The sequence below is a fragment of the Paenibacillus sp. WC2504 genome (assembly GCF_052682475.1).
In genome coordinates, this window is the sequence record NZ_JBQZFH010000001.1 from 2,922,300 (window position 1) to 2,979,970 (window position 57,671).

Consider the following 57,671-nt stretch of genomic DNA (forward strand, 5'->3'; position numbering starts at 1 on the left):
ACGATTGTGTTTATTTTTCCCTTTTATTGGATCATGACCGGTGCATTCAAAATTCAGACGGTTGCCACAGCGATACCTCCTGAATGGTTTCCGCTTAAACCCACGCTCAGCAATTGGCTTGAATTGTTTAAGAACCCGATTTGGCGTTGGACGCTGAACAGCTTCACCATCTCTATCGTAGAAATGATTGCGGTTTGCCTCGTTTCTTCGACGGCCGGCTATGTGCTTGCGAAAAAGCTTTTCCCGGGACGCAGAATTATTTTTACGATGTTCATCGCGGCAATGGCGCTGCCGAAACAAGTTATTCTTGTTCCGCTTTTTACGATGTTGGCGGATTTTGGTTGGGTTAATACGTATTATGGGCTTATTTTGCCGGCAATCGGCTGGCCATTCGGTGTATTCCTGATGAAGCAGTTCGCTCAGACCATTCCAGGAGAATTGATGGAAGCGGCCAAAATGGACGGTTGTTCGGAGATCCGCTTGTTCTCCACGATCATTTTACCATTGCTCAAACCGGCACTCGGTGCGCTTGCAATTTTCACCTTTATCGCTTCCTGGAACGATTATTTCAGTCAGCTCATTATGATCCGCTCGACGACAATGATGACCTTACCGTTAGGTGTGTCTATGATGACGATGCAAAGTGAGTTTATGACGAATTATGGTGTACTCATGGCTGGAGCTGCATTGGCATCTGTTCCTATGATTGCAATTTTCCTAGTGTTCCAAAAAGCGTTCACACAAGGCATTACAATGGGTGCCGTAAAAGGATAAATAAAGACAAAACCGGAGGTAAATGCAACATGAAATCCTATAATTTAGATCGATTTAGAGGGATTATAATTGCGATGTATTCTTGTTACAACGTTTCGGGTGAAATTGATTTGGCAGCAGCACGTCGTTTAGCCAGATATTATGCCGATTCAGGCGTCAAAGGCTTGTATATAGGCGGCAGTTCCGGCGAAGGTATGCTTCAATCTGTGATTGAACGCAAGCTGATGCTGGAAGCCGTTATCGGCGAGGTCGGCGACGAGTTGACGGTCATTGCGCACGTCGGAGCACCTGCTACGCGCGACAGCGTGGAGCTTGCCGTTCATGCGGAGAAAATTGGAGCGCATGCGGTTTCCGCTGTTCCGGCGATCTATTATCGTTTGTCGGCGCCAAGTGTAGAGGCGCATTGGCAGGCGATCATCGACAGCACGGATTTGCCTTTCATCATCTATCATATCCCGCAAACGACGGGCTTTCAGTTATCCGTGGGCCTGTTGTCCAAAATGGCAGCCCAAGAAAAAGTCATCGGCGTCAAAATTTCCGCAGAGAGCACATTCGAGCTGCAGCAGTTTAAAGCGGCCGGGGGCGAAGATTTTCTCGTTCTCAATGGACCGGATGAACAATATTTGGCCGGCAGAAGCATTGGCGCAGATGGTGGGATTGGCGGTACATACGGCGTTATGCCGGAGCTTTTCCTCCACATTGAAAATTGTTATGTGCAGGGACGGATGGCAGAGGCACTGAAATGGCAGTTTATTGTAAACGCACTGATTGTGGACCTATTGTCATTTCCTTCTTTGTATGGCGCCTGCAAAGCCATCTTGAAGCTGCGTGGCTACGACACAGGTGAACCGAGATTGCCGCTGCTGCCGGTTGCTGAAACGGATCTGTTCCGTATTCATGCGTTGAACGAGCGAATTTTAGGGTTCGCTGCGCAAGCGAAAGGAGAAGGGCTGTGACACAGAGATCAGGTGAACTGTTCCCCGCAAAAGGCTTGATCGTATCTTGCCAGGCGCTGCCTCATGAACCGCTCCGGGGCGGAGATACGATGGCCAAAATGGCCAGAGCCGCTGTGGAAGCAGGTGCAGTCGGAATTCGGACGAATGGCGTGTTCGACATTTTGGCTATTAAGCAGGAAGTGTCTGTGCCGGTAATCGGCTTAATCAAACGCGATATCGCAGGCTCGGACATTTTCATTACGCCTACGATAAATGAAGTGCAAGCAATCGTTTTGGCTGGCGCAGACGTCGTGGCACTCGATGTGACGGATCGCGAGGGCCGTCTGGAAGCCGTGGAACCATTGATTGCTCTAGCCCACAAGATGGGTGCAGCGGTCATGGCGGATATCTCCACGCTGGAAGAGGGGATTGCTGCAGAGCGCCTTGGTGTGGACTTGATCGGCACCACGCTTTCGGGGTATACCTCTTACAGCCGGCAGTCGGATGAACCGGATTTTGAGCTGCTGCAGCAGCTAAGCGAGGCGGTCAAGATCCCGGTTGTCGCAGAGGGGCGGATTTGGACGCCGGAAGAGGCTGCGAAAGCGCTGGAATGCGGTGCGGCTAATGTCGTTGTCGGCAGCGCAATTACCCGGCCGCAATTAATTACGGCTCGATATATTAAGGCGATGAGCCGAAGGTAGGGCAGGGGGGGAAGTGATGGAAACAATCCTATTTGATCCCCATTCGGATTATGCAATCGGCGTTGACATCGGCGGCACGAAAATGAATGCCGGAGTGGTCAGCTCGAGTGGCGAGGTCTTGTTCACAGTTAGTTTGCCGACGTTGGCAGGGGAAGTAAACACTAAGGACCGTGTTACGCAGACGATTCAGAGCTTGCTCTCCGAGGTTGAGGCCATCAAACCCGGCTGCCGATATAAAGGAATCGGTGTCGGCAGCGCAGGACAAATCGACTGGTCGACCGGACAAGTTCGGTCCGCCTCTGAGCTGCTCCCGGGCTACGCCGGGACACCGCTGAAGGTGCTGCTGCAAGCGCAGTTTCAGCTGCCCGTCACGGTGGATAATGACGTCAATGTCCTGGCTTTGACAGAGAAACACCTTGGCGCAGGGAAAGGCGTTCGTCATTTCCTGTGCGTGGCACTTGGGACAGGAGTCGGCGGCGCCGTTGTCGTTGATGGACATCTTGTGCATGGCTGCTGGGGCGCAGGCGGGGAATTAGGCCATCTCTCGGTGGATTGGAACGGAGCGCCCTGCTTATGCGGGGGCAGAGGCTGCTTGGAGCAATATGCGTCAGGTACGAATATTGCTAGCAGAATGACGGAGAAGCTGGCTTCACTGGGTGAGGCTCCGGTTGCTATGGATTCGCGAGAGGTTTTCTCGCGCTGGCAGTCTGGCGACCGTGTGGCTGCGGAAGTCATGGCGGAAACGATTGCAGCCTTGGGCTCGGCGTTGGCGTCACTTGTTCATATCTTTAATCCGGAGTTGATCATTATAGGCGGCGGCATTGCTGAAGCAGGTGATGATTTCTTGGATGCTATAAGGAAAGAGATGGCTGCTAGAACCATGCCGTCGATGCATGATGGCGTCAGGATCGAGAAGGCTTATCGTGGGAACTGGAGCGGGATGATTGGGGCTGCTTTGCAGGTGTGGGAGTATGCGGATCCTGCGATTTCATTGGATTGAGTGCCGTTAATTATGTAGTGCTCCAGATAAAATAGATGGAATTGCTACCGCTAATCTGTGCTGTTTTGTGGCTGGAAAAGGAACAGCGGTAGATACTCCATCTAAATCGCCGATAGCTGGGCCAAAGCTGCTACTTTCAGCTCAAACAACGGGAGTAACTCCCGTTGTTTGAGCATAATTGGCTTTCTCGCGCTGAATAGCTGTAGGAATCGGTGTTAAAGACATCCGAGCCGAGCCGGTCTCTCTTCGTTATTTAATTACCGTAAAAATCAACTTCCGTTATGGAGTTCCACCCATTGCCGGATGAATTGCCGTGACCGACGATGCGGACGTAGCGACCCGCCGTATCCGGGAAATCGTAGGTCACTTGCGACAAGGTCGTGCTGCTGATTTTATTCGTTAGCAGCGAGGTCCAATTCGTGTTGTCCGATGAAATCTGGACATCAAAGGTTGTCGTGCGAATGTCGCCTTGATGGAAGGCGATTGAAGCATAGGCGATGGTTTTGCTGGCGCCCAAATCGTATTTAATCCATTGACCGTCACCCTGAGAGGACCAGCGTGTGCTTAGGTTGTTGTCCAGCGTATTCGTGGCAACATTCCCGTCGTTGCCGCTATCGCTAACGGTTGAAACAGTCAGGAGGGAGGGCGTCGGCGTCCCGCCCGTGCAGGATGTATAAGTTGTAACGCCGGCGGTATACATGTTCCCCGCAGGCGTGCGGGTATTATTGCAGGCTTTCGCAGAACCCCCGTTCACCAGCACGACGTTAGGAGTAGCATTATCTAAATTGGCCGTATTGTTGTAAAAGTCATTGTTATAACCCCAACCTGGTGAACGTTCATGCACCTGGAAGGCGTCAACGATAATGGTGTTGCCATTGCGGTTCACGATGTTATTGCGAATGATGGAATTATTGCCTTTGACATCCATGAAGCTATCGGCTGCATTAGCACCACTGATGCCTGTGCCGTTAAAAGTGCTGTTCTCTACGATGGTGCCAGTCGTGCCTTCTTTGATATCAACGGATTCCGCTGTCACGTTCGGCCCAATCGTTACATTCGTAATGCGATTGTTATCCGCTTCCTTGACGTACGTTTCCCATTTACCGACATCAGAACCCACGTATAGGCCTTCGCCATAATCGGCGGTGACTTGTCCGGTATCATGCACGCTAGAGTTTTGAATGACGTTGTTGGAGCTTCCATCACGGTAATGAACGCCTTCTTCGCCAATATTATACACTTCGACGCCATCAATCAGGCCATAGTTGGCATTGTCGATCATAATGCCTTTCTTGGCATTGGTAATCTTCACGTTTTTCACTTGGGTGTAATCACCGGTCAAGTAAAGCGTGTAACCACTGGAAGTTCCTCCGCCATTCAAAATAGCTTTGTTCGTGGCGCTGGCGCTTTCAATGGTGATCGGATTCGCCGCCGTTCCGTTTACACCGGACACAAAGTTGCCTGTGTAGTTGCCTGCGGCAAGTATGATCCTGTCGCCGGGGGCGGCATTCGCCAGTGCGGTTGTCAGACACGAGGCTGTACTGCAGTTAACGGTAGCTGCTCCAGCTTGCGCCGGCAGTGCAAATGCAGCTGCTAGCGTCGAGACGAGCAGCAGTCGGGAGGATCTCTTCCTGAAAACGTTGGATAGGTTGGCTGTCCTCATTGAGAAATAAGTCATTACCTCATACCACCTTTCACCTATATGTAATCGCTTACAACAATGACGATAGCATATCATCCTCAACTTTTCAAACATTTTCGTACATAAACAATAAAAAAAGAACATTTTACTAGTGGTATAAGGGGAGGTTGGCAGGAATTAGCTATCAAAAAAGAGGCCCAAGGGCCTCTTTTTCCGTGTTAAGCATGTGCGGCTTGTTTAATCTCAAGCCTGGTCGTAGTCAAATATGTAAGCTCCGGCGTGGCAAACCTTTCCGCTAACTGCCGAAGGCGCATATAAATTGTTCTTAAAAGTACGCAATCCATCTGCGTAATCAGACAACGGTTTGCGATGAAATCGTCCATGCTGACTTTGATCAGGTCGTCGCTGTTGCGCAGATCGGTGATCTTTTGTTTGGTTGGATGGCCGAGATAGGCGACATATTGCGTTTGGAGGACGGCCTTTTGAAACAAGTCGACACACCGTTTTGAGACGTGTACCGCTCTTTTGGCCCCGAATGCGTCAGTGACAGTAAGCAATTGCTTCTTGGCGTCTAAGGAGCTCTTTTTCAAATAAACGATTTCGTGAGCCTCAATGCCCTCGACCAGCAGGCGGATAATAACGGCGTCCTGCGGATTTGTACAGCCAACCTCAATGTGTTCGATTTTCTCAAGTGTAAGAATACGAAATCAACTTCCCTTCCCAAGTAAAAATGATTTTCTGTAAAAGTTTCATGCTGCTTTCAGTAATTAGCAACTATATAAACTATGCAGGTGCAGGGAAGATTTATGCCGGATTACAAAAAATATAAATATTCAGAAAATAAGCAGGGAATGTCGGCTGCATGAAGAATTTGGTTGTTAACTTTGTGAATAAAGTTGTGAGGGGGTTGTCATTGTGACGAATGAAGTGGCGGATTTGAAAAAGGTATTAGGGTTAAAAGACGCGATTGGCATTGCCATTGGTCAAATCATTGGAGCGGGCATTATGTCCATTACAGGGATCGCTATTGGCTTAACAGGGACGGGGGTGCCGCTTGCTTTCCTGCTTTCCTCGATTTTTATGCTCATTATTACGATTCCTCTTGCGGTACTTGGATCTGTCATGCCTGCAACGGGAGGAATGTACACGTACACAAGCCGGCTGCTGTCTCCGAATGCAGGGTTTGTTTATCTGCTTTTATTTACTTTCGGCCATTTGACGATAGCGGTGTATGCCATCTCTTTTGCTCAGTATTTACAAGGACTTATGCCAGATGCGCCAATTATGCTGGTTGCCTTCAGTATTCTCACATTTTTCTATCTGATTAATTTGTTCGGCGTGAAATTCATGTCATCTTTGGGCAAATTGTTGGTCGTAATCAAGCTGCTTTCGCTGCTCGTTTTCATTGTGTGGGGAGTGACGGAAGTCGATTACTCGGTGTTTCATCCAAAGGAGATGATGCCAGGTGGCTGGACGGGGCTGCTAACGGCTGTAGGGATGACCTCCTTCGCTTCCGGCGGCGCGTATGCGGTTGTTGAAATGGGAGGGGAGATGAAGCGTCCTCATCGGGACATTCCGCTTGCGATATTAATTAGCAGTGGCATCGTTGCGCTGTTGTACATTGGTATTGGCATTGTGGCGACCGGTGTTTTGCCGGTTAGCGAGGTTGCGGGAGAGTCGCTTGCTGATGTGGCCAGAACGATATTGCCCAATCCGTTGTTTTTGTTTTTTATCGTTGGGGGAGCTATGTTCGCGCTAGCTTCAACCTTGAATGTAACCTTCTCTTGGGTGACGAGAGGAATGCTGGTCGCCTGCCGGGACGGTTGGCTTCCTGCCGCCTTTGGCGCCGTTAATCGCCGATTCGGCACGCCGCACTGGCTGCTGTCGTTTTACTATGTTCTCGGCGTCATACCGATCGTGACAGGCGTATCTTTAACGACGATTTCTCAGCTTGGCGTCGGCATCCTGCTTTTTTCAAGCATTTTCCCAGTCCTCTCGGCACTTCAACTACCACGCAAACATCCGGATCTTTACCGGAAAGCTCCCTTCACCATGAAACCGACACTACTATATATCATTGTCTCCGTAGCTGTTATTTTACTAGTGTACCAGGGTTATTTACTGCTAAGCCGGTTGTCAACGCCATTAATTATAGGGAATGTCCTGCTATTCATCGCTTCGATCCTCTATGTGAAAATGGTTGGCAGACGAAGAACTGATCGCTTAGAAATTAATTTAACGCAATAATCGCTTTTAATTCTTTGGCAAATTCTCTGGATGCGATGGATTGATGCCGATTTCTTAATCTGATGGAGCAGAAAGTGACATCCATGTCTTCTCCGGTGATTTCCAGGGCAATCGTGTTGCCTGTAAGAATATAGGGGTCATATTTCAAGCCGAGTTCGGTATAAAAGCCAATCGCAATACCCTCGGCAATCACGCGTTTCGCAGCTTCCGAGTTTCCGAGTTTGAATAAAATGTTCGGCTCCCCGTATTTTTTGAGCTTTTCAATTAAGTATTCGGAATTGAGCAGAATCGGTTGATTCGCTAGTTCCTCAATGGAAATGCTTGTCCGATGAGCGAATGGTGAATTTTTGCCTACACACGCCATGACTCGGTTATCCATCAGCTTTTCTACCGTTAATTGTTTATTGTTCTCTTCGTGCTGTTTTGACAAAGCAATTAACCCTATGTCCACGTTGCCGGAAAGAACCTCTTGTTTGATCTGCTGGTAATCAAGCTCAAGCATCTCTAACTCAACCTCAGGGTGTTTTTCTTTAAAAACCGCTAACGCTCCTGGGAGAACGCTTAAGCACAAGCTGGGTATGGACGCAATGGAGAGGAGTCCAGAGAGTTCTTTGTCATGATGACTGACGGACTCCCGAAGCTCCTCTACTTTGTTTATGATTTCTTCTGCTTTACTAATGATTAGCTTGCCTTCTACGGTAGGTGCGGCACCAAAACGGGATCGATTAAAAAGTTTCACGCCAAGTTCCTCCTCTAAAGAGACGATGGCTTGTGAAATATTCGGTTGGGAAACATGCAGTTTCTCAGCTGCAAGCGAAATAGATCCTGTTTGATTGATTTCAATCATATACAGCAGTTGTTCGATACGCATAATTCACCCTGCCCCTGTAGGATATCTTGGTGTAAATATATCCCATACAACAAGGGAAGGCAATGATAATGAAGGCCTATTTTAATAAGAAGGGAGTTCTGCGCTTACTTTACTGTTTTCGCGCATTTGCGCGTTAAACACGAAGCGGGAAAGCACGACGCTGATTTCATATAAAGCAAATAAGGGCACGGCAACCATCAGGTGTGAAATAAGATCAGGCGGTGAAATGAGGCTGGCCGTGATGACGAGAACCAGGTAAGCGTACCGGCGAAATTTGTGCAGCAGCTTCGGATTGAGCAGCTTGATTCGCGTCAGGAACATCACGACGATCGGCAATTCGAACGCAATGGATAAAGGGAGCACGATGTTCAACATAAAGCCGAAATATTGAGCGACGCCATAGGTTTGGGTTAAGCCAAGGTTTTCCGTGATGCGTACGGTGAATGTCATACACATCGGGAAAACGACGAAGTAGGCAAAGGAAAGGCCGATGATAAAGCAGAGAAACGTATAAGGGATATAACGCAGCGTTGCGCTTTGTTCTTCCTTGGTAAGACCTTCTTTCACGAAGCCCCATAGTTGAAAAAGGATGAAGGGCAGCGTAATCGTAAGTGAAATGACGAAAGCGATCATCATATAAATGCGAATACCGTCCATGGGAGAGAACACATGCCAACTCATAGTAGAAGCCGGTGGTGTTTCTTTGAAGTAAAGGAGAATTTTCTGTGCTGCGAAAAAGCCGCCGATCATAGTAAGAACTAACACGACCAAAATTCGAATAATGCGGGTTCGAAGTTCGGATAAATGGTCAACTAATGACATCATTTCTTTTAGTTGCATAGAAGGCGCCTCCAACTCTCAGTTTGCCTTACGAACCTGCCAGCATGCGCTTGAGCTCAAGGGTATGGAAGCCGTCCGACATTTTGGTATGAATGTCCATAATCATCTGAATATCCTCGAACGAATATTTGCGAACGCCACCTTTGCTCCTCTCCGGAAAAATAAGCTTCCGATCCTCGTAGTAGCGAATTTGTCTCTCCGATAATCCGGTTAATTCACTGACCACGCCGATTTGTATCACTTTCTTTTGCGTCATCTTCGTTATCATCGTTATCCAACCTCCAATTATGTAAGTTAAACTAACATGTAAGTGACGTAAACATAAGTAAACTCTATCATTTCGGCAAAAACAGATCAAATAATCCATTTTTATCCTAGTATAAGTTTAATTTATGTAATGTTATCTTACATAAACTAATGACGAAACCATTTTCCGTTGGTATGTTTAAGGTGCGATTTATCCAAACACGAACGAGGAGATGGGAGCATGGAGAAGACACCGATCAAAGAAGATCAAATTACACGTAGACAATTTTTGACGACAGTCGGAAAAGTAGGAGGGTCAGCCGCACTTTTCAGTGTAATGGGTACATTAGGTTTGTTATCCCCAGAGACAATGAAAGCAGCCGACTATACGCCTCCTTCAGGCTGGGATCTCACATCTACCAATCGCAATGGTAAGAAAGTCATCATTTTGGGCGGAGGAATTGCAGGTTTAACAGCCGCCTATGAACTAGGGAATGCGGGGTATCAATGCACTATACTAGAAGCTAGAGCTCGTGCAGGCGGTAGAGCGTGGTCGGTTCGCAGAGGAACAGCGGTCACAGAAATTGGTGGTACCAAGCAAGTTGCCCGCTTTGATAATGGGATGTATTTTAACGCAGGACCGATGCGGATTCCACAGTTTCATGTGACTTTGGATTATGCCCGTAAATTCGGTGTAGCGATCGAGCCTTTTAACAATGTGAACGAAAGTGGCTACTATTACAATGAAAATGTTGGCGAGCTATCGGGTGTGAAAATTCCGAAGCGCCAGGCGAAAGCGGATGTAAGAGGTTATGTCGCCGAAATGTTGGCGAAAGCAGTGAATCAGAAGGCTCTGGATCTCCCGCTGACAACGGAAGAAAAAGCGAAGCTTGTCGCCTACTTGAAATCCGAAGGGGATCTGAATGCGGATCTGTTCTACAAAGGCTCGGAGCGGGCCGGGTACACCGAGGAACCAGGCGGTAAATTCGACTCCGGCGTCCGGAAAGATCCTTTTAGCTTAAAGGCCATCATCAATTCCGGTTTTGGGCAATTTTTTAGCAGCGAATACTCCTATGATCAACAAATGATGATGTTCCACCCGGTTGGCGGGATGGATATGATTGCCAAAGCTTTCGAGAAGCGTGTCAGCGACAAAATTGTCTTCCATTCCGAAGTCCAAGAAATTAAACAATCATCCGACGGCGTAACCATTCTGTACAAGGATTTGAACACGGGTGCCGGTAAAGAGATTTCAGGAGACTTCTGTATCTGTACCATTCCACTGCCTGTTCTCAATGATATTAAGGCTGATTTCTCCGCTGAAATGAGGACAGCGATTTCCAAGATTGCTTACGCATCTGCAGGTAAAATCGGTCTTCAATTCAAACGCCGCTTCTGGGAGGAAGATGAGTTCATCTATGGCGGAAGCACACTGACGAATATGGATATTTCCAGCATTTATTACCCGCCTACCGACTATTTTGCGAAAAAAGGGCTTCTGCTCGGGTACTACGCCTTCGGCGGAAATGCGGATAAACTCGGCAAAATGACGCCGGCCCAGCGCGAAGATTATGCATTAAGCCAAGGCGCTAAAATCCATCCGCAATACTATAAAGAGTTTGAAGCTTCGTTCTCCATTGACTGGAAGAAGATCAAGTATAATCTGGGCGGATGGGCGTCCTATACGGCAGATGACCGTAAAAACTACTATCCGACGTTATGTAAGCCGGACGGGCGTATTTATTTGGCGGGAGAGCACATCAGCTATATTACCGCTTGGCAAGCAGGGGCTATCGAATCTGCAAGAAAAGTGGTCACCGAGATTCATGAGCGCGTCATGAAAGAGTAGACAAAGAGGAGCGATGAACGATGATCTTAACTAAAAAAGTGAAAACCATAGCAGCTGCCACCATAGGTTCATGCCTCATTTGTGTTAGCGCTTATGCAGCAGGAGCTGAGAAGACAAATAAATACGCAGCGGAGCCTATTAATGAAGTCGAGTTCTACGGCAATCCGAGCTCTTCGATTTCTGCGGGCGTATCCGTCCCGGCCGGCTCTTCCTATTTGTTTACAAGCGGTACCGTGCCGCCGGTTATTAATAAGGATGGCAAAACCGTTTATGAGCGTTACGGGGATACCAAAACGCAAGGTATCGGTATTTTGAAGGAAATTGAAAAGCAATTGAAGGAGAAAGGCTTGACGCTTGCCGATGTCGCTTATCTGCGTGTCTATGTAACAGCTGATGCCGCCAAAGACAATAAGTTTGACTATCAAGGCTGGTTTGATTCTTATGCCCAATTCTTTGGGACGGAAGCCAATCCTGTGAAACCGGCGCGTTCCACAGTAGGCGTGGCAGGCCTTGTCAGCTCTGACTGGTTGATCGAAATCGAAGCGGTAGCGGTATATCCGAAACATCATAACCAAGACTAATGAAACGGAGTTGATGATCTATGCTGCAAAATATCGGGTTTCCAGGTCTTATGTTAATCTTAGTTGTTGTGCTGGTGTTATTCGGGCCATCCAAGCTCCCGGAGCTTGGGCGCGCTGTTGGACGTACGCTGCATGAGTTTAAGAGCTCGGCAAGGGAGCTTGTTTCCGAAAGTAAAGAAACAGCGGACCATATCGAGAACGATGATAAGCTGCTTGATAAAGCAAAAGCTTAACTTGACGGTGTGAAGACAAGAAACCTGTACCTGCGATCCTCCTTAATTGCGAGGTAGCAAGTGCAGGTTTTTTTGCCTATAAAAAACACTGGCAAACCTAGGTTTTACACAATTGCAGGAAGGCTGGATGTGATATAGTGTGCTCACGCAAAAGGCTGCCATTTCATTCCATTAGTTGGAGGGATCGCGATTGAAGCTAAGCACGAATGTCGATGTGAGAAAAGAACCGTTTCACCTGAACCATTACAAGATCAGCCGAAAGCCCGCGTGGGAAATTTACCATGCTCATCCTTGTATGGAATTTCTGTATGTCTACGAGGGCCATGGCCGTGTCGAGGTGAATAAGCAGGTTTTGCCTGTTGAACCTGGCACGCTGCTGGTGTTTCAGCCATTTCAATTGCATCGGCTTCAAATCAAGGGGCCGTTCGTCCGCTCCATTCTCATGTTCGATCCCTATAAGCTCGATGCAGCGCTGCTCGCTTTCAGCGGAATACGTCAGTGGTTCAATATCCTCTGGAAGCAGCCGTTACAATGTCAGGCTATAGGGGAGCAGCAGCATGTGGCTGTTTTATTTGAGCGACTCCACGAGAAGCTGGCGCGTACGCTCCTTCATAAACAGGAGGAAGAGTTCATTTTATCGCTTTTAGCTATTCTTCAGGGGATTGAACCTGTGAGGAAAAAGCTGTACAGCGGTCTTGAAGACAAGCTCAGACCACGTTATTCGCATACCGCCATACAGATGATCGAATGGATTGAACTTCACTATAAAGAGAAATTCGATTTAAATCGGATGTCCGAGGATTTGCACTTATCCACCTATTACTTGTCTCATACTTTTCGGCAGTCTACGGGCAGTTCCATCACGGAATTTATCGTGGCACGCAGGCTAAAGGAAGCCTGTTTGCTGCTCGAAACGACGAATAAAACGGCCGGCTTCATCGCGCAGGAGGTCGGCTTTCTGAATGGATCCTATTTTTGCAGGGTGTTTAAAACGGTGCTTGGCATCACCCCGAAGACATACCGTATGCAGCTTTAGAAATACCGCAATACAGTGCAACTTCTAGACAATAAATGGACACATGCTGGGCTGGCAATCTTTTATACTTTCATATGTAAGCGTTGCCAAGTTGGTGAGAATGTGTGGAAAAGAGGAGCGTGTGAACCTGTCTGCTTCTGATTACCTCTGATTTACCGGGCAACGAGAAGAAGATTTGAACTTTTGGGAGGAATGGTGTAATGGTTACAATCGTTCGCAAACATGCAGGGAAGACTTGGGCTGCGGTGCTGCTCTCATCTTGGATGCTGATGACGCTGCCATCGTTCGCAAGTGCCGCAACGTCGACGCTCACTCCGTCTGATGACGCTTACGTTCATCAAAGTAACGGGGATTCCAATTATGGGACGGCAACTTCCTTGTATGTCAAAAATGATGCAAGCGCATCTCGCTACTCGTATCTTAAATTTAATCTAAGCGGTCTAACCGATGTGACAAGCGCCAAATTGCGCGTGTACGGGAGTGCGTCGGCAGCTACGGTTCTATCTGCTTATCAAACGGCTGACAGTTGGACGCAGTCGGCGCTTACCTGGAACAATAAGCCTGCGGTGGGTAGTTCGGCTGGCAGTGTTTCGATCAATACGACGAATACGTATAACGAAATTGATGTGACGTCCTATGTAACTGCGCAAGCTGCAGGGGATGGCGTTGTTTCTTTTGCACTCCAGGAAAGTGTCGGCAAGTATACAACCCTGAACAGCAGTGAAAATGCGGCGAATAAACCTCAGCTTGTTATCGTTAGCGGCAGTGCGGGCGGAGGCGGGGATACGCAGGCGCCTTCTGCGCCTTCCGGTTTGACGGGATCAGCGGCCTCCAGCTCGCAAATCAATTTAAGCTGGAACGCCTCCACCGACAATGTGGGGGTTACGGGCTATGATGTGTACCGTAACGGCACATTCCTGAAGAACGTGAGCGGCACTTCAACTAGCGATACCGGCCTGACGGCTTCGACGACTTACAGCTATTATGTCAAAGCGAAAGATGCCGCAGGCAATGCCTCCGCGCAGAGCAGCACGATCAATGCGACAACGAGTGCAGGGACACCGCCGACGGGCTGCACGAATGCGCTGAATACAACAGCTGCCATCCAGGATGCCATGCTGAATGCGTCAGCAGGCAGTGTCATCTCTATTGCTCCGGGCACTTACGTAGGCAACCGATCGACAAGTGGCGATCCAGGTGGTCAAGGGTTGTTCTACTCGGGTAAAAGCGGGACATCTGCGAATCCGATTATCTTGAAAAGCTGCGATGCTGCAAACCCTGGGATCCTCAAAGGTGTGAATGTGAACGATGGTTCCTATGGCATTCATCTGACAGGTGATTACTGGCAAATTCGCGATATCGAGATCACCAATGCCCAAAAAGGAATCATCATTGATAACGGGAATCGCAATCTGTTAAACAATGTCGAAGTTCATTACGTGGGAGACGAAGGTGTGCATTTCCGTGACGGCAGCTCGAACAACACATTGGAGTATTCTTTGATCTATGATACCGGCAAATATCAAGCGGGTTACGGTGAAGGGGCCTATGTAGGTTCGGATTCGAGCTCGAATTATGAGCATGTTGTGACAGGAAATGTGATCTCACACACGAATTTTGACGGCGGGATTACCGCTGAACATATTGACGTTAAAGAAGGAGCCAGCGGTACAATTATTGAGTACTGTACGTTCAACGGAACCGGTATAAGTGGAGCGAACAGTGCGGACAGCTTTATCGATATCAAAGGTGTAAATACAATCGTGCGCTATAATCAAGGGTTCCGAAACGGCAACTCCAACGTGCTGGATGCGTTCCAAGTTCGTACCCATGGCACGGAGTATGCGACAGGTACGAATAATGCTTTTAACAATAACACCGTAAATTTGGATAACTCAACAGGCTATGTAGTTTATGCGACAAGCGCTGCTACGGGGACGACGGCACAGAATGACACCCGTACGGGCGGAGGTAATTTGTACAACTCCAATGTGAATAAATGATAGCGAAGAAGGAGAAGCCCCTGATGTGGGGCTTCTTTTAGTTTGAGGGAATTAGAGAATTAGTGGGCGTTATTGGAATGGAATGAAATTCCCAGTGAGAGGGGATTAAAAGTTGGCGTTATGGGCATGCATGAGAATGATTGCTCTCGCTTCATCACTTTTACATATCGACATTGTGAAGTTTGTGTGGGATTATGTAGGGGAGTGATGGCGAGATGAGAGGCGGTGGCGGTGATGGGGAGTACACGTGGAATCGCACTGGTGACAGGCGCGTCCAGCGGATTCGGCTTATTAACGTCCATAACGCTGGCTCAAAAAGGGTATCATGTGATCGCGTCGATGCGGGACTTGAGCAGGGGCGATTCTTTGCTGCTGCAAGCGGAAAAGGCAGGCGTAAGCTCAGCTATCGACACTTTGCGCTTAGATGTAACGATTCAGACATCGATTGAAGAGGCTGTTTCTGCTATCATGAAGAAGTATGGACGAATCGATGTGCTGATTAACAATGCCGGCTTCGCTGTTGGCGGCTATGTGGAAGAAGTTCCGATGGAAGCCTGGCGATCCCAACTGGAAACGAATGTGTTTGGTGTCATTGCCACGACCAAGGCCGTTTTGCCGATTATGCGCGCTAACCAATCAGGCTGTATCGTCAATGTGAGCAGTGTGAGCGGGCTGTCAGCCTTTCCCGGTTACGCGCCGTATAGCACATCCAAGTTCGCGATCGAGGGTTTTAGCGAATCCCTTCGTTTGGAAATGCTGCCGTTTGGCATTCGCGTACATCTGGTTGAACCGGGAGCTTACCGCACGGAGATTTGGCGAAAAGGTTTCGAGGCTATTCATACGACGGAAGCATCGCCGTACTGGCAGCAGCTCAGCAAGGTGCTGGCGTATTCGCGGAAAGCGGCAATGACAGCCCCCGATCCGCAGGAAGTGGCAGATACAATCGCGCGCCTGGTGGACAAGCCGGGAACGAAACTTCGCTATCCGCTTGGTCGCGGCGTGCAGATGGGGCTTTGGGCTAGAAGTTTTTTGCCATGGAAATGGTATGAAGGCCTATTACATCGATTGTTGAAATAACAATGACAATGACAGTGGTAGTGACAGTGGCTGTAACGGGGAGTCCAGAATGCAGAAAATCAAGGAGTGAAATGAATGTCTCGCAAGTGGGAACGAATGGTCAGTAAAAATGCTAAGAAAATCAATAAGGATAGGTCCAAAAGAGGGATTGCCCCAATTTCTACAGATCCTGATCGGGCTGAAGTATTTAAGGGCAGAAGCATTATGTTAGCTTTGTTTTTCGTTCTGATTTCCGTCTTTCTATTGTTGACTTTGACTAAAACGAGTGGGGACACCATGTATTGGTATACAACTTGCGCCTATATGGTTGTTGGTTTGTTCGTTTATTTCATTCGCAGACCTTATCTCAAGGTGAGTAAGACGAGTTTATCGAAGCGTGGATTTGCAAGAGAGCTGGTACTTGGCGCGGATAACATTAACGAGATCGTGTATGCGCCAGGACAAGTGGTTATTCATCTGAAAGGCAAGTCCCCGCGCTGGGTGTACAACAGAACGTTGAATCGTTTTGACGTGGCGGCCATGGCGGGCAGATTGAAGAAATTTGCTGAGCAGAATCAAGTTGCTTTTGTGGATAAAACGGTATAGGCATGAATGAAGCTGTCTTCATGGGTCTGAGGGACCTTTTGGAGACAGCTTTTTTTTGTTTGCCGTGGTGCAGATGAGGGAGATAGGCGAGATAAGGGAACACCAGGGCGCTATTTTGATGTAATTGGCCATTTGAGCCATTGTAAGGGAACTGTGGGTCACTATTTTAAGGTTTTTGGATAAAATGGGGCGATTTCGCTGGAATAGAACCCTGTAGTTCCGTTTCCGCTGCCAAATCGCCTGTTTTCCAGAGAATAGCGTCTTGTAGTTCCGCTAAATGTAAGTAACGTTGGCCGCCATATTCAAACGAATGCCGCGCTTAATCATATTTATCCTCGTCAACTCGGAGGACATTATCCATGATCAACTCGGCTTCTGTCTCGAAGTTGAGGTGAAGCGGTGCGGGGAGGATGTCCAGGATGTCCTGCACCATCTCCAAATTCATCAGATCGTCGATGGAATGCGGCCGCGGCTCCAATGCCTGGACCCATTCACGGAAAACATCGATGAATAGGTAAAAAGAGGACTGGAATTGGTCCGCGACTGCTTCCTGCTCATCGTTTCGCGAGGCTGACATGGCGTTCCAGTTGTCGATGGTCGTTTGCAGGGCTTGTTTAACGGTTGGATTCATGTGATCTCCTTTGATAACTTGTTGATTTTGCTGCGCGTGCGGCGTAAGAGAATAGGGCGATTTTACTCACCCCAAAGCTTGCGCAGATGAACGAATGAGCAGCTCCGAAGGCAGGATCATCTTCCGATGCTCCGGCGTTGCTTCGCCCTCAATGCGCTCAATGAGCAACTGCATGCCCAGTGCACCGAATTGATAGGCCGGCTGTGAAGCTACGGTCAAAAAAGGATTTAAGGCATCCGTGGGGCCAAAACCATCGAAGCAAACGAGCGAGAGATCGCTGGGAACCTGTAGGCCGCGTTTTCTCAAGGCTTGAATGGCGCCAATGGCCAGCATGTTGTTAGCTGCAAAAATGGCGGTAGGCGGGTTCTCGTGATGGATCAGCGCATCAAGCGCGGATTCATCTTGAAAATCCCGAAAGTTCCGATGAATCACGAGCGAATCTTCGACAGAGAGCCCGTTGAGCAGATGTGCTTCGCGATATCCTGAATATCTTAGTCGAGCGGTAGAGACATCAGGGGAACCGTTAATCATGGCGATCCGGCGATGCCCGAGCTCTATCAAGTGCTCTACAAGCTTTCTTGCGCCTTCCTTGCTGTCCCCAAGCACGAGATCCGCTCCAATGCCCGGAATTTCACGGTCAAGCATAACGAAAGGAATGTTGTGTTTTTGCAGCTGCAGCAAATTCTCGAGCGAGTGATCCCCGGTAGGGGCGAACAGGACGCCATCCACACGGGTAGACAACATCATATCGACATAACCTTTTTCCTTCGCGTAGTCCTCATCGCTATTTGCGAACAACAGCCGGTAACCGGCCCGAAGAGCGGCATCCTCAGCCCCGCGGGCGAGTGTTGTATAAAACGGGTTCGTAATATCTGTTATGAGCAGTGACAGAATTTTCGTCTTTTGAAGGACGAGGCTGCGGGCCATCGAGTTCGGAATATAGTGAAGTTCTTCCATAACCTTCTTCACACGCTTGCGCGTGGCTTCGCTGATACGGCCCGTGTTATTGATAACTCGGGAAACGGTCATGGCGGAAACACCGGCTTTTTCAGCGATGTCATAAATTGTAATCAAGTAGCGTCACCTTTTCATTCATATATTTGTCTATTGTATAGAAATTAAAGATTGACAGCAAGGCTTAAAGTTGATAATTTTGAGTTACCGATAACACATACTTTTGAGGAGGTCTTGAATATGCTAAAAGGGATACCCCCTATCTTGTCACCTGAATTATTGAAGGTGTTGATGGAGATGGGCCATGGTGATGAAATTGTTTTAGCGGATGGGAACTTTCCGGCAGCAAGTCATACGAATCGTCTGCTTCGATGCGACGGCCATGGCGTTCCGGAATTATTGGAAGCGGTTTTATCGTTGTTCCCACTGGATACATACAGTGAACAGCCGGTAGCTTTAATGGCCGTTGTCCCTGGAGATCAAGTAGAAACGCCGATCTGGGGCGTATACGAACAAATCATTCAAAAGCACATGAAACCTGAGATTGAGTACGTAGAACGCTTTGCATTTTATGAAAGAGCTAAGAAAGCCTATGCCATTGTAGCAACAAGCGAGAAAGCTCTGTACGCCAATGTAATTTTGAAAAAAGGTGTTATTAGCTCATAATTTGAATTATCGATAACTCTAAAAAGTCGGCGTGTGATAGAACCTTTTAAATCGCAATAACCCACTACTGAGGAGGATAAAAAATGCCAAACAGCAATCACAGATGGAACCAGGATTTCCCGAAGATCGGGATCAGACCAGCGATTGATGGCAGAAGAAAAGGGATTCGCGAATCCCTTGAAGAACAAACGATGAACATGGCTAAAGCCGTAGCGGCACTATTGAGCGAAACTTTGAAATATCCCAATGGCGAGCCTGTTGAGTGTGTCATCGCGGACACTTGCATTGGCGGGGTAGCGGAAGCAGCAGCTGCAGCAAACAAGTTCTCGAAATCCGGTGTAGGCGTGTCTATTACGGTTACTCCTTGTTGGTGCTACGGAACAGAAACGATGGATATGGATCCTTCCACACCGAAAGCGATTTGGGGCTTTAACGGTACAGAGCGTCCTGGCGCTGTTTATTTGGCGGCAGTTTTGTCCGGTCACGCCCAAAAAGGGATTCCTGCCTTCGGTATTTACGGGGAAGATGTGCAGGAATCCGGTACGACGGACATTCCTCAAGACGTTCAAGAGAAATTGATCCGTTTCTCTAAGGCTGGTCTTGCAGCCGCTTACATGAAAGGCAAATCGTACTTGGCGATTGGCTCCGTTTCCATGGGGATTGCGGGTTCAATCGTGAACGAGGAGTTATTCCAGAACTATCTGGGCATGCGCAACGAATATGTCGATATGTCGGAGCTGGTTCGCCGCATAGAGGAGGAAATTTTTGATCCGGAAGAGTACCAATTGGCGCTAAACTGGGTCAAAGAGAACTGCTCAGAAGGGCCGGATAATAATCCAGCTGCCATCCAAACAACACGTGAAAGAAAAGATCAAGACTGGGAAACCGTAGTGAAAATGTCCTTGATTGTCAGGGACTTAATGATAGGCAATCCACGTCTGGCTGATCTTGAATTTGGAGAAGAAGCGCTTGGTCACAACGCGATCCTTTCCGGCTTCCAAGGCCAACGTCACTGGACAGATCACTTCCCGAACGGCGACTTTATGGAAGCGATTTTGAACACATCCTTTGACTGGAATGGCAAACGTGCGCCTTATTTGGTTGCTACGGAAAACGACAGCCTTAACGGGGTAGCGATGCTATTCGGCAATCTTTTGACGAACACGGCGCAAATTTTTGCAGATGTAAGAACATACTGGAGTCCTGATGCCGTTAAACGGGTAACAGGGCACATTTTAAGCGGTGCGGCAAAAGACGGCATTCTCCACTTAATCAACTCGGGTCCAGCAGCACTCGACGGTACAGGTGAGCAGTCGCGTGACGGTCAGCCTGCCATGAAACCTTATTGGGAAATTACCGATGAAGAAATGAACAAATGTCTGAAAGCGACATCTTGGCGCCCGGCTTCCCTCGAATATTTCCGTGGGGGCGGATACTCGTCAGACTTCCTTACCAAAGGTGGAATGCCTGTAACGATGTCCCGAATCAACCTTGTGAAGGGCTTAGGACCTGTCCTGCAATTAGCCGAAGGTTACACTGTGGATCTACCTGAAGATGTTCATAAGACATTGGACGATCGTACGGATCCAACGTGGCCGACAACTTGGTTTGCTCCGATTTTGACAGGTGAAGGGTCATTCACGGATGTATACTCGGTTATGGATAACTGGGGTTCGAACCATGGTTCCATCAGCTACGGCCACATTGGTGCAGACTTGATCACACTAGCAGCGATTTTGAGAATTCCGGTTTCCATGCATAACGTGGCCAAAGAGCAAGTTTTCCGTCCGCGTGTTTGGAGCAATTTCGGAACGTCCGATCCGGAAGGTGCGGATTTCAGAGCTTGCAGCTCTTTTGGTCCTTTATACAAGTAAGAGGAAACGTGTATTAAGGTAAGAAATTCAAGGCTTGGAAAGCGAAGCTTACCGCGTGAATTTATTGCAGCAGAAAACCCGTTCTCATCGTTATTTGATGGGGGCGGGTTTTTTGGTGTTTGGGGGAGAGCATGGAATGCTGATTGCATCAGCGTTCTAATGGTGCATCTTGAGGTGTGCAGCCTCAAGAAAAGCTAAGGTGGCTTCGAAGCCACCTTAGAGGAACAATGAGCCGCTATTTCGCAGAAAAGCGGCGATAGAGCCGTTGCAGGGGAACTACAGGGCTCTATTTCAAGGTATTAGGCGGATTTTCCGCCAAATACCTCGAAATAGCGTACCGTAGTTCCCCTTCCTTAGAAAAAAGGCGCATTCCGAAGAAATAGCGCCCTGTAGTTCCCATCTGCGGCTGGGCCGAGCCGGCAGAGATATTAGAGGGGAGCAATCGCCCTCTCAATTGTTTATGCTAGTTTAAGAGCGAGCTATGCGCGACTTTCGGAGGGGTTGAGTGTGAGCGCTGGTGAAATCAGCGTTCTAGTGATGTGTCGTGGATAAATAGTGTTTAATTGTAGATTGCTAGTGCTAGTGCTGCATTGGTGATTCGATGTGAAGTGAAGCGAAGCAATGTAATGTAATGGTTATACTAGCGCGACGGCTGCATGCCCAATTCATTGGAGCTCATCTTATGGAAACTAAAGCAGTGTATAAGCATGAAGACTTAGAAGCAGCAGTCAACTCCAAGTAGAACAAAAAGGGAATGGATATGGGGTGGAAAAACGAAGCGCCAGTATTTGAAATCCTGTTCAAACCATAAGCATCCATTCAAAAGAACACGATTTCAAGAAACGGTTGGAATCCCATATCCAATTCCCTCCCCGTGCTCAAACGTATGGGTTTATGGCAAGTTGTTCATAGTTACATCCGACACAATAAACGTAATAAAAACCATAGGAAAGCCAATTGTTGTACTATAAAATGAAGAGGATGCATGAAAAGAATACCGAGGTGACCTATGGTAAATATTTTAGTTGTCGATGATGAACCTATGATCTGTAAAGGTGTTGCAACCATTTTGAAGCAATCCAAGCTGGATATTGGCGAGGTTTTTATTGCATATAACGGGTTTGAGGCGCTCGATTTCATCCATTTGGAGAAAATTGATCTCGTGTTTACCGACATTCAGATGGAAAAGATGAACGGTATTGAATTAATTGAAAATATATTCATGGAAGACCCATCGATTCCGATTGTCATTTTATCCGCTCATGGCGAGTTTGAATATGCGCAGAAGGCGATTCGTTTCGGAGCCAAGGAATATTTGGTTAAGCCGATTACGCCGCCGCATCTGATTGCGGTTACAGCGAAGCTGCTTAAGGAGAAGGAAGAACGACAGCAGCATTTTTCCAATTGGGAAGGCAACCGCACGTTGGCGGACATTACGACGCTGGAAATGAACTATTATTTGAGCGAGATTGTCACGGGAACCGTCCATGAATCCGAAGTGCCCGACATTAGGGAGAAGCTCGGGAGTCGTGCGTCCGGCACCCATTACAGCATGCTGGTGATCAAGTTATTTTTAAACCGGGGCGGCATTAGAGATGAGGAGATAGCAACGCTGAAGGACCGTAGTCTTCTGAAGTACGCCGCTTTGAATATTATTGAAGAGACGGCAAGCCAGTGGAGCCACCTTGTGTTCAATACGCACAATTCCACGTTTTCTTTGTTGATGCAAATCCCTGAGGAAGAGAAACAAGGAACGCTCAGTATTAATCAGATGCTGATGGTAGCTCAAATGATACATGCGAATTTGCAAAAATATGTGAATGTCAAATGTCAAATCGGCATCAGCCGCATTCAGGAAGGCATCATCAAGTGGCCCGTTATCTACAAAGAAGCGATGGAGAGCTTGACGTGGGGAGAGACGCAGAAAGACCATTATATGTTTTACATAGAGGATATCGGGAAAACGACGAATGAGCAGAATTTAACGAACACGCAAGTGGACGAGGCGAATAATCGCATTGTTTTTGAGACGAAAACGTATATTGAACATCATTTCTGCGATAAAGGGCTGAAGCTGCAGGACATCGCAGACAGTGTGCATTTGAGCCCCAATTACTTGAGTTATTTGTTTAAAAGAGTGATGGGCCAGGGGATTTGGGACTATGTGACCCAGCTGCGTATGGAAAAAGGGAAGCAGCTGATTCTCACGACAGATAAACGCCGATACGAGATATCGGAGGAGATCGGGTACGAATCGCCGGAGCATTTTAGTAAAATATTTAAAAAACATTTTGGGGTGAATATTTCGGAGATCAAAGTGGCGGGACCGTAATATGCGACATGATTAGCGTAACAAGGCACATCGCTAGGCGGCCGGGGTACCCCTTATAATCGGAATTGTAGCAGCAAACGTAATTAACATGATTTTGAAAGGGGAACCAACGATGAGAGGTAAGAAGACATCCGCAATTACGGCGATTGCCCTGACGGTCTTTTTGGCAGGATGTGGTGCACCATCCGCAACAACTAACGCGCCAAGCGCGAGCCCTGCCGCAACAGGGGCAACCAACGCTTCCACAGCAACTCCTGCTGCCAAAAAGGTGACTATCACCGCCCAAGGCTTCAAGCCGGACCAAAAAGAGAAAAACGATCAACTGGATCAGCGGATCGCCCGTTTTAAAGCGAAAAATCCGAACGTTGAATTTAAGAAAGACGACTGGCAGTACAATCCGCTTGAAATCGGGATCAAAATGGCTTCGAACAGTGCTCCGACCGAATACACCACCTATGCAACGGAAGGCAAGGTGCTCGTTGATAAGAAATGGGTAGCGGACATTACCGATTCCATGAACGCCTGGGAGCACTCGAAAGACATGAATGATCTCCTCTCCAAACCGTTCGTTGTGAATGGCAAAACGTATGGGGTGCCGATCGATGGCTACGTTATGACGATTACATTGAACAAGAAATTGTTCAAAGAGAAAGGCGTCGATCTTCCGCCTATGGATTGGACGTGGGATGACCTTCTTGCAGCTGCGAGAAAAATCAACGACCCGGCCAAAGGGATCGCAGGATTTATCCCTATGGGGAAAGGTCCGGAAGAGGGGTGGAACTGGACGAATTTCCTCTATGCAGCGGGTGGAGATGTGCAGAAGCTCGACGGCGGCAAAGTCGTAGGCATATTCAATTCCGACGCGGGTTTGAAAGCGCTTGAATTTTATAAAAAGCTGAAAGATGAAAACTTGATTCCGCAAAACTGGGCACTCGGTTACGGGGATGCATTAAGCGCATTCTCTCAAGGACGCGGCGCGATGGTCATGTGTGGAAGCGGAAATGCAGCAGATGCAGCGATTAATGAAGGCGGTATTTCAAAAGAGGATATGGTTGTATATCCGATGCCAGCCTTGACCAAGGGCGGCAAGCATACGGGCGTTCTCGGCGGCAACTACCGAGTGATCAATCCAAAGAGCGACAAAGATCAGCAGACTGTGGCTTTTAAATGGATTACGGATGAGTACTTCACGGACGATTTCTTGAACTCCACGAAAAAAGAGATCGAGGACCGTAAAACGAAAAACCGTGTCTACATTCCGCAGCCGATCAACTACTGGAAAGATTCCTCCGATTTCGGCAAGAAATACACGGACTTATTAGCTAAATATGACAACGTCTTCAAATACGATCCGCAGCTGCTCAGCCTCTGGGACGGCAAGCCGGAAGCACAATATGAAGCGCAAAAGTATTACACAGAGATGGCCAATGTGATCCAAAAAGTGTTCACAACCAAAGATGTAGATTTGAAAAAGGCTCTAACAGATGCGTCGAATAAAGTGCAAACGGAAGTCTTTGATAAAGTGAAAGTCGAATAGCGACCGGAACAATCGGATCTAAGCTGCCTTTGCGGTTTAGGTCCGATTTCATAAGGAGTGTTGGAGATGGATGCAGAAATAAGTGTACAGCCTGTCGCAGCGGCTAGCACCGTTAAGAAGAAGATCAATTGGTATTTGTGGGGAACGTTATTCATTATCCCGGAGATTGTGTTGTTTATTATTTTCTTGTGGGTGCCGATTATTAAAGGGATTTTCTACAGCTTTTACAATATTGATTTTGTGGATGGCAATCATTTTATTGGCCTTGCAAACTATCTTCGTATTTTTCAGGATGAGCTTCTGCTGATATCTGTCAAAAATACCTTGTATTATATGGCGCTGGGTATCGTGATCGGCTTCTGGGTCCCTCCGCTCGTTGCTATCGCTGTCTCGGAATTAAAGTGGTTTCAGGGGGGAGCGCGCATTATCGGATACTTGCCCAGTGCGATTCCCGCTATTGTTCTATACGGCATGTGGCAGTGGTTTTATGATGCAGTAGGTCCGATCAACTCCTTTTTGCAAACCTTGGGGCTTCCTCAGCTGCAATTCTTCAGCCCTAAGCTCGCTATGGGTTCCATCGTTCTGCTGGAAACGTGGCAAAGCTTTGGGGCGGCTACACTCATCTATATCGCGGCTATCGTAGGAATTCCGAGGGACATCTACGAAGCAGCGGAGATTGACGGGGCGAGCGTGTGGCAGCGAATCCGCTACATCACCTTGCCGAGTATCCGAACCTTGATGCTGCTTCTGCTGCTTCTTCAGGTGATTACAACGTCACAAGGTTTCCAAGCGCAGTTATCCATGACCGATGGCGGGCCGAACAATGCTACGTTAACGTACCTGCTGTGGCTCAATCATACGGCATTCCGGGACCTTGATTTTGGGAAAGCAAGCGCGATGGGCAGCTTAATGTTTTTTGTTTTAATCCTGTTGTCTGTGTTATACAATTTGCTGCAGCGTAGAGGTGAGAAGGCATGAAGCAAGAAGAACGCGGCATTATTTCCAGATTTGATATGAAAAAAGGCACGGTACGCACGGGCTACACCATCATGGTGGTGTTGATGCTTGTGATGGGTGTAACGATGCTGTACCCGTTTTTCAATACGTTTTTTGGGTCATTAAAAACGCGGGAGGAATTTTTCGCTTTCCCTCCGACCTTTTTCCCGGAGAGCTGGGTTTGGACCAACTATAAGGATGCTTTTACCGGATTCGATCTGCCTTTGTTAACATTTCTCAAAAATACCGTGTTCATCTATGTCGGCAATGTGATCGTTTCCCTGCTGCTGATCGGCTTAGCGGCATATGCGCTGTCGCACTTAAAAGTTCCTTTTAAACGATGGGTGACGCTGTTTTTCTTTTCCACGCTCCTGATCCCGCCAGCCACGTATGTTGTGCCTAACTTACTCAATTTGAAAAGCTTCGGTATGCTGAATACCTACTGGGCGTTCTGGCTGCCAGCTGCAGCGAATGCGTATTTCATGCTGCTGCTCAAAAACTTTTTTGACGGCATTCACAAAGAGATTCTGGAAGCGGCGAGGATAGATGGCGCAACCGAATTCAGCTCCTTCATCCGGATTGCCGTTCCGTTATCTACACCCATTATCGGTACACTTCTGATGTTATCCTTTTCGGCGACGTGGAACGATTTCTACTGGCCTAGTCTGGTGATGACGGAGAGAGGGATGTATCCCCTGGCTACCGGGATTTATCTGTATGTCGTTTACTCGACATCGGTGATACCGTGGAGTGTCCGCTTTGCGGTACTGACGATGGCGATGCTGCCGCCGGTGGTGTTCTTCCTCGTTTTTCAAAAGTTTATTATTCGCGGCATTTCAGTTTCCGGTGTTAAAGGTTAAGCGAATAACGTCCATCAGAAACTATTTCTGGTGGCGTTTTCTTTTGCTTAAAGGAGAATGTCTCCAGGATCGCGAAACTAGGTGAAAGCAAAGGATATCGGGAGTATGACCTGATGAAATGGCTGGAAAGGAAAGGTAATCCTTATGCGGAAAATGCTGCGTAATATGAATCTGATGAAAAAGCTGATCGTCCTGCTCATCTTATTCGTTGTCATCCCGATATTGGTCTTGGATCTGGTTGTCGCCAAAAAGCTGGAGTCGATTACAGAAGAGCAGGTGGGCAATGCCTTGCTGCAATTAGTACGGGGCAGCCACTTAACGTTGGATCGGGAAAGCAGCGATTTCGAGGAAAAGACGGAGAAAATCATGATCTCTCAGGAGATTCAACAGCTCGCGAGCATCCCCTCCTCATCGGAATATGAGCGATTTGAAATCTTCAAGACGCTGGATAAATATTTGAGCAATTATTCAACGAATGCGATTCGTTATTCCATGTTCTTTTCAGATACGGATAAGCAGTATTCGTTCGTGCCGAATTCGGATATTTTAAACAACGGGATCTTTTATGCCACGGATTTGAATGCGCTCTCTTGGTATAAATCGGTGAGTCAAGCAAAGGGGAAAGGGGTTCTTCGCGTCATAGATAAGTTCGGCTATAATCCGAATAACGTGAAAACCGTTGCTTATTTGCGGCAGCTCAACAGCATTTATAACGGAGAAACGGTCATCGGTTACTTGCTCGTGTCGGGCATTGAGACGCCTTTACAGCAGGATTTTTCGCCTTTTGAAAAATATGCGGATGGGCAAGTGATGCTGCTGGATCAAGAAAATACGGTGCTTGCCACCAACACGGAGAAATTCCAGATCGGCTCTACAGTGCCTGCGGCTGCGGATAAAGTGGAGGGTGTTTATAAGCTGAAGGAAGCGGGTGTGGAGTACATGCATGTGCTTCATACAAGTGAAGCTACGAACACGAAATTGCTCATGAGGGTGCCGGTTCAATCCATCATTATCGATCATATTAGTGTGCAGCGTCTCGTGGATTGGATTATGTTTATTTACTTCCTCATTTTATTTTTGGCCAGCATCTACTTTATTCAATCCATCTTGAAGCCAATTTCGAGGCTGGCGCGTATTACCAATTCCTATCATCCAGGCAGGCCGCTGGCAATCTCTATGCATTCGGAGAGTAAAAATGAGATCGTGCTGCTCAGCAACCATTTTATCCGGATGACGGACCGTTTGAATCAGACGATTTATGATCAATATGAGCTTGAGTTAAAGCATAAGGAAATCGAATTATCGATTCTTCATACGCAAATTAATCCGCATCTCCTGTACAACACGCTGGAGTCTGTGTACTGGCATACTTTTATGGAAGGCGCGACGGAATCTGCTGAAATGATCAAGGACTTATCACTTATTATGCGAATTGGGCTAAGTAAAGGAAAGCTGCTGATTCCGGTCATGGAGGAAATGAATCATGCGGAGGCATATGTCCGCTTGCAATTGTTCCGCTATGAATACGCTTTTCAGGTGCATTGGGACATTGAGGAGGAGGCCAAAAAGTATCTCGTGCCGAAGGTCATCCTGCAGCCAATCATTGAGAATGCCATCCTGCACGGCATTAAGCATATGAGCCAAGACGGGGAGCTGTGGATCACGGTGCGCGTGCGGGGTGGTCTCGTGAGGATCAGCGTGGAAGATAACGGTTACCGGCAGGCGGATATCGAGATGTTGAATGCGATTATAAAAGGCAAAGAAAACAATCGCGGGTTTGGCATTATTAACGTTCAGAAACGGATTCAGCTGCATTTTGGCAGCAGCTACGGTCTGCGTTACAGCCACAGAGAGGATCAAGGCGTACGTGCCTTGATTGAGATTCCGGCGATCCTTGACGAGAATGAATGGAAGCAGCCTCCGGCCTGAGGCTTGGGAAGTAGGTGATGCAGTCGTCCAACCATCTCGCGTGAGGGAACTACAGGCCTCTATTTCCCGGAAAAGGCAGGCTTCCGACTGTGATGGGAACTAGCGTCCGCTATTTGGCCATTTTCACCCGGAAAACGTGGCATGGATGCGAAATAAGGACCTGTAGTTCCGCTCGGGAGGAAATAGCTCGATTTTCACGAGAATAGCGGACTCCAGTTCCCTCTGACTGAAAACTAAGCGGAAATTAACGCGAGGTTTTCTGGAATTTAATAATCAAAAGAACCTAGCGGTATAAAAGTATCACTAGGTTCTTTCGCATGACATGAGGCTATGTTTAAGTTTAGTTTTGCGGTAAACCAAACTCGCTATTCGTTGAAGTAGTGGGATCAGTAATATCCACATATTGATCGACCGTGTCCAGGACCTGACTCAGCTGCCAGCGGCTAAAAATAACATGGTCCGAAGAGATAGCATTATAGGTGCTTTCTTCTTTACTAATCTTAAAGCCTCGGTAATTCTCATAAATGGTTCTCATTCTGATCTCTCCCTCACTTTGATGTATATCTTAAACTATCATCAAACGCAGATTTTTGGTAGAGGTGTAAATTGATAGATATTGTCAATTCTTGGCTTATTTCATGTAAAAATGATTAATTGCTTTTATTTTGCTGCCTATAAAGGGTTGGGGGCATCCCGATATGCTTCTTAAACGCTTTTGAAAAGCTGAATAAATCAGGATAGCCAACGGAATTGGCAATTTCGGAAAGCGTATACGCTGTTTGCTCCAAAAGCAGCTTGGCTTCATTCATTTTCAAACTTTGGAGGTACTCCATCGGGGGAACCCCGTACGTTTTGCCGAATTGTTTGGTAAAATGCGTTCTTTCCACGCCAACATGATCCGATACTCGCTGTACCGTGATTCCTTCGGCGTAGTGGATTTGCATATAGGAGAGGCCCATTTGCAGCCAGGTAACGGCACGATTTTCGTGATTGGCTGCGGGCTTGTGCATGCCGGATAATGAATCAAAAACACGATATAGATGATTCAGCCTTGACAGATCCGTTGCTTGGCGTTCTCCTTCGCTGACTGCGCTTATGAAGTCCCACATTAGACTCAGAGCTTGCTCAGTTGCTGCGCCCGAGAGATGAGGCGAGTGAGGGCTCAGCCCGATTCGTTCCAACAAATGAAGCGACTGCTTCCCGTCAAAAGCCACGAAGATTTTATGCAGCGGATGGCTCGCGACAGTCACATACTCATGCGTCACCTGTGGAAATAAGCAAAACATATCTCCTTTGCCCAATGAGAAGGTCAGATTGTTTTGATAAAATGTCCCTTGGCCTTCCAGTACGAAAATCAAATAATAATAAGGCGTTGTCCTGGGCCCGATATGATAATTGGATTTTGCAATATTATGGCCGATGCGGATGGGCCACACATTGCCTGCTTTTTCAAATTCGGAAGGGGTAAAATAGTAAATCTCCAAATACTCATGTTGATCTTCACGCATATTCTTCCTCATCAACCACACCTCTTTTTCACATGCCCAGTACAATGGATTTTCATGAAGCAAGCAGAATGACAACTCCATCATAAGACCAAAAACCACAAATTGACAAGTTGAAAATAACACGAAATGACATTGACCCCGGCCGTGGTTCGTTGTTATGATACAAATACATTCTATTCCTACCTTTTTTGTAGGATTTTGACCAGACAACTGGAAATAACAAAAATAAAAATAACATCAAGTCGACAGGAGAGCCTGAGATGACACTTCATAAAGAGATTGAGTTTGGTTGGTTTTTGCCGACATCCGGTGATGGTAAGTATGTTGGGGTAGCCCCGGAGCGAGAAGCTACGTTAGATTATTTAATCGATGTTGCCCAAACGGCAGAACGATCCGGATTTGAATTTGTCCTGATTCCAACCGGAGGAGCTTGCTTGGACGCTTGGGTGGTGGGCTCTGCGGTGATGAGCCACACGACGACTTTGCGGCCGTTAGTTGCCGTACGTCCCGGACTGGTCGCCCCTGTACTGGCAGCGCGGATGGGAGCGGCATTGGATGTGCTTTCCGGAGGGCGGGCTATGATTAACGTCGTAACCGGCTCGTCCGTGCAGGATTTGGAAGAATTAGGGGATCCATTAGCACATGCCCATGATGAAAGATACGAGCGGGCTAGAGAGTATGTAGAAGTGATGCAGCAAGCTTGGACGCAAACGGATGTCCTCGCGGCTTCGGAGTTTGCGGATGCATCGAAGAATGAAAAGGCGAAAGAAAGCCAGCTTTACCAAGGGAAGTATTATCAATTCAATCGTCCCGTTTCTTCCCCGTTAACGGTTCAAAAGCCGCATCCGCCTTTTTACCTGGGAGGAAGCTCGCCTGCTGCCAAGCGATTGGCTGTTGAGACTGCTGACACCTATCTCATGTGGGGAGAGCCGCATGATTGGATTCGTGAACAGATCAGTGAGATCGAAACAGTTCGGGCCGAGTATACGGCAGAAACAGGAGTGGACCGTCCTCTTCGTTACGGACTGAGAGCGCAAGTGCTCGTTCGTGAAACGGAAGAAGAGGCTTGGGCAGCAGCTTGGGAGAGCATCTCCAAGGTATCGCCAGAAGCGATTGCGAAAGCGCAAGAAGCGTTTGCCAAAACAGATGCGACCAATCAGCAGCGTCAGAACGATTTAAGAGAGCTTTCCAAGGACCAACAATTCGTCGTAGGACCCAACTTGTGGACGGGTTTATCCCTTGTTCGCTCCGGCGGTGCAATCCTCCTGGTAGGTACAGCCGATCAGGTCGCGGATCGATTGGTTGAATACGCCGAATTAGGCATCTCTTCGTTCATCCTTTCCGGGTATCCTCATCTGGAAGAGGCAGAAACATTTGGTCAAGCCGCACTGCCGTTATTCCGTGAAAAATGGCAATTGAAGCTGCAAGAGGCCGGAGTGCCATCCAACGCATAAATCTAGCAACATCGTATCGAAACAATCAATCAGGAGGTCTTTCCATGAAAAAACATAAAAAAAAGAGCGGGTTCCTCGTTGCAACGGTCACATTGCTGTCCATCCTTACGGCAGCATGCGGATCGGCTACCGACACCGCATCAACACCAGGCGCATCTACCGGAGCTAGCGCGACCGCTGCTGCTTCAGGCAAACCTGTAACCATTAGCTTCTTGCATTGGCGTGGAGAAGACGTGAACTCCCTGAACGGCATTATTACCAAATTCCAAGCCGAGAATCCGACCATTAAGGTTGAGATGCAAACGATGCCGTCGGAGCAGTACCAATCCACTGCACAAGCCAAGCTGGCGGACGGTTCTGTAGGTGATGTGTTCACGTCTTTCCCTGGCGCGCAGTTCGAAGCGTTATCCAAGGCAGGCATTTTCACGGATTTATCTTCAGAAAAATTTCTTAGCAATTTTAATGATACCCTCATTCAAGTAGGCAAAAAAGACGGTAAACAAGTGGCGGTGCCCTACCAGCTGGTTTACAACGATCCGATTTATAACGTCAAACTGTTCCAAAAGTTTAATCTGACTCCGCCCAAGGATTGGGAAGGCTTTCTGGCTTTATGCGAAACGCTGAAAAAGAACGGCATCATTCCAATTGCTTTTGCAGGCGCGGATATTGGCCCTGGGCAATTTATGAATACGATGGTGATGAACAATGAACCAAGCACCGATATTTTCACCAAAGTTGAAGCGGGTCAAGCGAAATTAACCGACGAGTTCTGGGTCAAAACCTTAACGCAATTCAAGGAGCTTAACGATAAAGGTTATCTTCAGCCTGATGCGCTGGGCACAAAAGACGCGGCAGCAGGGGCTCTTTTTATCCAGGAAAAAGCAGCCATTCTGGCCAGCGGATCCTATCAATTAGCGCAAAATAAAAAGCAAAATCCGAATCTGGAGCAAAAACTGCTCGCTCCGATCACGGTTGCTGCTGACCAGGCGAAATTCGAAGGTGTCCACACAAGTACGTTTATGCTAGCCGTAAATAGCAAATCCAAGCATCCGGCTGAGGCTAAGAAATTTATTGAATTTTTGAGCCGCAAGGAGATTGCGGGCACGTATGCGAATGAGACGGGGCAAAATGTAACGGTCAAAGACGTTCAGTACTCATCGCCTGAGCTTCAGGTAGCGACAGAGTGGGCAGGAAAGAAAACACTCTTCCAGCCGCGCTTCAGCATCACGAATGCTGATAATCAGAAGGCGGTAACGAATTCGATTCAGGCTGTGCTCAGCGGTAAATCGCCTCAGGATGCTGCGAAAGAAGCGCAGGCTATTATCGATCAGCATCTAGTTAAATAAGATGACTCATAATCGCCGTGTGTTATGGCTGTTCCTTCTGCCGGGAACGCTGCTGTACTTGTTCTTATTCGTAGGGCCGACATTAACCGGATTGTTTTACTCATTTACAGATTGGGACGGCGTATCGCCGTCCTATCAGCTTGTCGGACTGAACAATTACGCCAAAACGCTGCATAACATCGTCTTCCAGAAAGCGCTCTGGAACAATACGAAATTCATGCTGACGGTTGTAATCGCGCAAACATTGGTGTCCTTGGCACTGGCCATGCTGCTCGTAAAAAATAGTAAAATTCACGTGCTCCTGCGCGCGCTTTACTTTTTCCCGACCATCCTCTCGTCGGTGGCGGTGGGGTTGATTTGGTCGTTTATGTACGATCCTTCACTCGGACTAATCAACACATTGCTCCACCAAACAGGGCTTGGGGCATGGGGCCAAAATTGGATTGGCGGCGTTAAAATCGCGCTCTACGCCATAGCCGGTGTTCAAGTCTGGGCGCACGCCGGACAAATGATGATCGTATTTATTGCTGGCCTGCACGCGATCCCGGAAGAGTTGTATGAGGCGGCGAAAATGGATGGGGGCACCAGGTGGCAAGTGTTCCGCAAAGTTACCTGGCCGCTTTTGGCTCCGTCAGCGACGATCGTTGTTGCTTATACGACGATTCAGTCGTTTAAAGCTTTCGATTTAATCTTTACGATGACGGACGGCGGCCCCAATTATGCGACCGAAATTTTGACCACTTACATTTATCACACGGCTTTTGCTAACTATTCGTTTGGCATGGCTTCTGCCGGTTCTGTTTTGTTCCTTATTTTGTTGTCTATTTTGACGGTCCTGCAGTTCAAAGCGCTGCGTGCAGATCGTGTTTCGTATTAATCCAAAAGAGGTTAACCAATATGGGAATGAAATGGTTTGGTCGCGTTGTGCTGCTGCTGTATGCAGTCATTATAGCAGCGCCTTTATATTTTGTTTTTATTTCGTCGTTTAAGTCGACGCAGCATTTTTTCGCTTCGCCGCTGGGTTGGCCGAAGCCGTACACATTGTCTAACTTTAGCTCCATGTTCAAAGGCCAGACGATCGTCAAGTATTTTTGGAACAGCGTAGAAGTGACGTTAGGCACGGTATTGATTGAGCTGCTGCTCGGCAGCTTGATCGCCTATGCGATCTTTCGATTGGGTGGCAGACTCGCAACCATTTTGTTTGCTTTGTTCCTTGCAGGACTTATCGTCCCGTCTCAGGTGAACATGCTGCCCATCTATTCGCTAACGCATAAACTTGGCTGGTCGGACCGTCTATATGGCTTAATTCTTGTATCTGTCGCCATGCTGATGCCTTTAACAGTCTTCATGCTGAAAGGTTTCATGCAGGTATTGAGCAAAGAGATTCTGGAAGCCGGCAGCATCGATGGGGCAGGTGAGTGGACATTGTACTCGCGCATTGCCCTGCCTTTGTCGGCGCCTTCACTGGCCGCTACAGCAACCTTTTTGTTCGTCATGGTATGGAATGACCTGCTCATCCCGATGCTGCTCATCAACAGTAAGTCGAAGCTCACGCTTCCGCTTGCCATGCTGCAGTTTCGAGGGGAATATGTGACGGATTACCCGATGTTATTAACAGGCGTAGTGATCACCGCGGCGCCGATGGTTGTTTTGTTTTTATTTCTGCAGCGTTATTTTGTAGCTGGCGTGATGGCGGGGTCATTGAAGGGATAAGTAGATGGTAACCGTTAGTTTTCGCTCTGCGCGGCTGCACAGTTCAAAGAGATGCGGGCTGTCATTGGATGAAATCCAACGAGAAGAGAAGATTTGAGGTCCTTGAGTCATTTTCGTTGGAGTAAATCCAATGGTAGTCCGATATTTAAGTCAAATAGCGCGGTTTTTCCCGAGGCCATTGGAATTCGTCCAACGAGAAGTCGATATTTCGCCTGAAAAGGGTGTTCATCTTGGATTTCGCCCAATCAGAACTCAATGGCACAGATTTTTCATATCAGTTTAGAGCCAGTCAAAGCTTGATGCTTGACTGTTTTTTGCTATTCTGTGCTTTCTTGTGTTACAGTTAGAAGTGAGGTGATCAACGATGTTTAAATTGGGTATTTTGGACCAATCACAAATAGGGGAAGGCCGCACTGCGGCAAGTGCGTTGGCCGAAACGACGGAGCTGGCGCAAGAAGCGGATAAATTAGGGTATTCGCGGTATTGGGTTTCGGAGCACCATGCTTCACAAGCGCTTGCGCACTCAAGTCCAGAAGTGCTTATCGCACATTTGGCAGCCAAAACGAATCGAATCCGATTAGGATCAGGCGGCATCATGCTGCCTCATTACAGTGCTTATAAGGTGGCGGAGAACTTCCGGCTGCTGGAGGCACTTCATCCGGGGAGGATTGACGTTGGTCTTGGCCGCGCACCAGGCGGTATGCCGATATCCACGCGCGCTCTGCAAGAGGGAAAATATACTAGCGTAGATCAATACCCGCAGCAGGTTGCTGATCTAACGGGATATTTATATGACTCGCTGCCGCCGAGTCACCGTTTTGCGGCATTGCATGCCTCTCCAATCATTGAGACTGCACCGGAAATTTGGCTGTTGGGTTCTTCCTATGACAGCGCCCGAATAGCCGCTGATCAAGGGGCTGCTTTTGGTTTTGCGCAATTTTTTGGCAATGCAGATTGCGAGCAGGCTTTGCGGATTTATCGTGAGAACTTTAAGCCGTCGATTCTGAATGAGAAAGCACACTCGCTTGCAGCGATTATGGTGATTTGCGCGGATACGGAAGGTGAGGCAAAACGTCTGGCTTCGAGTTCGGATTTGTTTTTCCTGTCACTAGGACGCGGCGCGCTGCTGCCATCGTTTCCTTCGGCTGAGACAGCGACGAATTATCCTTATACACCGGGGGATCTGGCGTTGATCCAAGACCGCCAGCATAAGCGGATCGTAGGTACACCGGAGCAAGTTAAAGAGCAAATGATCAAGCTTAACGAAGCTTATCAAGCTGATGAATTAATGGTGGTGTCACCCATTCATGATGTGGCTGCCAGAATCCATTCCTACCGGCTATTAGCTGAAGTATTTGACATGCAGGGCTGATCTTGTTAAGTACCTCTTGGCGTAATCCGCAATAAAAATTTGCGTTTTTCTGCTCTTGCCCTTACACTTAAACCAAAAATGGAGTGGTGAGATGAGCAAGAACAGAGTTTGGAATAAAGGTAAACGCAATGGTGGTGGCGGGCCGGCACCTGGAACGGGTTATAAAGAGAAGCTGGCCGAAGCTGCTAGAGCAGAAGGCAAAAATCCGGAGATTGACTACAATAATCCGATTAATCAAGTGCGGCCAATGAAACGCGACAATTGGGTTGAACGGCCTGTTCGCGTCGTACGGGAACAACCTAAAACATAAATAAAAAACCTATTCGATCCTGTGAAGATCTGAATAGGTTTTTTGGTTTTAAGGCATAAGACTTCTAACATAATGGAAAGCTTCGTTCATCGTTTCATCGGTAAGCTGCTCTAATGAAATATCAACGCCCGGCTTTGCACGATGAAGCTTTTCCAGAAATGATTTGGTTTGGAAAATGCCTTCGCCCGAACGGACAGATTTCAGACTACCGTCTTGTACGATAACATCCTTCAGATGTGCCAGAACAATGCGATCACCGAAAGCTGCAAATGCTTCATCCAGGAATGCCTCTTGTGCCTGAATGGCCGTTGGAGGAAGCAAATTTACGGGATCAAAGACCACCCCTAAATTGCTCGATGGGACTTCTTCCAGAATACGCACCATTTTCTCCGTACTGGATAATGTGTGCGTGAATACGGGCTCAAGACCGATATGAACACCCCAACGCTCCGCTTCTTCCGCTAATTCCTCAACGGTTTGTTTAAGCAGTTCCCAACCGATGGCTTCATAACGCTCAGGATCCTGCGTGAGATAAGTCGTCAAATCCGCCGTTTCCGTTGCTACGATGGACGTTCCGAGATCTCTGGCATAACGCAGATGCTCCTTGAATCTGTTGATCTCATGGCGACGCTGCTGCGGATCTGGATGAATCGGATTGATGTAGCAGCCGAGTACGCCGATACGGATGCCAGCGCGCTGGAACTGTTCGCCAATATGATTGGCAAGTCCAGGGCTGAGCTTGCCCAAACTTGTGTCGATATCGCTGATGGCTTTGCTTAGAGCCAACTGCACGAAGTCAACGCCTCGTCCGCGCAGTTTCTCTGTTAATTGATTCAGTGGAAGATGACCGACAGTGTGAGCTAGCGTCCCGAGGCCCATCTATCTCGCCATCCATCCGCCGTCCACGCATAATACGTGTCCGTTCATATAATCCGAAGCGTTAGAGGACAAGAAAACGACAGGTCCTTTGAGATCTTCAGGTGAGCCCCAACGGCCAGCCGGGATACGCTCTGTAATTGATTGTGTGCGCTTCTCATCTTTCAGGATTGGCGCGGTATTGTTTGTTGTCATATAACCAGGTGCGATGGCATTGACTTGAATGCCTTTGCCAGCCCATTCGTTCGCTAATGCTTTCGTAACACCTGCAATCGCATGTTTACTAGCTGTGTAGCCAGGCACGTTAATGCCGCCTTGGTAAGTCAGCATAGAAGCAATGTTGACGATTTTCCCGCTGCCGCGCTCGATCATGTGACGGCCGATCAGCTGGCACAGGAAGAAAGCGGAGTTCAAGTTCAGGTCGATGACATCGTGCCAATCTTCACGGGAGTGGTCAACAGCCGGTGTACGACGAATGATTCCCGCGTTGTTCACAAGAATATCGATGCCGCCATAAATGCCGACAGCTCGGTTCACGACATCCTCAAGGATGTCTTCGTTGCTTAAATCAGCTGCGATCAGCTCCGCTTTACCGCCTAATGCGCGAATCGCTTCAACGGTTTGTACGCTTTCGGAAGAAGAGACAGCAATAATGTTAGCGCCTGCTTCAGCAAGCCCGATGGCCATTGCTTGTCCCAGACCGCCGGAAGCTCCGGTTACGAAAGCTGTTTTTCCTGCTAAGTTAAAAAGTGTCATGAAACATACTCCTTTTCACTAATGAGTGACGATTTGGATGCCGGCATCACGGTATTGCTTGGCCGTTTCTGCGGGCAGATTACTGTCAGTGATAATCAGGGCAACCTCTGACAAAGAGGCAAAAGTGCGCAGGGCGCATTGGCCGAACTTGTAGTGATCGGCAACACCATAGACTGCTGCGCTGGATGCAATCAATGCACGTTTGTAGTCCGCGTGATCGCTCGTATAAATCGTAAAGCCGTGCTGCAGATGAACGCCGGTCGCAGAAATGAACGATTTCTGAATGTTCAGCGAGCTCACATAGGCAACAGCTTCAGGACCGGCAAGCATATTCCGCGTTCGGTACCCGCCAGGAACAACAAGCCGGATTTCTTCCTTATGAACAAGCTCGGAAATAATGTATAAATCATTGGTCACGACAGTAAGCGGCTGATTGTCCAGCCGCCTAGCAATCTCAAGAGTAGTGCTGCCGCCGTCGAGGGCAATGATGTCTCGAGGCTGAATATAGCGAAGGGCGATCGTCGCGATTTCCGATTTTTGATCGGCATGCTTGACGATCGGCTCTTTCGCCGAAAGAATGCCAAGCTGATCGCTTTGAGCGAGCATAGCGCCGCCATGAATGCGGACGAGCAGCCCTTTTTCCTCCAGCTTGGCCAAGTCTTCGCGAATTGTTTTACCTGTTACGTCCAGTCGTTCACTAAGTTCGTTGACCGTTACTTCTTTCTGTGCCAGGAGTATTTCCATGATAGTTTCATATCTGCGTAAAGGGTTCATCGATGATCATCACTTTCCAAAAGAGAGATTACCGATTATTTTAAATCTTTCATAGCCACGGCGTCCATATCGTCGAACATTTGATTTTCGCCGGCCATGCCCCAGATGAATGTATAGTTATTAGTGCCTACGCCACTGTGAATGGACCAGCTTGGGGAAATGATCGCTTGCTCATTGCGCATAACTACGTGACGCGTTTGTTGCGGCTCGCCCATCATGTGGAAAACAACTGCATCTTCCGGCATGTCGAAGTAGAAGTAAACTTCGGAACGGCGGTTATGTGTGTGTGAAGGCATTGTGTTCCACATGTTACCTGGTTTCAGAAGGGTCATCCCCATAACCAGTTGACAGCTTTGAATGCCATCCAAGTGGATATATTTGTAGATCGTACGTTCATTGGATGTATTGATGCTGCCCAGATGAGCTGGAGTCGCTTCGCTAATTGCTGCTTTTACAGTTGGGTATGTTTTGTGAGCAGGCGTTGAGTTGAAGTAATATTTAGCAGGATCAGCTGCATTTTCGCTGGCAAAAGTAATGTCTTTGGAGCCTAGTCCGATGTAGATGCAATCTTTGGAATCCATGTTGTAAACGGTACCGTCAACCGTAATCGTCCCGCGGCCGCCAACGTTAATGATACCGATTTCGCGACGCTCCAAGAAATAATCAGCCGCCATTTCTTTCTTATCAGCTTGCAGCTGCAGGGAACCTGTAATCGGAAGAACGCCGCCAATGATAAAACGGTCAACGTGGGAGTAAACTAGTTTAATCTCGTTAGGAACAAACAAAGCGTTGATTTGAAACTCGGATTGCAACCGCTCTGTGTCAAATTGTTTAACTTCATTCGGGTGTGATGCGTAACGGATATCCATGTGATAATCGCTCCTTGGTTTGGTTTATTTGTGTTGATATGGGTTCATATAGGTTTAATTTACTCCAATCAGCCAGATTAAGCAAGTGTTTTCGGAGGAGGTTACAAATCGTTCCATCGAAGTGAATAATGGAGCAAGATTAAGGAAAAAACAACCCTACAGGAGGTTATGTCTATGGATAAAAGTCATTATTTCGACCACGTCTGCAACGATACGATCCCGACCAAGCCAGAGGAAGAAAGCACGACGCCAACCGATTTGGTCAGTGACGCGGTCGAGGAAATTATGGACAATATCAAAAGCGCCTTCTCGACTAACGAGCGGGATTAAGCAAAAGAACGAAGCAGGTTGCTGCTTCGTTCTTTTCGTTGTGTTCGCTATGGGGAGGCTGGGGCTGGCCGCTGAACGGAACTACAGGGCGCTATTTCTGCGAAATACGCCTTTTATATAAGGAGGGGGTACTAGGGTCCGCTATTTTACAGTATTTGGCGGAAAATCCGCCTAAAACTGTGAAATAGCGCCCTGTAGTTCCTGCACCAGCACTATCGCCGCTTTTCTGGGAAATAGCGGCCTGTAGCTCCGCTAAGGCTGGCTCAGCCACCTTAGCCCTGTTCGCGATATCATCATCCTCATCGGGACATCCGCCACTGCACAGGCGTCATCCCAATGATGCGCTTAAACACAGTGGCGAAATGCTGGGAAGAGGCGTATCCAAGCTTATTTGCGATCTCAGTAATGGTAGCGGTGCTCTCCGAGAGCAAGCTGCAAGCTTTTTTGATGCGCATCCGTTCGATATAACTCATTGGGGGCAGTCCCGTATACGCCTGAAAAGTCCGAAAGAAGTGGGAGGGACTGACACGGACCATGCCGGCCAATTCTTCAACATCCGGCCGCCAATCAGGCTCATCCTCAATGCGGCGAAGCAGCAGGTCGAATTGACTGGTTAGATCGTCCGCAAGCGAAAACATACGCTCATTCGGCTGTACGATGGCAAGCAGCAGCCCCATAACCGCCTGACGTACGGCGGTTGAACGCATCGGGCTGTTGCTGTTTATTGCGTCGCCTAGCTGCCTGAAGCCTTGAATGGCTTGCAGGCCGATATGGCGAACTCGCGGGAGCATCTGCAAAGCGTTAGCGATGCACTCGCTTTCTCCCAATGGGAGTCGGAGCCACTCTTCCGTCCGGGGAGGTGTGACGATGAACCACCAAAACCGGCTCGGTTCTATGACGTTGAAACCACCGCGATGCAGCTCGCCAGGGCAAGTGTGAAAGACATCGCCTGCTTTGGTCTCATAGACTTGCCCATCCAGCTCCCAGCTTGCTTTTCCCCGTTCTACTAACACAAATTCATAGCCGTCATGCTGATGATAGGAAAGGGGAAGCGCCGATTTGATTTCATCGAAGCCGAAAAGAATCAACTCCGGAACATCAGGAATCGATTCTTGTAAAGCGACGTCATAGGTCCAGCGGGGACTTTGTTTGGCAGCCAAAAGAAAACCTCCTTTTTCGAACATGTTCTTATTTATCTTCTATGTTTCTCATACTACTCAGCAGGTCTATGAACGTCAATAACCGGCAGAACCCGTATGATGAAAGCAAGACGAAGAAGGAGGCTGTTACAATGACCATGCAAGCAGAAAGAACTTACAAAATTACAACGCAGGATAAGGAAGTTTTCGATCGGGATGGCTATTGGATTTCACCGAAACTGCTGGATGATGGCCAGATTGAACGACTTCGTGAGGCGCACGAACGCATTTGGAGCGGTGATTATGATGGGGACGGGCTGCCGATGAACCATTATCGGCCAACTTCCAATCCGGACGCCCTCCGCAAGCTGGACAACGGCTGGTGGATTAATGACGAGGTTCGCCGCACAGTCACGGATCCGTTGATCGGGGAGCTGACGGCAGATTTGCTGCAAACAGATGAAGTTCGACTGTGGCATGATCAGGTCATCTATAAACCGGGTGTCGGTGACAAAGTGACGGCGGTAGGCAATGTGGGTTGGCACCAAGATTATGGCTATTGGCAGTGTTCCAGCAATCCCAACATGGTGACTGTCTGGATTGCGCTTCAGGACACGGATCTGACAAATGGCGGGATGAAGACAATCGTCGGTTCGCACAAATGGGGACTGATTCCAGATAGCGACACGTTCTTCAATCCTAACATGGAAGAGCTCAGGGACAAATACGCGGCTGGCCGCGACTGGGTGGAAGAGCCCTGCATTTTGAAGGCAGGGCAGGCCAGTTTTCATCACGGACTTACGTTCCATGGGTCCGGTGCGAATACAACGATGATGCCTCGTATGTCAATCGTAGCCCACTTGATGCCGGGAGGCACAAGCTATCGAGCAGGCGTTCAGCGGCATGACAATATCCGGCTGTTGGGGCCGCGTCCGCAGCAGGGGCAGCTTTTTGCGAACGACTATTTTCCGGTTTTGTTCCAGCGGTAATCACCGTACAGCTGGGCTAACAAAAATTTGATCCATCACGCTGCACAAAAGAGTCATCATCTCGTCGATTTCCGCTTTCGACACAATCAAAGCGGGCATCAACCGGATGGTACTCGGACCAGACGAGTTAATCAGCAAGCCGGCATGCAGGCAAGCGGCTGCCAGTTCGGCACCGCGCGGCTCTGGAAGATCAAAGGCTAGCAATAATCCTTTGCCGCGGATATCGGTCACGCCATATTGCTCCTTAATACCATGCAGCTTTTGCAGCAAATAAGCTCCTTGCTCTGCGGCTTGCTGAGGAAGCTTGCGCTGAAGCACTTCGCCTACGACAGCAAGGCCCACGGCCATGGCAAGCGGTTGTCCGGTATAAGTGCCGCCTTGGTCGCCCGCTTCAAAAAGGTTATACGCTTCTTTTGTAAGCATAGCCGATAACGGAAATCCGCCGCCGATCCCTTTGGCAAGTGTGAGCACATCGGGCATTACACCATAATGATCGTAGGCGAACATGGTTCCAGTCCGGCCAATTCCGGTTTGTACTTCATCGAACATGAGCAAAATCCCCTGCTCATCGCATAGGGTGCGAAGAGCTTGGATGTAAGCGGGATCAGCTTCATAAACACCGCCTTCGCCTTGGATGAGCTCAACGAATATGGCACAGGTATGGGGAGTAATCGCTTGCTTCATGGCTTCAATATCATTAAAAGGTACTTTCACAAAGCCGGGCAGTTGCGGAGCAAACATGTGCTCCCAGCCGGCTTTTCCTGTTGCTGCCGTAGTCGCCAACGAACGCCCGTGGAAGCTTCGCTTCGCTGTAATAATTTCGTAAGCGCCATTTTTGCGGACAGTACCATATTTACGAGCAAGTTTAATTGCACTCTCATTTGCTTCTGCACCTGTGCTGCCAAAAAATACGCGCTCCAATCCCGTTAATCCTGTCAGCAGGCGGGCAAATTCAACCATCGGCTTATTAAAAAAGCCAGGACTGGCATTAACAAGCTTGCTTGACTGCTCCAGCAGCGCATCGCTGATGACTTTTGGAGAATGGCCTAAGCTGGTAACCGCCCACCCTCCTATAAAATCCAAATATTTTTTCCCGTTCGTATCCCACAGATACATCCCTTCGCCACGTTCCATAACGACCTGAGGTCGGTTTGCAACGAATAGAATGGAGGTATTCGCCTCAGCCAATAATTCATCTGTGCATGAATTTTCCTTGTTCACATAGACACATCCTTTATAAAAAAAATAAGAAATAATGAATAATTATACACATATACGTATTTTTATTCAATCCAATAATTAGCAGGATTGTCCCATTTTTATTTGGTCGAGGAAGGCCCTTATCAAGGTTGTACGCAATTGGCTGCCTGACGATTTTCTTTTTATGAATAGGGGGTTACAATGACGATAGGAAAGACAACGCTTGGTGGAAGGGAAAGATGACGTTTATGCCTGATAACGAATCGTTATTTCCAGCGCTCTTAATGGAATCGAACGGTCACCCGCATGTGATGGCGTACTATTTTAAACAATGGCAAGGCTTTGAAATGCCCTTTCACCGTCATGATGCCACGGAAATTATGTATACGATTCAAGGGTTTTGCGAAATCGAGATTCAATCTCAGCTGGCACATACCGAGAAGGTCGCGCTTAAAAAAGGCGAGTTTATCATTATAAATGCCAACGTCTCCCATCGTTTGCTCGTCGATGCAGCTAATCCATGCAGAATGCTGAATGTAGAATTCCGTTTTACTCCGAATAAAGGGATTTTCCCCTCGATTCAGCAATTGGCTGCCGAAGATGATCTGCTGATCGCCTTATTGGCATCAGAATCTCCCTATTTGGTGCTGCGGGATGGGGATGAAGTCTACCATATTATGAAAAGCTTGGTGCTTGAGCTGGATAAAGCAGCGAATAAAAGCGACTTGATGGTCCAGCTCCTGATCACACAACTGCTGATTCGTATTGCACGGCTTTGGCGTGAAACGGTTAATAGCGGTGAGGCGCAGAGTGAAAGATATGTCAAGATTTCGATGGAGTATTTGCATCAGAACTATGACCGTGATATTCAAGTGAAGGATATTGCCGGGGCTGTTAATTTGCATCCAGGGTATTTGCAGCGAATTTTCAAATCCCTGACTGGACAGACCTTAATGGCTTATTTAACGGGCATTCGGATGGAAAAAGCCAAGATGCTGCTCCTCGAAACCGATGTGCCGATTTCCGATATTTGTGAGTACATCGGTGTTGGAAGCCGGCAGTATTTTCATATGCTTTTCAAAGATTATACGGGTCTGACCCCCACCGATTTTCGTAAATCCATGTATGCGGAGAAACGAAACTATCCGAAAGAAGTGAGGATTTTTGACAAAAGTGAGACGAGGAAGTTAGAAATTTGATAACGGTTTCTCTTTCGTGCTTGATACAATGTGAAAGGTAGAGAACACGATAGAGAGGGCGATAAACATGTCATTTAAAGTGGCTTTTATTGGAGCAGGAAGTATTGGTTTTACACGCGGATTACTAAGGGATTTATTATCAGTTCCTGAGTTTAAAGATATTCAGGTCGCTTTTACTGACATTAACCAACATAATTTGGATATGGTGACTGAGCTGTGCCAAAGGGATATTGTGGAGAATGGTCTGAACATTAAAATTCAAGCAAGCACGGATCGCAGGGAAGCCTTGAAAGACGCAAAATATGTCTTATGTACGATTCGCGTCGGGGGTCTGGAGGCTTTTGCAACGGATGTAGATATCCCGCTTAAATATGGCGTTGACCAGTGTGTCGGGGATACGTTATGCGCCGGAGGCATTATGTACGGCCAGCGCGGGATCTCAGAAATGCTGCGTATTTGCGGAGACATTCGCGATGTAGCTTCGCCGGATGTGCTGCTGTTAAATTATGCGAATCCGATGGCGATGCTGACATGGGCTTGCAATACGTACGGCGGCGTACGGACGATCGGGTTATGTCACGGCGTGCAGCACGGCCATCGTCAAATTGCTGATGTATATGGTTTGAAGAAAGAAGAAGTCGATATTATCTGTGCAGGAATTAATCATCAAACTTGGTATATACAGGCCCGCCACCAAGGCAAGGATCTGACGCAAGGTCTGCTGGAAGCGTTCGAGAATCATCCGGAATATGCTCGCACGGAGAAAGTGCGCATCGACATGCTTCGTCGCTTTGGCTACTACAGCACAGAATCCAACGGGCATCTTAGCGAGTATGTGCCCTGGTACCGGAAACGCGCTAGTGAAATCCAGGATTGGATCGATCTGGGGAGCTGGATTAACGGTGAAACGGGCGGTTACCTGCGCGTATGTACGGAAGGACGGAACTGGTTTGAGACGGATTTCCCGAACTGGATGAAGGATAAGGCAATGGTTTACACGGCAGAAAAGCGCAGTGAAGAGCATGGTTCCTATATCATCGAGGGACTTGAAACCGGCCGTGTGTATCGCGGGCATTTCAACCTGGTGAATAACGGCGTCATTTCAAATCTGCCAAACGATGCCATCATTGAAGCACCGGGTTATGTGGATGGCAACGGGATTTCGATGCCGCATGTAGGAAATCTGCCATTAGGACCTGCTGCTGTATGCAATGTCAGTATTTCTGTGCAGCGTCTTGCTGTGGAAGCGGCTGTACATGGGGACGATAAATTGCTTCGTCAAGCGTTCATGATGGATCCTCTTGTTGGGGCTGTCTGCAATCCGAAAGAAATCTGGCAAATGGTGGATGAGATGCTGGTTGCCCAGGAGAAGTGGCTGCCTCAGTACGGAACTGCCATTGAAGAGGCTAAAAACCGCCTTGCCGCAGGCAATCTCATTCCTACCCGTGACTATGAAGGCGCAGCGCGCTTGAAAGTGAAAACGGTGGAAGAAATGAAGCAGGACCGGGAAGCCGCTAACAAAAATGCGGGCGAAGCAGACAAAGGGAAAGACCGTGCGGCTGTTTCATCCTAATAGGAAACGTAATGTTCGTTTATTTTCAAGTATGTTCATTTTGGTTCTTTTGGGTTATAATTAATTTTGTAAGTGAAGGGCCGCTTGCGGCCCTTTTTTATTTTTCTAGGATCGTTCAAATGGGAGAGGGGAAAGTTAGATGTCGAATATTGGCGTATGGGAACCGGCTGAGCCGGGCGTGAAACGCTGCATTTTGAAAGCTGAAGTCGGGCTAATGATGATGGAGGTTCACTTTGAGCCAGGAGCCGTAGGATATCAGCACAGCCACGTGCATGAACAAATGTCCTATTGCCTAAAAGGCAAAATTGAGTTTACGATAGATGGTGTTGTGACGGTCATCGAACAAGGGCAAACGGTTTACATACCTAGCGGGGCGCAGCATGGCGTAACAGCTTTGGAAGCATCTGCTTTGCTGGATGTATTTACACCGATTCGTGAAGATCTTGTGAAACGTTAACCAGTTGCTCTTGCAACTGGTTTTCTTTCTTAACGATATGAATGCGTTTACATCGATGTACGGGAGGAGGCATTTATGAGTAGAAAAAGCCGCCGGGCTTGGACGTGGTTTTATCGAAGTCTGTTCTTACGCGATCGACCGTTGACCGTCAAACTGCTTGTATATTCCGCTATGTTGGTCGTTATTCCGCTGGTTATCGTCGGGCTCATTTCGTATCAGAAGTCGTCGGAAGTGCTGCGCGAAGAAGCGAGTTTAAGCAACGAACAAATCATTGAGCAAGTGAAGCTGCACATCGAATATTACATTCGGGATTTCGAAATCGACTCTATACGGATGCAAAATCATCCCTCGATGCAGCAGTTTCTTCGTATGACGAGTGAGCAGGAAGTAAGGGATTCGGGCATTCGCGAGCCGATGATGCAGCTTCTGAAAGATACGGCCTACTCCCGCTCGGACATTTCCCGGATCATGCTTATTATGGAAAATCAAACGGTGCTCGATACGAGTATGGATAAAAATGTGACACCGGCCCTGCAGCTAATCGAGGAGCCATGGTTTGCCAGTGTGCCGTCCAACAGCGACATTATGCTGATTATCCGTCCGCCTTCGGAGCGCTATGAGCTGGAGGATGTGCCGGTCCTCTCCATTGTAAAGCGGTTGGTCAGTCCCAATACATTGGAACCCGTGGCCACGCTCATTATGGAAGTAAATTTTAAACGCATTCAAGAAATTGCCGAACGTGTTACGATTGGCAGGACAGGATATTTATCCATTCTAGACCCGAACGGTCGGTATATTTATTCCCCGGAGTATGCGGATATTGGCCATTTGGCGGCGTGGGATCAGCTGGATTATATTTTGCAGCAGGAGAGCGGCTCCTATCAGGCGTTAACCGGCGATAAGCCTTTTTATACGTTTAGCCGGTCGACTTATTTGAATTGGCGTCTGGTAACGACCATCCCTGAACACGAGTTGACGCACGGAACACAATATATCCGGCAAACCATTTGGTGGACGGTAGCTGCGACACTTGTCATCGCTTATTTAATCGGGATCGGCTTCGCGACAAGCATCGTTCGGCCGGTTCGGGCTCTGCAATATTTTATGAAACGGGTAAAAGAAGGAGATTTTCAAGCTCGGGTGGACATCGAATCGAAGGATGAGATTGGGCAGCTGACGAATGATTTTAATAAAATGGTGGAAAAGCTGCAAATCTTGCTCGACGAGATTTATTACTCCCAGCTGCGGGAAAAGGATCTTCAGCTTCGCCAGAAGGAAACCGAGCTTAAGGTGCTCCAATCCCAAGTTAATCCTCACTTTCTTATGAATGCTTTGGAGACGGTGCGGGGGATGGCGCTGGAAAAAGATATGACCGACATTTCGGTGCTAGTTGCCTCCTTGGCGAGGCTGCTGCGCTACAATTTGAATCATGCGGGTGCAACGAGCTCTGTGCAGCAGGAAATTCACATTTGTGAGATGTATTTACGGATACAGCAGTACCGTTTTGAAGAGAAGCTTAGTTACGAGTTTCAAATCCCGCATTGGGCGGAAAATCAGTTGATTGCGAAGTTTGCGCTGCAGCCCTTAGTGGAAAATTGCGTGATCCACGGCATCGAGACGAGCGACCGTCAGGTTCATATTACTATTTCCGCTAAAAAGCTGGATGAGCAGCAATTCGTCATCGAGATCCAAGATACCGGGATGGGGATTCCGGCAGAAAGGCTGCGTGCTTTACAGCTCGATTTGCTGCAAAAGGACATGGTGGCAGCCGTTTCACAAATAGGAATCGTGAATGTGCATCGGCGCATTGCCTATTTATTCGGAGAAGCTTACGGATTAGAGCTGGAAAGCCGTGCAGGCACAGGAACGACTGTTAGCTTGAAATTGCCGATTGGACTTGGGCTGCGGGAAGGGGCGTAGGGACTATGTATAAAATCATTCTCGCCGACGATGAAAAATGGGTTCGGGTTGTGCTGCGCAAGGCTGTGGAACAAACGAAGCTTCCCGTTACGATTGTGCAGGAATGCGCCAACGGCCTTGAAGCTTTGGATGCGGTGCAGAAGCATGCGGCGGATCTGGTTATTTCGGATGTGAAAATGCCGATTATGGACGGCATCGGTTTGGCTGAGCAGATGGCGGCGATGACAGCCAATCTGGTACTTGTGAGCGGTTATGACGATTTTCAATTCGCTCAGAAAGCGATTCGCTATGGCGTCAAAGATTACTTGCTGAAGCCGGTGGAAACGGAGGCGATGGCGGATTGTTTGGAGCGATGGATACAAAGCAGAGCGATGTTAAAAGAGGCGGAGGGAAGCATGAACGGTTCGCTCGAAACCGCCGAAATGTCAGTCATCGAGCAAGTACAGCAGTTTGTAGCTGCTAATTTAGCGAAGGATATTACGTTAACCGATGCGGCAGCTTTGGTTCATCTGAATCCCAGCTACTTAAGTCAGTTGTTTAAGCAGCAAACGGGCGGCAAGTTTGTTGACTATGTCATCCTCATGAGAATGGAAGAGGCGAAGCGGCTGCTTATCAAAACCGCTCTGCGCGTATCTGAAATCGCCGAAAGGCTGGGGTATGGAGATATAGCCTATTTTAGCAATACGTTTAAAAAGCTGACGGGGAGCACTCCACTGGAATATCGGAAAAGTGGAGGGAAGCTGCAAGAGCCAAAAGGAACCTGAGCTGATCTCAGGTTCCTTTTGGTTTTTCATTACTTTCTCGCCTTTTCAATAGCTTCCAACGTTTCTTTGTACTCTGCGCGGTACTTCTCGATAACTGGTTTTACTGCGTCCTGCCATGGCTTGAGGTCAGAGACATCGGTGATCGTGACCCCAGCCGCTTTGACTTTGGCCTCGGAGTCTTTTTCGAATTTATCCCATTCGGCTTTTTGTGTCTTGACGGATTCGAGGGCTGCTTTTTTGATCAGCGCCTTATCGTCATTGCTCAGTTTATCCCAAGCTACTTTGGAGATTAAAAGCACTTCCGGCACACGTTGATGTTGGTCAAGAATGAGATTTTTCGCCTGTTGAAAATGATTGGACGAGAAGTAGCTCGGATAGTTGTTTTCTGCTGCATCGATAACACCTGTTTGCAGGGCGTTGAACACATCTCCGTACGGCATAGGTGTTGCATTCGCTCCGAGTGCATTCATGAGATCGATGTTCACTTTGTTTTGAATCACGCGAATTTTAAGTCCTTTCAGATCCGCAATACTTTTAATCGGCTTCTTGGAGTAGAAGTGACGCGCTCCTGAGCTGTAGTAAGCAAGACCTTTCATACGCGAGGATTCCAAACTGTCCAGCAGCTTTGTGCCTTGTTCACTCTCAAGAAACTTCCATTGGTGATTGTCATTGTCGAAAATATAAGGCAAACTGAACACTTCATATTGTTTGTTGAAGCCGCCAAGCGCTCCGGTGCTGACGCGGGTGAACTCAATCGCACCCAATTGCACCTGTTCGATAACGGCTTTCTCTTCACCGAGCTGGGAAGCTGGGAAGACGTCGATTTTGATGCGGCCATCGGAGGCTTGATTTACGAGTTCGGCGAATTTTTTATCGCCAAGTGTTGTCGGATAGTCGGCGGGATGTGTTTCAGCCAAACGAAAAGTCAGCTTAGGACCGTCAGCTTTCTTGATTGCTGCAGGGCTGGCTGCTCCAGGTGCCGCTGTCGAGCTGCTGGTTGTCGGAGTGCTTCCCCCGCCGCAAGCGACTAGTAATAGACTTGCACCGAGCATCGTGCTAAGTGCGGTTATATATGATTTTTTCATTTTCATAGTGGTGAGCCCCTTTTTCAAAATTTAGTTGGTCATTTCATAAGATTTGGCAGCCACATCACAAGGCCCGGGATATAAGTCAGAATCATGAGAACGACGCACATGACATAGAAGAAGGGCATCATGGCTTTGGTGCCTTCCGAAATGGAGATATTGCCGATGGCGGAGCCGACGAATAAAACGGTTCCAACAGGAGGCGTCAGCAATCCGATGCCTAAGTTTAACATCATAATGATGCCGAAGTGAACAGGGTCCATCCCAAGCGCGGTGACGACAGGCAGCAGAATCGGCGTCATGATCAGGATGAGCGGAGCCATATCCATAGGTGCGCCAAGCAATAGCAGCAACACGTTGATGATCAGCAGAATGATAATGGGACTGTCGGTAATGCCAAGCATCCAATCCGTCAGCATGCCGGGAACTTTGAGGAAGGCGAGCACATAACTGAAGGTAGCGGAAGCGGCAATAAGGAAAAGCACCATCGCGACAGTTCGGAACGTGCGTTTCAGGATGACCCACATGCGGCTGATCGGAATATCCCGGTATACGAGAAAGGTGAGGATAAAAGCGTACAAACACGCAAGCGCGCCGCTTTCTGTAGCCGTGAACCAGCCGGTGAAAATACCGCCAAGAATGATGACCGCTGTTAAAAGTGAAAGCAGACCGTCGCGCACAATTTTGGGAATGTCCCGCAGGGGAACGGCTTCGCTTTTGGTATAGCCGCGTTTAATGGCAATGAAATAGCTTGTAATCATAAGCGATACGCATAGAATCAAGCCGGGAACGATGCCCGCGAGAAAAAGCGAAGCAATCGAGATCCCTCCTCCAGCTGCCAAAGAATACAGCACGAGATTGTGGCTTGGCGGAACGACGACGCCTTGAATGGCGGCGGAAACGGTGACACCTACGGCATAGTCGGTGTCGTAGCCTTTTTTCTTCATCATGGGAATCATGACGGAGCCGATCGAGGAAACATCCGCAATGGCAGAGCCGGAAATGTTCCCGAAGAACATGCAGGCAACGCAGTTGACCATGGCCAGGCCCCCGCGAATACCACCTACGAGAACTTGAGCCAGATTGATGAGGCGCAAGGCCATCTGGCCTTCGCTCATAATTTGGCCGGCCAGGATGAAGAACGGGATGGTCAGAAGCGAATAGGAATTCATCCCTTGAATCATCGTCTGGCCAACGGTAGCCAGCGGCACTTTCAAATAAAGCAGAGTAAGCAGCGATGAACCGGCTAAAGCTAGCGAGATCGGAAAGCGCAGGATGATCAGACCAACGAAGACGATGCAAAGAATAAGTATGGCAATGGTCGGATCCATTAATGGTTGCCTCCTTCTTGAAGATTGACATGTCGCTTCGTCTCGATCCCGAACAACTGCAGCAGCGCATAAGCACAGGTCATAACGCCCGTGATCGGCATGATGACATAGAGTGTGCTGTTCGGCAGGCCTGTGGCCGGCAGTTCGGATTCATTCATCATGACGGTGAAATCCCAGCCATAGAACACCAGATAGATTCCGAAAGCGAGGATGACTAACTCGATCACTTTATCCAGTGCTTTGTTGATGGATGCTGGAAGCTTATGCGTGAAGGAATCAATGCCGAGATGAAGCTTTTCTCGAAAGCCAATTGCAATGCCCATGAAGGAGAACCAAATGAGCAGCAGCATGGTCACTTCTTCGGACCAGAAGAATACGAAATCGAACAGCTTGCGCGTCATCACCTGGACAGTCACGATGATAATCATGCTGAGCAAGCCGATCAGTGCGGCTGATTCGATGAAAGTATCGATGCCAAGCGCTATTTTGCGAAGTAACCGCATCGTCAAGCGACCTCCCTTCTTTTATTTTTGTAAGTGCTTTCATTTGGGTTGACTTAAGTATAGCGTTCCGGCGTTTGGGCTGGTACGCCATTGCTTTTAGGTTTTTTTGTAGTTTTTTTAGGAGATTAGGTAAGGGGTGTGGAAAGAACGGAGGGGAGGAGTTATGGAGTGGTGTGAGGAGTGTGGGGGTGGAGGAGAGATAAGGTGGAGTGGGGAGTGAGAAGTGTAGCGAGAAGCGGGTTGAGGAGTAGAGTGAGTAGAGCCGTAGTGGAGCAGAGTAAGGAGGGGAATGCGTAGAGAAGTGATAGGGGTGTTGAAGAGTAGAGTGAATAGAGCCGAAGTGGAGCAGAGTATGGTAATGAGTAGAGTAGCTAAAAGAGTGTTGAGGAGTAGAGTGAATAGAGTCGTAGTGGCGCAGAGTGAGTAGAGTCGTAGTGGCGCAGTATGAAGAGGGGAATGAGTAGAGTAGAGTAGAGTAGAGTAGAGTAGAGTAGTGAGGAGGTGAGGTGGTCAAGCAGCGGAATTTAGGCAGCGGTCCTTGGTGCCGCACTGTACTATATTGTAGTTTGTACAACCAAATGGGAGTCTTTGTGGCTTTTTACTCCTCTATGTTGTAGTTTATACAACCATTTCGCGTGAAATGGGCACTCCTTTGTCATTTAGGGTTCAAATGATTGTATTTTGTGCAATGAAGATGAGATTGCAGCGAAAAAAGCGTCTTTATGTTGTATAAAATACAACGAGGAGTGGGCTTTAACGTGTTCATCGGGGCGGAGGTGAAGCTGCACTGTTTTTTGAAGTAGACGCACGGCTCATTACTCATTCGTTAAAATTCATTCAGCTACTGACCTTTACTCCTACTCTTATGCGCCCCCACACGCCTACTGACCTTTACTCCTACACCTCTGCGCTCCTGCACTCCTACTCACCTTTACTCCTACACTCTTACTTCCAACTCTCCTACTCTCATAAACCCTAACTACTCCATCTCCCCTCATAATCTCATTGGACAAATTCCAATGAAAGCAACCTCTAACAGCGTAAATCCTACTCTACATTGGACGTATTCCAATGAGAGGGCTGATTTCAGCGCTATTTGAGGTGAATTTCACGAGCTATATTGGATTTCATCCACTCAATCACCACATTATGTGGTGAAAATGCAGTGTTCGTTGGATTTCATCCAGCGAACTGCTGATTCCATCAGCATCCGGCAACTAAAGTGCGCTCATATCATCTTTTTGCCCCGCATCTCACACGAACTGCAACCCCATATACACGGCGACGCCCCATATCATACAAGCCGACACTTTATTTAATCTCGCAATAAAACGCCCGCTTGTATCATGTTTACCAATGAGCCGCCCTGCAAATGCTAATCCAAAAAACCACAGCCAAGATACGCACACGATGCTGATCATGAACACCCATTTTTCCCCGCCGGCATAGTTCAATGAATTTGTGCCAATAACACCAATCGTATCTAAAATAGCGTGAGGATTCAGTAAGGAGACGGAAGCCGCAAATAGAATTTGCTTTTTCGGCTGGCGCACCTCCTCCGCTTGCTGGGTAGAAGAAGCACTACTCGGCTTACTGCGCCAAAGCACCCAGCCCATGTAGAGCAGGAAGACAAAGCCAACTCCATACAATGCCGCTTGCAGCCACGAAAAGGTTAGCACGATAAGGGAAACCCCGAATACCGCTGCGAGAATAAGGATGGTATCACAGAGGGAAGCTGTGAGAATAACGGGCAATGCCCCAAGGAAAGTGCGCTGGCTGGCGCCTTGATTAAACACAAATACATTTTGCACCCCAACCGGTAAAATAAGTCCAAAGCCCAAAACAACCGCATGTAAGATCGTTTGAAACAAAATCATCACTCCAATCTAGCTGTCGAATTCTTACTTAGTATAGAGGGATTTTGCTATTTGTCTCCGTCCAAATGGATGGCACTGACCCCAACCAAATGATATAGTGGAGCTGTAAGGAAGGAGGAAACGATGGATTGGCGACCTGATTTATCATCTGAAACTCCGTTATATCAACAGATTAAAGAGTTTATTATCCATAAAATATCGCTGGGTGAATGGGCGGTTGGGACCAAAATTCCATCGCAGCGGGCTTTGGCTGAGCATTTTGGCGTGAACCGCAGCACGGTTGTCACGGCGATCAGCGATTTGATTGCTGATGGGTTATTGGAGGGCAACACCAAAGGCGGAACAAGAGTTATTAATAACTCTTGGAATCTGTTAACAGCTTCTCCTCCCCCTGACTGGAGCTCTTATGTACAAGCTGGAGCACACTATCCCAACCAGCCGACGATCCAACACATCAATCGGGCGGAATTTCAAGAAGGTATCATTCGGCTTGGAACAGGGGAGCTTTCGCCAGATTTGCTGCCATCGGAGCGGATGAAGGAGATTTTCGCCGAAAGCTCGACGAATTCGTTCCTCTTAGGATATGAAGAACCGAAGGGAAATCTGTATTTGCGCAAACAGCTGGCAACTTACCTGCAAGGCATTGGCGTCAATACTTCGCCATCGAATATTCTGATCGTCTCTGGCGCTCTTCAAGCTCTACAGCTCATTTCAATCGGGCTGCTGCCGCGAGGTTCTTCGATTCTTTTAGAAAAGCCGTCCTACTTGTATTCTGTCCATGTTTTTCAGTCAAACCATATTAAGCTTGTAGGGTTGCCTATGGATGAGGATGGCCTGCTTACGAACCAGATTGGACGTTACAAAAAGGGGTATAACGCTTCGCTGCTCTACACAATTCCTACTTTTCAAAATCCAACCGGTATTTTGATGCCCGAGGGGAGGCGCCAGTCGCTGATGAATGCTTGCGCGGATGAAGGTCTCCCGATTATTGAGGATGACGCGTATAGGGAGCTTTGGTTTGATGAACCGCCTCCTTTACCTCTTAAAGCGAGGGACCCGCATGCACTAGTCCTGTATCTCGGGACGCTGTCTAAGACGTTAAGTCCAGGCCTTCGCATTGGTTGGGTGGTAGCTCCTGAACCTGTTATCGAACGATTAGCGGATATCAAAATGCAGAATGACTACGGTTCGAGCTCTGTCTCCCAATGGGCTGCAGCGGAGTGGCTTGGAAGAGGGTTGTATCAGGAGCATCTTGTTTCAATTCGAGTGCAGCTGAAGTCAAGAAGAGATAGAACAGTGGAGCTGCTCCAAACTTTTTTCACGGGGATCGCCACTTGGTCTGTGCCAAAGGGAGGTTTCTACATTTGGATGCAGCTAACAGTTGATGTTCCGATGCAAATCCTATTCGAGCGAGCTTTCAAAGAGGGTGTTTTGTTAAATCCGGGTTCGATTTATAATCGACATACAGGTAACTATTTACGCATCTCGTACGCCTATGCCAAGCTGCATGAGCTGGAATGGGGACTTGAGCGAGTAGCAATTTTAATTCGAGATTTGGTTGGGAAAAAAAGATTGGAAAGGTGAGCGAGGTATGTCAACGAATGACACGCGGATGAATAAGGAAGACGAGCAATCAGATCTGCCTAAGCTTTCAAATCCTGCCCTTCGTGCACTCGCAGGTGCCGGATATCACCGGCTTGAACAGCTTAGCAAAACAACCGAGAAAGAGATCATGAAGCTGCATGGCATGGGACCCAAGTCGCTGGACCCTCTTCGCCGTGCACTTGCCGAGAAGGGACTGACATTTGCAGATGAATCTTGAAAGTAGTAATCCCAAGCGAACTGCCGCCGAAAAAGCAGTGGAGTATATTCAGGATGGTATGACAGTAGGCTTAGGCACAGGCTCCACAGCCTATTGGGCAATTCAACAAATTGGAAAGCGAGTTCTGAGCGGGCTGCAAATAAAGGCAGTAGCAACTTCCGTACAATCTGAGAACTTGGCTAAAGAGCTTGGCATTCCATTGATTCCTTTTTCTGAAGTAGAGGAAATAGATGTAACGATTGATGGCGCTGACGAAGTAGACGGTGCGTGGAATCTGGTCAAAGGCGGAGGCGGTGCGCTGCTCCGTGAGAAAATCATCGCTTCATCCAGCAAACAACTTATTATTGTTGTTGATGAAAGCAAGGTTGTCGACCAGTTGGGGAAATTCCACTTGCCGGTTGAAGTTGTGAAGTTTGCTTATGAGCTTACACGCAACAAGCTTAGCGCGCTGGGATGCGAACCAAAGCTGAGAATGATGGATCAGCAGCCTTTTACGACGGATAATGGCAATTACATTCTGGATTGTGATTTTAAGCAGATTACAAGACCAAGTGAATGCCATGATGCCATCAATCATATTCCGGGTGTCGTCGATAATGGATTATTCATTAAGATGGCTGCAAGAGTTATCGTTGGTTATCAAGACGGATCTGTGAAAGAGCTGAAGCTTGTCTAATACCTAGGAATGGTGGGAGCTAGGAGATGTTGTCGAACAAGGCAGTTTGTGTAACCGGAACGGACAGAGGGATTGGACTTGCAATTACGGAAGCTTTATTGCATCAAGGATACACCGTCTATGCTGGCGGCATTATGGGCAATAACGAGGAGCTAACCAAGCTCGGGGCTCAATTTCCTGATCAGCTGCATGTTTTCAAATTGGATGTGGGCTCTGACGAAAGTGTCAAGGAAGCAGCTCGTTATATCAAAAGTAGGTCCAATCAATTGGAGTTTTTGATCAACAATGCCGCCATCCTCGGCGATACGGTGAAGACGATCGAAGATGACCTTGATTTCGAAGAGATTCAGCGAGTGTATAATGTGTCAGCGCTTGGCGCTATTCGCATGGCGAATAGCTTACTTGAGCCGATCATGAATGGCGGCAAGCTGATTGTTAACATATCCTCCGAAGCGGGCAGCATTGCGAACAGCCATCGGGATGCGTGGTTCGGGTACTGTATGGCCAAGTCGGCTCTGAACATGGGCTCCACGGTCATTCATAACAAAATTCGCAAAGAAGGCGGGCGTGTCCTGCTGATTCACCCAGGCTGGGTCAAATCATTTATGAGCGGCGAATGGAATCCGGCTGGCACCTATACATCGGAAGAAGCCGCCGCGAATATTTTGAATCGGATTGAAGAGCACAAGGACAAGCTTACGGCACTACCGCTTTATATCGAAGCCGACAGCGGAAAAGAGCTGCCATGGTAAATGGGGGAGGAGAAGGACCTATGAGCGAGATAAAAGTCATGCTGATCGGTGATAACACGGATGCTCCTTGGCATCCACTGGAGCCTGCCAGACAGCAGCTTGCGGCTATTCTTGGCGACGAGTTTGCGCTAACCGCTACGGAAGACTATCAAGTCTTCTCGGAATTGGACCACAACCAGTTTCCACTGTGCATTTCCTACACGGATTGTTGGAAGCGAGACCTGACGCCGCATCAAACCGCGGGATTGCTGCGATATGTCGCAGGAGGAGGCAGTCTGCTAGTCATCCATAATGGTATTTCTCTCCAGCGCAGCTACGAGCTGCTGCAGATGATCGGCGCCAAGTTTACGGGACATCCTCCTTATCAGCCTCTAGCTTATTATAGGTCAGCAGCCGAGCATCCTTTACTGGAAGGTGTCGAGAACTTCAATTTGGACGAAGAGCCGTACTTGTTCGAATTTGATCCTTTTACGAAAAAAACGGTATTTATGGAGTTTGAATTTGAAGGGAGACGGTATCCCGCGGCATGGGAGCACGCTTATGGTTTAGGGAAGGTTGTGTACTTGCAGCCTGGACATCATGCTCCTTCTTTCCAACCCGAAGCCTATCGACGTCTCGTGCTTAACAGCGCGCGTTGGTTAAGCAGTCATGTATAGATTAAGCCGCTATACTCGTTT

The 57,671-nt window shown here is 48.0% G+C and carries 56 protein-coding genes (1 of these 56 only partly in view); 37 read left to right on the plus strand and 19 right to left on the minus strand.

From position 1 onward, the window contains the following. The 4 genes in view from ACUN27_RS12700 to ACUN27_RS12715 are tightly spaced (at most 29 nt apart) and all read left to right on the plus strand, a layout consistent with a single transcriptional unit that may run on beyond the window. Window positions 1-774 carry the 3' portion of a carbohydrate ABC transporter permease gene (locus tag ACUN27_RS12700; RefSeq protein WP_445559001.1) on the plus strand. It extends 120 nt beyond the left edge of the window, so only the last 774 of its 894 coding nucleotides appear in the window; its start codon lies beyond the left edge, outside the window; the stop codon is at window positions 772-774. Between the two features lie 29 nt (window positions 775-803). Continuing rightward, window positions 804-1,730: a dihydrodipicolinate synthase family protein gene (locus tag ACUN27_RS12705; RefSeq protein WP_326060845.1), complete on the plus strand. Its 927-nt coding sequence runs from the start codon at window positions 804-806 to the stop codon at window positions 1,728-1,730. Then, entirely contained in the window at window positions 1,727-2,410 is a 684-nt protein-coding gene (locus ACUN27_RS12710) for an N-acetylmannosamine-6-phosphate 2-epimerase (RefSeq protein WP_315952409.1), read from the plus strand. The genes ACUN27_RS12705 and ACUN27_RS12710 overlap by 4 nt, the downstream gene beginning before the upstream one ends. Before the next feature lie 16 nt (window positions 2,411-2,426). Continuing rightward, on the plus strand, window positions 2,427-3,410 hold the full coding sequence (locus tag ACUN27_RS12715; protein ID WP_445559002.1) for an ROK family protein: 984 nt from the start codon (window positions 2,427-2,429) through the stop codon (window positions 3,408-3,410). A gap of 253 nt (window positions 3,411-3,663) precedes the next feature. Here ACUN27_RS12715 and ACUN27_RS12720 read toward each other — a convergent pair whose 3' ends face one another. Both ACUN27_RS12720 and ACUN27_RS12725 read right to left on the minus strand, forming a co-directional pair. After that, the gene (locus ACUN27_RS12720) at window positions 3,664-5,088 is read right to left on the minus strand and encodes a discoidin domain-containing protein (protein WP_445559003.1); all 1,425 of its coding nucleotides are present in this window, start codon (window positions 5,086-5,088) and stop codon (window positions 3,664-3,666) included. A gap of 182 nt (window positions 5,089-5,270) precedes the next feature. After that, window positions 5,271-5,642: a hypothetical protein gene (locus ACUN27_RS12725; protein ID WP_315952403.1), complete on the minus strand. Its 372-nt coding sequence runs from the start codon at window positions 5,640-5,642 to the stop codon at window positions 5,271-5,273. A gap of 325 nt (window positions 5,643-5,967) precedes the next feature. Between ACUN27_RS12725 and ACUN27_RS12730 the strand changes: the two genes are divergently transcribed. Further along, entirely contained in the window at window positions 5,968-7,299 is a 1,332-nt protein-coding gene (locus tag ACUN27_RS12730; RefSeq protein ID WP_315952402.1) for an APC family permease, read from the plus strand. Here ACUN27_RS12730 and ACUN27_RS12735 read toward each other — a convergent pair. The 3 genes from ACUN27_RS12735 to ACUN27_RS12745 form a co-directional block, all read right to left on the minus strand. Beyond that, complete coding sequence (locus ACUN27_RS12735) at window positions 7,283-8,170, minus strand: LysR family transcriptional regulator (protein WP_315952401.1); 888 nt, start codon at window positions 8,168-8,170, stop codon at window positions 7,283-7,285. The genes ACUN27_RS12730 and ACUN27_RS12735 overlap by 17 nt on opposite strands. 81 nt (window positions 8,171-8,251) lie before the next feature. Beyond that, window positions 8,252-9,010 (minus strand): twin-arginine translocase subunit TatC, encoded by a 759-nt coding sequence (tatC, locus tag ACUN27_RS12740; protein WP_315952400.1) that lies wholly within the window; start codon window positions 9,008-9,010, stop codon window positions 8,252-8,254. 28 nt (window positions 9,011-9,038) lie between these two features. Continuing rightward, on the minus strand, window positions 9,039-9,266 hold the full coding sequence (locus ACUN27_RS12745; RefSeq protein WP_127450523.1) for a MerR family transcriptional regulator: 228 nt from the start codon (window positions 9,264-9,266) through the stop codon (window positions 9,039-9,041). Between the two features lie 231 nt (window positions 9,267-9,497). Between ACUN27_RS12745 and ACUN27_RS12750 the strand changes: the two genes are divergently transcribed. The 7 genes from ACUN27_RS12750 (at window position 9,498) to ACUN27_RS12780 (ending at window position 16,620) form a co-directional block, all read left to right on the plus strand. Next, on the plus strand, window positions 9,498-11,105 hold the full coding sequence (locus tag ACUN27_RS12750; protein WP_445559004.1) for a flavin monoamine oxidase family protein: 1,608 nt from the start codon (window positions 9,498-9,500) through the stop codon (window positions 11,103-11,105). 20 nt (window positions 11,106-11,125) lie between these two features. Beyond that, complete coding sequence (locus ACUN27_RS12755; RefSeq protein WP_445559005.1) at window positions 11,126-11,686, plus strand: RidA family protein; 561 nt, start codon at window positions 11,126-11,128, stop codon at window positions 11,684-11,686. Window positions 11,687-11,706: 20 nt separating this feature from the next. Continuing rightward, entirely contained in the window at window positions 11,707-11,919 is a 213-nt protein-coding gene (gene tatA / locus ACUN27_RS12760; RefSeq protein ID WP_315952397.1) for a twin-arginine translocase TatA/TatE family subunit, read from the plus strand. Window positions 11,920-12,109: 190 nt separating this feature from the next. Beyond that, on the plus strand, window positions 12,110-12,955 hold the full coding sequence (locus ACUN27_RS12765) for an AraC family transcriptional regulator (RefSeq protein WP_445559006.1): 846 nt from the start codon (window positions 12,110-12,112) through the stop codon (window positions 12,953-12,955). Window positions 12,956-13,155: 200 nt separating this feature from the next. Continuing rightward, window positions 13,156-14,958, plus strand: a complete 1,803-nt coding sequence (locus ACUN27_RS12770; protein WP_445559007.1) for a CBM96 family carbohydrate-binding protein — start codon at window positions 13,156-13,158, stop codon at window positions 14,956-14,958. A 234-nt stretch (window positions 14,959-15,192) separates the two neighbouring features. Next, window positions 15,193-16,035 (plus strand): SDR family oxidoreductase, encoded by an 843-nt coding sequence (locus ACUN27_RS12775; RefSeq protein WP_326059523.1) that lies wholly within the window; start codon window positions 15,193-15,195, stop codon window positions 16,033-16,035. Window positions 16,036-16,110: 75 nt separating this feature from the next. Continuing rightward, window positions 16,111-16,620, plus strand: a complete 510-nt coding sequence (locus tag ACUN27_RS12780; protein ID WP_127450038.1) for a hypothetical protein — start codon at window positions 16,111-16,113, stop codon at window positions 16,618-16,620. 319 nt (window positions 16,621-16,939) lie between these two features. Here the strand turns inward: ACUN27_RS12780 and ACUN27_RS12785 are convergent, their stop codons facing one another. Together ACUN27_RS12785 and ACUN27_RS12790 are read right to left on the minus strand one after the other, a co-directional pair. Next, window positions 16,940-17,251, minus strand: a complete 312-nt coding sequence (locus ACUN27_RS12785; RefSeq protein ID WP_315952389.1) for a hypothetical protein — start codon at window positions 17,249-17,251, stop codon at window positions 16,940-16,942. A 66-nt stretch (window positions 17,252-17,317) separates the two neighbouring features. Then, window positions 17,318-18,325, minus strand: a complete 1,008-nt coding sequence (locus tag ACUN27_RS12790; protein ID WP_326059527.1) for a LacI family DNA-binding transcriptional regulator — start codon at window positions 18,323-18,325, stop codon at window positions 17,318-17,320. Window positions 18,326-18,445: 120 nt separating this feature from the next. Here ACUN27_RS12790 and fucU point away from each other — a divergent pair, with 120 nt between their 5' ends. The 7 genes from fucU to ACUN27_RS12825 all read left to right on the plus strand — a co-directional run bounded on the left by fucU (window position 18,446) and on the right by ACUN27_RS12825 (window position 28,399). Then, the gene (fucU, locus tag ACUN27_RS12795) at window positions 18,446-18,871 is read left to right on the plus strand and encodes an L-fucose mutarotase (RefSeq protein WP_315952387.1); all 426 of its coding nucleotides are present in this window, start codon (window positions 18,446-18,448) and stop codon (window positions 18,869-18,871) included. An 83-nt stretch (window positions 18,872-18,954) separates the two neighbouring features. After that, a complete protein-coding gene (locus ACUN27_RS12800) occupies window positions 18,955-20,745 on the plus strand; it encodes an L-fucose isomerase (protein WP_445559008.1) in 1,791 nt (596 codons plus the stop codon). A gap of 1,009 nt (window positions 20,746-21,754) precedes the next feature. Beyond that, window positions 21,755-23,077 carry a response regulator gene (locus tag ACUN27_RS12805; protein ID WP_315952385.1) on the plus strand — a complete coding sequence of 441 codons (1,323 nt, stop codon included), beginning with the start codon at window positions 21,755-21,757 and terminating at the stop codon, window positions 23,075-23,077. 112 nt (window positions 23,078-23,189) lie between these two features. Further along, entirely contained in the window at window positions 23,190-24,614 is a 1,425-nt protein-coding gene (locus ACUN27_RS12810) for an ABC transporter substrate-binding protein (RefSeq protein WP_445559009.1), read from the plus strand. Window positions 24,615-24,680: 66 nt separating this feature from the next. Further along, window positions 24,681-25,592 (plus strand): carbohydrate ABC transporter permease, encoded by a 912-nt coding sequence (locus tag ACUN27_RS12815; RefSeq protein WP_315952381.1) that lies wholly within the window; start codon window positions 24,681-24,683, stop codon window positions 25,590-25,592. Then, window positions 25,589-26,470, plus strand: coding sequence for a carbohydrate ABC transporter permease (locus ACUN27_RS12820; protein WP_315952380.1), 882 nt, complete (start codon window positions 25,589-25,591; stop codon window positions 26,468-26,470). The genes ACUN27_RS12815 and ACUN27_RS12820 overlap by 4 nt, the downstream gene beginning before the upstream one ends. A 144-nt stretch (window positions 26,471-26,614) precedes the next feature. After that, on the plus strand, window positions 26,615-28,399 hold the full coding sequence (locus tag ACUN27_RS12825; RefSeq protein WP_326059536.1) for a sensor histidine kinase: 1,785 nt from the start codon (window positions 26,615-26,617) through the stop codon (window positions 28,397-28,399). Window positions 28,400-28,739: 340 nt separating this feature from the next. Here the strand turns inward: ACUN27_RS12825 and ACUN27_RS12830 are convergent, their stop codons facing one another. Next, window positions 28,740-28,934, minus strand: coding sequence for a hypothetical protein (locus ACUN27_RS12830; protein WP_157321866.1), 195 nt, complete (start codon window positions 28,932-28,934; stop codon window positions 28,740-28,742). A gap of 115 nt (window positions 28,935-29,049) precedes the next feature. Beyond that, window positions 29,050-29,919: an AraC family transcriptional regulator gene (locus ACUN27_RS12835; RefSeq protein WP_445559010.1), complete on the minus strand. Its 870-nt coding sequence runs from the start codon at window positions 29,917-29,919 to the stop codon at window positions 29,050-29,052. A 248-nt stretch (window positions 29,920-30,167) separates the two neighbouring features. Here ACUN27_RS12835 and ACUN27_RS12840 point away from each other — a divergent pair, with 248 nt between their 5' ends. The 6 genes from ACUN27_RS12840 to ACUN27_RS12865 all read left to right on the plus strand — a co-directional run bounded on the left by ACUN27_RS12840 (window position 30,168) and on the right by ACUN27_RS12865 (window position 36,102). Beyond that, window positions 30,168-31,361: an LLM class flavin-dependent oxidoreductase gene (locus ACUN27_RS12840; protein WP_326059541.1), complete on the plus strand. Its 1,194-nt coding sequence runs from the start codon at window positions 30,168-30,170 to the stop codon at window positions 31,359-31,361. A gap of 44 nt (window positions 31,362-31,405) precedes the next feature. Beyond that, window positions 31,406-32,707 carry an ABC transporter substrate-binding protein gene (locus ACUN27_RS12845; protein WP_326059543.1) on the plus strand — a complete coding sequence of 434 codons (1,302 nt, stop codon included), beginning with the start codon at window positions 31,406-31,408 and terminating at the stop codon, window positions 32,705-32,707. Window position 32,708: 1 nt separating this feature from the next. Next, complete coding sequence (locus ACUN27_RS12850) at window positions 32,709-33,584, plus strand: carbohydrate ABC transporter permease (protein ID WP_315952372.1); 876 nt, start codon at window positions 32,709-32,711, stop codon at window positions 33,582-33,584. 20 nt (window positions 33,585-33,604) lie between these two features. After that, window positions 33,605-34,420, plus strand: a complete 816-nt coding sequence (locus tag ACUN27_RS12855) for a carbohydrate ABC transporter permease (protein WP_326059546.1) — start codon at window positions 33,605-33,607, stop codon at window positions 34,418-34,420. Between the two features lie 364 nt (window positions 34,421-34,784). After that, window positions 34,785-35,792, plus strand: coding sequence for an LLM class flavin-dependent oxidoreductase (locus tag ACUN27_RS12860; protein WP_445559011.1), 1,008 nt, complete (start codon window positions 34,785-34,787; stop codon window positions 35,790-35,792). 91 nt (window positions 35,793-35,883) lie between these two features. Beyond that, window positions 35,884-36,102: a hypothetical protein gene (locus ACUN27_RS12865; RefSeq protein WP_315952367.1), complete on the plus strand. Its 219-nt coding sequence runs from the start codon at window positions 35,884-35,886 to the stop codon at window positions 36,100-36,102. Between the two features lie 48 nt (window positions 36,103-36,150). Here the strand turns inward: ACUN27_RS12865 and ACUN27_RS12870 are convergent, their stop codons facing one another. The 4 genes from ACUN27_RS12870 to kduI are packed head-to-tail and all read right to left on the minus strand — an operon-like array spanning window position 36,151 to window position 39,377. Then, window positions 36,151-36,981 (minus strand): sugar phosphate isomerase/epimerase family protein, encoded by an 831-nt coding sequence (locus ACUN27_RS12870; protein ID WP_326059549.1) that lies wholly within the window; start codon window positions 36,979-36,981, stop codon window positions 36,151-36,153. Then, on the minus strand, window positions 36,982-37,734 hold the full coding sequence (kduD, locus tag ACUN27_RS12875) for a 2-dehydro-3-deoxy-D-gluconate 5-dehydrogenase KduD (protein WP_315952364.1): 753 nt from the start codon (window positions 37,732-37,734) through the stop codon (window positions 36,982-36,984). A gap of 18 nt (window positions 37,735-37,752) precedes the next feature. Beyond that, a complete protein-coding gene (locus ACUN27_RS12880; RefSeq protein ID WP_315952363.1) occupies window positions 37,753-38,508 on the minus strand; it encodes a DeoR/GlpR family DNA-binding transcription regulator in 756 nt (251 codons plus the stop codon). 35 nt (window positions 38,509-38,543) lie between these two features. Beyond that, a complete protein-coding gene (gene kduI, locus ACUN27_RS12885) occupies window positions 38,544-39,377 on the minus strand; it encodes a 5-dehydro-4-deoxy-D-glucuronate isomerase (protein WP_127449997.1) in 834 nt (277 codons plus the stop codon). A 174-nt stretch (window positions 39,378-39,551) separates the two neighbouring features. On the opposite strand from kduI, the gene ACUN27_RS12890 reads away from it, so the two are divergent. Continuing rightward, window positions 39,552-39,707 carry a hypothetical protein gene (locus tag ACUN27_RS12890; RefSeq protein ID WP_315952360.1) on the plus strand — a complete coding sequence of 52 codons (156 nt, stop codon included), beginning with the start codon at window positions 39,552-39,554 and terminating at the stop codon, window positions 39,705-39,707. Between the two features lie 299 nt (window positions 39,708-40,006). Here the strand turns inward: ACUN27_RS12890 and ACUN27_RS12895 are convergent, their stop codons facing one another. Continuing rightward, window positions 40,007-40,867, minus strand: coding sequence for an AraC family transcriptional regulator (locus ACUN27_RS12895; RefSeq protein WP_445559012.1), 861 nt, complete (start codon window positions 40,865-40,867; stop codon window positions 40,007-40,009). Window positions 40,868-40,998: 131 nt separating this feature from the next. Between ACUN27_RS12895 and ACUN27_RS12900 the strand changes: the two genes are divergently transcribed. Next, window positions 40,999-41,835, plus strand: a complete 837-nt coding sequence (locus ACUN27_RS12900; RefSeq protein WP_326059554.1) for a phytanoyl-CoA dioxygenase family protein — start codon at window positions 40,999-41,001, stop codon at window positions 41,833-41,835. Here the strand turns inward: ACUN27_RS12900 and ACUN27_RS12905 are convergent, their stop codons facing one another. Then, window positions 41,836-43,056: an aspartate aminotransferase family protein gene (locus ACUN27_RS12905; protein WP_326059556.1), complete on the minus strand. Its 1,221-nt coding sequence runs from the start codon at window positions 43,054-43,056 to the stop codon at window positions 41,836-41,838. A 218-nt stretch (window positions 43,057-43,274) separates the two neighbouring features. Between ACUN27_RS12905 and ACUN27_RS12910 the strand changes: the two genes are divergently transcribed. From ACUN27_RS12910 to ACUN27_RS12930, 5 genes are all read left to right on the plus strand, one after another. After that, entirely contained in the window at window positions 43,275-44,234 is a 960-nt protein-coding gene (locus ACUN27_RS12910) for an AraC family transcriptional regulator (RefSeq protein ID WP_445559013.1), read from the plus strand. 67 nt (window positions 44,235-44,301) lie between these two features. Beyond that, window positions 44,302-45,807: an alpha-glucosidase/alpha-galactosidase gene (locus ACUN27_RS12915; protein WP_315952353.1), complete on the plus strand. Its 1,506-nt coding sequence runs from the start codon at window positions 44,302-44,304 to the stop codon at window positions 45,805-45,807. A gap of 139 nt (window positions 45,808-45,946) precedes the next feature. Beyond that, window positions 45,947-46,264 (plus strand): cupin domain-containing protein, encoded by a 318-nt coding sequence (locus tag ACUN27_RS12920; RefSeq protein ID WP_145657127.1) that lies wholly within the window; start codon window positions 45,947-45,949, stop codon window positions 46,262-46,264. 75 nt (window positions 46,265-46,339) lie between these two features. Continuing rightward, window positions 46,340-48,184, plus strand: a complete 1,845-nt coding sequence (locus ACUN27_RS12925) for a sensor histidine kinase (RefSeq protein WP_315952351.1) — start codon at window positions 46,340-46,342, stop codon at window positions 48,182-48,184. Window positions 48,185-48,189: 5 nt separating this feature from the next. Next, window positions 48,190-48,948, plus strand: coding sequence for a response regulator transcription factor (locus ACUN27_RS12930; RefSeq protein WP_315952350.1), 759 nt, complete (start codon window positions 48,190-48,192; stop codon window positions 48,946-48,948). Window positions 48,949-48,977: 29 nt separating this feature from the next. Here ACUN27_RS12930 and ACUN27_RS12935 read toward each other — a convergent pair whose 3' ends face one another. From ACUN27_RS12935 to ACUN27_RS12950, 4 genes are all read right to left on the minus strand, one after another. After that, window positions 48,978-50,039 (minus strand): TRAP transporter substrate-binding protein, encoded by a 1,062-nt coding sequence (locus ACUN27_RS12935; protein ID WP_315952349.1) that lies wholly within the window; start codon window positions 50,037-50,039, stop codon window positions 48,978-48,980. Between the two features lie 32 nt (window positions 50,040-50,071). Then, window positions 50,072-51,364 carry a TRAP transporter large permease gene (locus tag ACUN27_RS12940; protein WP_445559014.1) on the minus strand — a complete coding sequence of 431 codons (1,293 nt, stop codon included), beginning with the start codon at window positions 51,362-51,364 and terminating at the stop codon, window positions 50,072-50,074. Further along, window positions 51,364-51,867, minus strand: a complete 504-nt coding sequence (locus tag ACUN27_RS12945; protein ID WP_127449977.1) for a TRAP transporter small permease — start codon at window positions 51,865-51,867, stop codon at window positions 51,364-51,366. Before ACUN27_RS12945 ends, ACUN27_RS12940 begins: the two co-directional genes overlap by 1 nt. Before the next feature lie 1,253 nt (window positions 51,868-53,120). Next, a complete protein-coding gene (locus tag ACUN27_RS12950) occupies window positions 53,121-53,738 on the minus strand; it encodes a LysE/ArgO family amino acid transporter (RefSeq protein ID WP_445559015.1) in 618 nt (205 codons plus the stop codon). Window positions 53,739-53,867: 129 nt separating this feature from the next. Here ACUN27_RS12950 and ACUN27_RS12955 point away from each other — a divergent pair, with 129 nt between their 5' ends. Genes ACUN27_RS12955 through ACUN27_RS12975 form a run of 5 tightly spaced genes read left to right on the plus strand, consistent with a single transcriptional unit; the run spans window position 53,868 to window position 57,650 of the window. Beyond that, a complete protein-coding gene (locus ACUN27_RS12955) occupies window positions 53,868-55,328 on the plus strand; it encodes an aminotransferase-like domain-containing protein (RefSeq protein ID WP_445559016.1) in 1,461 nt (486 codons plus the stop codon). A 7-nt stretch (window positions 55,329-55,335) separates the two neighbouring features. Then, window positions 55,336-55,566 carry a DNA-directed RNA polymerase subunit alpha C-terminal domain-containing protein gene (locus ACUN27_RS12960; RefSeq protein ID WP_315952343.1) on the plus strand — a complete coding sequence of 77 codons (231 nt, stop codon included), beginning with the start codon at window positions 55,336-55,338 and terminating at the stop codon, window positions 55,564-55,566. Then, window positions 55,556-56,242, plus strand: a complete 687-nt coding sequence (rpiA, locus tag ACUN27_RS12965; RefSeq protein ID WP_315952768.1) for a ribose-5-phosphate isomerase RpiA — start codon at window positions 55,556-55,558, stop codon at window positions 56,240-56,242. The genes ACUN27_RS12960 and rpiA overlap by 11 nt, the downstream gene beginning before the upstream one ends. 26 nt (window positions 56,243-56,268) lie before the next feature. Then, window positions 56,269-56,994, plus strand: a complete 726-nt coding sequence (locus tag ACUN27_RS12970) for an SDR family NAD(P)-dependent oxidoreductase (RefSeq protein ID WP_445559017.1) — start codon at window positions 56,269-56,271, stop codon at window positions 56,992-56,994. 20 nt (window positions 56,995-57,014) lie between these two features. Continuing rightward, the gene (locus ACUN27_RS12975) at window positions 57,015-57,650 is read left to right on the plus strand and encodes a ThuA domain-containing protein (protein ID WP_445559018.1); all 636 of its coding nucleotides are present in this window, start codon (window positions 57,015-57,017) and stop codon (window positions 57,648-57,650) included. Window positions 57,651-57,671: the final 21 nt, after the last annotated feature.

Excerpts from the sequence above, each read along its gene's own strand:
- ACUN27_RS12855 (WP_326059546.1), top strand. The coding sequence starts at position 33,605 with ATGGGAATGAAATGGTTTGGTCGCGTTGTGCTGCTGCTGTATGCAGTC.
- ACUN27_RS12870 (WP_326059549.1), bottom strand. The coding sequence starts at position 36,981 with ATGGGCCTCGGGACGCTAGCTCACACTGTCGGTCATCTTCCACTGAAT.
- ACUN27_RS12815 (WP_315952381.1), top strand. The coding sequence starts at position 24,681 with ATGGATGCAGAAATAAGTGTACAGCCTGTCGCAGCGGCTAGCACCGTT.
- ACUN27_RS12935 (WP_315952349.1), bottom strand. The coding sequence starts at position 50,039 with ATGAAAATGAAAAAATCATATATAACCGCACTTAGCACGATGCTCGGT.
- ACUN27_RS12970 (WP_445559017.1), top strand. The coding sequence starts at position 56,269 with ATGTTGTCGAACAAGGCAGTTTGTGTAACCGGAACGGACAGAGGGATT.
- kduD (WP_315952364.1), bottom strand. The coding sequence starts at position 37,734 with ATGACACTTTTTAACTTAGCAGGAAAAACAGCTTTCGTAACCGGAGCT.
- ACUN27_RS12800 (WP_445559008.1), top strand. The coding sequence starts at position 18,955 with ATGCCAAACAGCAATCACAGATGGAACCAGGATTTCCCGAAGATCGGG.
- ACUN27_RS12845 (WP_326059543.1), top strand. The coding sequence starts at position 31,406 with ATGAAAAAACATAAAAAAAAGAGCGGGTTCCTCGTTGCAACGGTCACA.
- ACUN27_RS12925 (WP_315952351.1), top strand. The coding sequence starts at position 46,340 with ATGAGTAGAAAAAGCCGCCGGGCTTGGACGTGGTTTTATCGAAGTCTG.
- kduI (WP_127449997.1), bottom strand. The coding sequence starts at position 39,377 with ATGGATATCCGTTACGCATCACACCCGAATGAAGTTAAACAATTTGAC.
- rpiA (WP_315952768.1), top strand. The coding sequence starts at position 55,556 with ATGAATCTTGAAAGTAGTAATCCCAAGCGAACTGCCGCCGAAAAAGCA.
- ACUN27_RS12835 (WP_445559010.1), bottom strand. The coding sequence starts at position 29,919 with ATGAGGAAGAATATGCGTGAAGATCAACATGAGTATTTGGAGATTTAC.
- ACUN27_RS12770 (WP_445559007.1), top strand. The coding sequence starts at position 13,156 with ATGGTTACAATCGTTCGCAAACATGCAGGGAAGACTTGGGCTGCGGTG.
- ACUN27_RS12715 (WP_445559002.1), top strand. The coding sequence starts at position 2,427 with ATGGAAACAATCCTATTTGATCCCCATTCGGATTATGCAATCGGCGTT.
- ACUN27_RS12750 (WP_445559004.1), top strand. The coding sequence starts at position 9,498 with ATGGAGAAGACACCGATCAAAGAAGATCAAATTACACGTAGACAATTT.
- ACUN27_RS12910 (WP_445559013.1), top strand. The coding sequence starts at position 43,275 with ATGACGTTTATGCCTGATAACGAATCGTTATTTCCAGCGCTCTTAATG.
- ACUN27_RS12780 (WP_127450038.1), top strand. The coding sequence starts at position 16,111 with ATGTCTCGCAAGTGGGAACGAATGGTCAGTAAAAATGCTAAGAAAATC.
- ACUN27_RS12705 (WP_326060845.1), top strand. The coding sequence starts at position 804 with ATGAAATCCTATAATTTAGATCGATTTAGAGGGATTATAATTGCGATG.
- ACUN27_RS12775 (WP_326059523.1), top strand. The coding sequence starts at position 15,193 with ATGGGGAGTACACGTGGAATCGCACTGGTGACAGGCGCGTCCAGCGGA.
- ACUN27_RS12860 (WP_445559011.1), top strand. The coding sequence starts at position 34,785 with ATGTTTAAATTGGGTATTTTGGACCAATCACAAATAGGGGAAGGCCGC.
- ACUN27_RS12825 (WP_326059536.1), top strand. The coding sequence starts at position 26,615 with ATGCGGAAAATGCTGCGTAATATGAATCTGATGAAAAAGCTGATCGTC.
- ACUN27_RS12955 (WP_445559016.1), top strand. The coding sequence starts at position 53,868 with ATGGATTGGCGACCTGATTTATCATCTGAAACTCCGTTATATCAACAG.
- ACUN27_RS12900 (WP_326059554.1), top strand. The coding sequence starts at position 40,999 with ATGACCATGCAAGCAGAAAGAACTTACAAAATTACAACGCAGGATAAG.
- ACUN27_RS12755 (WP_445559005.1), top strand. The coding sequence starts at position 11,126 with ATGATCTTAACTAAAAAAGTGAAAACCATAGCAGCTGCCACCATAGGT.
- ACUN27_RS12975 (WP_445559018.1), top strand. The coding sequence starts at position 57,015 with ATGAGCGAGATAAAAGTCATGCTGATCGGTGATAACACGGATGCTCCT.
- ACUN27_RS12880 (WP_315952363.1), bottom strand. The coding sequence starts at position 38,508 with ATGAACCCTTTACGCAGATATGAAACTATCATGGAAATACTCCTGGCA.
- ACUN27_RS12840 (WP_326059541.1), top strand. The coding sequence starts at position 30,168 with ATGACACTTCATAAAGAGATTGAGTTTGGTTGGTTTTTGCCGACATCC.
- ACUN27_RS12745 (WP_127450523.1), bottom strand. The coding sequence starts at position 9,266 with ATGACGCAAAAGAAAGTGATACAAATCGGCGTGGTCAGTGAATTAACC.
- ACUN27_RS12890 (WP_315952360.1), top strand. The coding sequence starts at position 39,552 with ATGGATAAAAGTCATTATTTCGACCACGTCTGCAACGATACGATCCCG.
- ACUN27_RS12720 (WP_445559003.1), bottom strand. The coding sequence starts at position 5,088 with ATGACTTATTTCTCAATGAGGACAGCCAACCTATCCAACGTTTTCAGG.
- ACUN27_RS12945 (WP_127449977.1), bottom strand. The coding sequence starts at position 51,867 with ATGCGGTTACTTCGCAAAATAGCGCTTGGCATCGATACTTTCATCGAA.
- tatA (WP_315952397.1), top strand. The coding sequence starts at position 11,707 with ATGCTGCAAAATATCGGGTTTCCAGGTCTTATGTTAATCTTAGTTGTT.
- ACUN27_RS12940 (WP_445559014.1), bottom strand. The coding sequence starts at position 51,364 with ATGGATCCGACCATTGCCATACTTATTCTTTGCATCGTCTTCGTTGGT.
- ACUN27_RS12915 (WP_315952353.1), top strand. The coding sequence starts at position 44,302 with ATGTCATTTAAAGTGGCTTTTATTGGAGCAGGAAGTATTGGTTTTACA.
- ACUN27_RS12830 (WP_157321866.1), bottom strand. The coding sequence starts at position 28,934 with ATGAGAACCATTTATGAGAATTACCGAGGCTTTAAGATTAGTAAAGAA.
- ACUN27_RS12805 (WP_315952385.1), top strand. The coding sequence starts at position 21,755 with ATGGTAAATATTTTAGTTGTCGATGATGAACCTATGATCTGTAAAGGT.
- ACUN27_RS12930 (WP_315952350.1), top strand. The coding sequence starts at position 48,190 with ATGTATAAAATCATTCTCGCCGACGATGAAAAATGGGTTCGGGTTGTG.
- ACUN27_RS12960 (WP_315952343.1), top strand. The coding sequence starts at position 55,336 with ATGTCAACGAATGACACGCGGATGAATAAGGAAGACGAGCAATCAGAT.
- ACUN27_RS12865 (WP_315952367.1), top strand. The coding sequence starts at position 35,884 with ATGAGCAAGAACAGAGTTTGGAATAAAGGTAAACGCAATGGTGGTGGC.
- ACUN27_RS12920 (WP_145657127.1), top strand. The coding sequence starts at position 45,947 with ATGTCGAATATTGGCGTATGGGAACCGGCTGAGCCGGGCGTGAAACGC.
- ACUN27_RS12785 (WP_315952389.1), bottom strand. The coding sequence starts at position 17,251 with ATGAATCCAACCGTTAAACAAGCCCTGCAAACGACCATCGACAACTGG.
- fucU (WP_315952387.1), top strand. The coding sequence starts at position 18,446 with ATGCTAAAAGGGATACCCCCTATCTTGTCACCTGAATTATTGAAGGTG.
- ACUN27_RS12810 (WP_445559009.1), top strand. The coding sequence starts at position 23,190 with ATGAGAGGTAAGAAGACATCCGCAATTACGGCGATTGCCCTGACGGTC.
- tatC (WP_315952400.1), bottom strand. The coding sequence starts at position 9,010 with ATGCAACTAAAAGAAATGATGTCATTAGTTGACCATTTATCCGAACTT.
- ACUN27_RS12735 (WP_315952401.1), bottom strand. The coding sequence starts at position 8,170 with ATGCGTATCGAACAACTGCTGTATATGATTGAAATCAATCAAACAGGA.
- ACUN27_RS12820 (WP_315952380.1), top strand. The coding sequence starts at position 25,589 with ATGAAGCAAGAAGAACGCGGCATTATTTCCAGATTTGATATGAAAAAA.
- ACUN27_RS12850 (WP_315952372.1), top strand. The coding sequence starts at position 32,709 with ATGACTCATAATCGCCGTGTGTTATGGCTGTTCCTTCTGCCGGGAACG.